This is a genomic window from Amycolatopsis sp. NPDC004368 (genome assembly GCF_053602515.1).
This window is the reverse complement of sequence record NZ_JBSGDT010000003.1, coordinates 1-57,671: the sequence shown is the minus strand read 5'-3', so window position 1 is coordinate 57,671 and position 57,671 is coordinate 1. Positions and strand designations below refer to the sequence as shown.

General features: G+C 70.3%; 44 protein-coding genes, 1 rRNA gene, 1 other RNA gene and 1 pseudogene (1 of these 47 running past the window's edge). 33 read left to right on the top strand and 14 right to left on the bottom strand.

Annotated features, from left to right (window positions below; translation table 11 throughout):
* From ACWEOE_RS06240 to infA, 4 genes are all read left to right on the top strand, one after another.
* Positions 1–408, top strand: partial view of a bifunctional RNase H/acid phosphatase gene (locus ACWEOE_RS06240; protein ID WP_452004709.1) — the end only. The gene continues 729 nt to the left of window position 1, outside the view; only the last 408 of its 1,137 coding nucleotides appear in the window; its start codon lies beyond the left edge, outside the window; the stop codon is at positions 406–408.
* A 220-nt stretch (positions 409–628) separates the two neighbouring features.
* Positions 629–2,374, top strand: coding sequence for a hypothetical protein (locus ACWEOE_RS06235; RefSeq protein ID WP_452004707.1), 1,746 nt, complete (start codon positions 629–631; stop codon positions 2,372–2,374).
* Positions 2,375–2,552: 178 nt separating this feature from the next.
* Positions 2,553–3,335 (top strand): GNAT family N-acetyltransferase, encoded by a 783-nt coding sequence (locus ACWEOE_RS06230; RefSeq protein WP_452004705.1) that lies wholly within the window; start codon positions 2,553–2,555, stop codon positions 3,333–3,335.
* Positions 3,325–3,546 (top strand): translation initiation factor IF-1, encoded by a 222-nt coding sequence (gene infA, locus ACWEOE_RS06225; protein ID WP_452004702.1) that lies wholly within the window; start codon positions 3,325–3,327, stop codon positions 3,544–3,546. Before ACWEOE_RS06230 ends, infA begins: the two co-directional genes overlap by 11 nt.
* On the opposite strand, the gene ACWEOE_RS06220 is transcribed toward infA, so the two are convergent.
* Together ACWEOE_RS06220 and ACWEOE_RS06215 are read right to left on the bottom strand one after the other, a co-directional pair.
* On the bottom strand, positions 3,543–4,787 hold the full coding sequence (locus ACWEOE_RS06220) for an SLC13 family permease (RefSeq protein WP_452004700.1): 1,245 nt from the start codon (positions 4,785–4,787) through the stop codon (positions 3,543–3,545). The genes infA and ACWEOE_RS06220 overlap by 4 nt on opposite strands.
* Complete coding sequence (locus tag ACWEOE_RS06215; protein ID WP_452004697.1) at positions 4,739–5,023, bottom strand: alpha/beta fold hydrolase; 285 nt, start codon at positions 5,021–5,023, stop codon at positions 4,739–4,741. The genes ACWEOE_RS06220 and ACWEOE_RS06215 overlap by 49 nt, the downstream gene beginning before the upstream one ends.
* On the opposite strand from ACWEOE_RS06215, the pseudogene ACWEOE_RS06210 reads away from it, so the two are divergent.
* From ACWEOE_RS06210 to ACWEOE_RS06160, 11 genes and pseudogenes are all read left to right on the top strand, one after another.
* Positions 5,016–5,189: pseudogene (locus tag ACWEOE_RS06210) on the top strand (dimethylsulfone monooxygenase SfnG); the annotation flags it as partial. The gene ACWEOE_RS06215 and the pseudogene ACWEOE_RS06210 overlap by 8 nt on opposite strands.
* Positions 5,190–5,420: 231 nt before the next feature.
* Positions 5,421–5,813: RNase P RNA component class A (gene rnpB, locus ACWEOE_RS06205), an RNA gene on the top strand.
* Positions 5,814–5,890: 77 nt separating this feature from the next.
* Positions 5,891–6,742, top strand: coding sequence for an SCO6745 family protein (locus tag ACWEOE_RS06200; protein WP_452004695.1), 852 nt, complete (start codon positions 5,891–5,893; stop codon positions 6,740–6,742).
* Between the two features lie 474 nt (positions 6,743–7,216).
* The gene (locus ACWEOE_RS06195; protein WP_326568540.1) at positions 7,217–7,483 is read left to right on the top strand and encodes a hypothetical protein; all 267 of its coding nucleotides are present in this window, start codon (positions 7,217–7,219) and stop codon (positions 7,481–7,483) included.
* A 12-nt stretch (positions 7,484–7,495) separates the two neighbouring features.
* Positions 7,496–7,984 carry a hypothetical protein gene (locus ACWEOE_RS06190; protein WP_452004692.1) on the top strand — a complete coding sequence of 163 codons (489 nt, stop codon included), beginning with the start codon at positions 7,496–7,498 and terminating at the stop codon, positions 7,982–7,984.
* Positions 7,985–7,987: 3 nt separating this feature from the next.
* Positions 7,988–10,960, top strand: a complete 2,973-nt coding sequence (locus tag ACWEOE_RS06185; protein ID WP_452004690.1) for an ATP-binding protein — start codon at positions 7,988–7,990, stop codon at positions 10,958–10,960.
* A complete protein-coding gene (locus ACWEOE_RS06180) occupies positions 10,957–13,026 on the top strand; it encodes a magnesium transporter (RefSeq protein ID WP_452004687.1) in 2,070 nt (689 codons plus the stop codon). The genes ACWEOE_RS06185 and ACWEOE_RS06180 overlap by 4 nt, the downstream gene beginning before the upstream one ends.
* 3 nt (positions 13,027–13,029) lie before the next feature.
* Positions 13,030–13,638, top strand: a complete 609-nt coding sequence (locus ACWEOE_RS06175; protein ID WP_452004684.1) for a hypothetical protein — start codon at positions 13,030–13,032, stop codon at positions 13,636–13,638.
* Positions 13,639–13,642: 4 nt separating this feature from the next.
* On the top strand, positions 13,643–14,641 hold the full coding sequence (locus ACWEOE_RS06170; protein WP_452004682.1) for a C40 family peptidase: 999 nt from the start codon (positions 13,643–13,645) through the stop codon (positions 14,639–14,641).
* Positions 14,642–14,779: 138 nt separating this feature from the next.
* Entirely contained in the window at positions 14,780–18,043 is a 3,264-nt protein-coding gene (locus ACWEOE_RS06165) for a hypothetical protein (RefSeq protein WP_452004679.1), read from the top strand.
* Positions 18,044–18,067: 24 nt separating this feature from the next.
* The gene (locus tag ACWEOE_RS06160; protein WP_452004676.1) at positions 18,068–18,265 is read left to right on the top strand and encodes a hypothetical protein; all 198 of its coding nucleotides are present in this window, start codon (positions 18,068–18,070) and stop codon (positions 18,263–18,265) included.
* A 52-nt stretch (positions 18,266–18,317) separates the two neighbouring features.
* Here the strand turns inward: ACWEOE_RS06160 and ACWEOE_RS06155 are convergent, their stop codons facing one another.
* Positions 18,318–19,280 carry an ATP-binding protein gene (locus ACWEOE_RS06155; protein ID WP_452004673.1) on the bottom strand — a complete coding sequence of 321 codons (963 nt, stop codon included), beginning with the start codon at positions 19,278–19,280 and terminating at the stop codon, positions 18,318–18,320.
* Positions 19,281–19,402: 122 nt separating this feature from the next.
* Here ACWEOE_RS06155 and ACWEOE_RS06150 point away from each other — a divergent pair, with 122 nt between their 5' ends.
* Positions 19,403–20,803: an RNB domain-containing ribonuclease gene (locus ACWEOE_RS06150; RefSeq protein WP_452004671.1), complete on the top strand. Its 1,401-nt coding sequence runs from the start codon at positions 19,403–19,405 to the stop codon at positions 20,801–20,803.
* Positions 20,800–21,564 (top strand): helical backbone metal receptor, encoded by a 765-nt coding sequence (locus ACWEOE_RS06145; protein ID WP_452004668.1) that lies wholly within the window; start codon positions 20,800–20,802, stop codon positions 21,562–21,564. Before ACWEOE_RS06150 ends, ACWEOE_RS06145 begins: the two co-directional genes overlap by 4 nt.
* Before the next feature lie 251 nt (positions 21,565–21,815).
* Here the strand turns inward: ACWEOE_RS06145 and ACWEOE_RS06140 are convergent, their stop codons facing one another.
* From ACWEOE_RS06140 to gabT, 3 genes are all read right to left on the bottom strand, one after another.
* Complete coding sequence (locus tag ACWEOE_RS06140) at positions 21,816–25,454, bottom strand: S8 family serine peptidase (protein ID WP_452004667.1); 3,639 nt, start codon at positions 25,452–25,454, stop codon at positions 21,816–21,818.
* A gap of 340 nt (positions 25,455–25,794) precedes the next feature.
* Positions 25,795–27,222, bottom strand: a complete 1,428-nt coding sequence (locus ACWEOE_RS06135) for an aldehyde dehydrogenase family protein (protein WP_452004665.1) — start codon at positions 27,220–27,222, stop codon at positions 25,795–25,797.
* Positions 27,219–28,571: a 4-aminobutyrate--2-oxoglutarate transaminase gene (gene gabT / locus ACWEOE_RS06130; RefSeq protein ID WP_452004662.1), complete on the bottom strand. Its 1,353-nt coding sequence runs from the start codon at positions 28,569–28,571 to the stop codon at positions 27,219–27,221. The genes ACWEOE_RS06135 and gabT overlap by 4 nt, the downstream gene beginning before the upstream one ends.
* 102 nt (positions 28,572–28,673) lie before the next feature.
* On the opposite strand from gabT, the gene ACWEOE_RS06125 reads away from it, so the two are divergent.
* Positions 28,674–30,089, top strand: a complete 1,416-nt coding sequence (locus ACWEOE_RS06125; RefSeq protein WP_452004659.1) for a PucR family transcriptional regulator — start codon at positions 28,674–28,676, stop codon at positions 30,087–30,089.
* Here ACWEOE_RS06125 and ACWEOE_RS06120 read toward each other — a convergent pair.
* Both ACWEOE_RS06120 and ACWEOE_RS06115 read right to left on the bottom strand, forming a co-directional pair.
* Complete coding sequence (locus ACWEOE_RS06120) at positions 30,079–30,816, bottom strand: cache domain-containing protein (RefSeq protein ID WP_452004657.1); 738 nt, start codon at positions 30,814–30,816, stop codon at positions 30,079–30,081. The two genes, ACWEOE_RS06125 and ACWEOE_RS06120, sit on opposite strands and share 11 nt — an antisense overlap.
* A gap of 32 nt (positions 30,817–30,848) precedes the next feature.
* Positions 30,849–31,592, bottom strand: coding sequence for a FadR/GntR family transcriptional regulator (locus ACWEOE_RS06115; RefSeq protein ID WP_452004654.1), 744 nt, complete (start codon positions 31,590–31,592; stop codon positions 30,849–30,851).
* 114 nt (positions 31,593–31,706) lie between these two features.
* On the opposite strand from ACWEOE_RS06115, the gene ACWEOE_RS06110 reads away from it, so the two are divergent.
* From ACWEOE_RS06110 to ACWEOE_RS06090, 5 genes are all read left to right on the top strand, one after another.
* On the top strand, positions 31,707–33,128 hold the full coding sequence (locus ACWEOE_RS06110; RefSeq protein ID WP_452004652.1) for a gamma-aminobutyraldehyde dehydrogenase: 1,422 nt from the start codon (positions 31,707–31,709) through the stop codon (positions 33,126–33,128).
* A gap of 33 nt (positions 33,129–33,161) precedes the next feature.
* Positions 33,162–34,238 carry an ABC transporter ATP-binding protein gene (locus ACWEOE_RS06105; RefSeq protein ID WP_452004650.1) on the top strand — a complete coding sequence of 359 codons (1,077 nt, stop codon included), beginning with the start codon at positions 33,162–33,164 and terminating at the stop codon, positions 34,236–34,238.
* Between the two features lie 25 nt (positions 34,239–34,263).
* Complete coding sequence (locus ACWEOE_RS06100; RefSeq protein WP_452004647.1) at positions 34,264–35,472, top strand: ABC transporter substrate-binding protein; 1,209 nt, start codon at positions 34,264–34,266, stop codon at positions 35,470–35,472.
* Between the two features lie 127 nt (positions 35,473–35,599).
* Entirely contained in the window at positions 35,600–36,481 is an 882-nt protein-coding gene (locus ACWEOE_RS06095; protein WP_452004644.1) for an ABC transporter permease, read from the top strand.
* Positions 36,482–36,496: 15 nt separating this feature from the next.
* Positions 36,497–37,300 carry an ABC transporter permease gene (locus ACWEOE_RS06090; protein WP_452005632.1) on the top strand — a complete coding sequence of 268 codons (804 nt, stop codon included), beginning with the start codon at positions 36,497–36,499 and terminating at the stop codon, positions 37,298–37,300.
* Here ACWEOE_RS06090 and ACWEOE_RS06085 read toward each other — a convergent pair.
* Positions 37,297–38,076 carry an SDR family NAD(P)-dependent oxidoreductase gene (locus tag ACWEOE_RS06085; protein WP_452004642.1) on the bottom strand — a complete coding sequence of 260 codons (780 nt, stop codon included), beginning with the start codon at positions 38,074–38,076 and terminating at the stop codon, positions 37,297–37,299. The genes ACWEOE_RS06090 and ACWEOE_RS06085 overlap by 4 nt on opposite strands.
* Before the next feature lie 56 nt (positions 38,077–38,132).
* Here ACWEOE_RS06085 and ACWEOE_RS06080 point away from each other — a divergent pair, with 56 nt between their 5' ends.
* Positions 38,133–38,696 carry a TetR/AcrR family transcriptional regulator gene (locus ACWEOE_RS06080; protein WP_452004639.1) on the top strand — a complete coding sequence of 188 codons (564 nt, stop codon included), beginning with the start codon at positions 38,133–38,135 and terminating at the stop codon, positions 38,694–38,696.
* Here the strand turns inward: ACWEOE_RS06080 and pip are convergent.
* Positions 38,693–39,649, bottom strand: coding sequence for a prolyl aminopeptidase (pip, locus tag ACWEOE_RS06075; protein WP_452004636.1), 957 nt, complete (start codon positions 39,647–39,649; stop codon positions 38,693–38,695). The two genes, ACWEOE_RS06080 and pip, sit on opposite strands and share 4 nt — an antisense overlap.
* 475 nt (positions 39,650–40,124) lie before the next feature.
* On the opposite strand from pip, the gene ACWEOE_RS06070 reads away from it, so the two are divergent.
* Both ACWEOE_RS06070 and ACWEOE_RS06065 read left to right on the top strand, forming a co-directional pair.
* Positions 40,125–41,069 (top strand): undecaprenyl-diphosphate phosphatase, encoded by a 945-nt coding sequence (locus ACWEOE_RS06070; protein ID WP_452004634.1) that lies wholly within the window; start codon positions 40,125–40,127, stop codon positions 41,067–41,069.
* A gap of 112 nt (positions 41,070–41,181) precedes the next feature.
* Positions 41,182–42,024 carry a cytochrome c oxidase assembly protein gene (locus ACWEOE_RS06065; protein WP_452004632.1) on the top strand — a complete coding sequence of 281 codons (843 nt, stop codon included), beginning with the start codon at positions 41,182–41,184 and terminating at the stop codon, positions 42,022–42,024.
* A gap of 34 nt (positions 42,025–42,058) precedes the next feature.
* On the opposite strand, the gene panB is transcribed toward ACWEOE_RS06065, so the two are convergent.
* The gene (panB, locus tag ACWEOE_RS06060; RefSeq protein WP_452004630.1) at positions 42,059–42,940 is read right to left on the bottom strand and encodes a 3-methyl-2-oxobutanoate hydroxymethyltransferase; all 882 of its coding nucleotides are present in this window, start codon (positions 42,938–42,940) and stop codon (positions 42,059–42,061) included.
* A gap of 231 nt (positions 42,941–43,171) precedes the next feature.
* Between panB and lysX the strand changes: the two genes are divergently transcribed.
* The 3 genes from lysX to ACWEOE_RS06045 all read left to right on the top strand — a co-directional run bounded on the left by lysX (position 43,172) and on the right by ACWEOE_RS06045 (position 47,711).
* The gene (gene lysX, locus ACWEOE_RS06055; protein WP_452004627.1) at positions 43,172–46,495 is read left to right on the top strand and encodes a bifunctional lysylphosphatidylglycerol synthetase/lysine--tRNA ligase LysX; all 3,324 of its coding nucleotides are present in this window, start codon (positions 43,172–43,174) and stop codon (positions 46,493–46,495) included.
* Between the two features lie 71 nt (positions 46,496–46,566).
* Entirely contained in the window at positions 46,567–47,145 is a 579-nt protein-coding gene (locus ACWEOE_RS06050) for a hypothetical protein (protein ID WP_452004625.1), read from the top strand.
* A 32-nt stretch (positions 47,146–47,177) separates the two neighbouring features.
* Positions 47,178–47,711, top strand: a complete 534-nt coding sequence (locus ACWEOE_RS06045; RefSeq protein WP_452004622.1) for a methylated-DNA--[protein]-cysteine S-methyltransferase — start codon at positions 47,178–47,180, stop codon at positions 47,709–47,711.
* Positions 47,712–47,721: 10 nt separating this feature from the next.
* Here ACWEOE_RS06045 and ACWEOE_RS06040 read toward each other — a convergent pair whose 3' ends face one another.
* Both ACWEOE_RS06040 and secA2 read right to left on the bottom strand, forming a co-directional pair.
* Positions 47,722–49,443, bottom strand: coding sequence for an NAD+ synthase (locus ACWEOE_RS06040; RefSeq protein WP_452004619.1), 1,722 nt, complete (start codon positions 49,441–49,443; stop codon positions 47,722–47,724).
* Positions 49,444–49,588: 145 nt separating this feature from the next.
* A complete protein-coding gene (secA2, locus tag ACWEOE_RS06035) occupies positions 49,589–51,928 on the bottom strand; it encodes an accessory Sec system translocase SecA2 (RefSeq protein ID WP_452004617.1) in 2,340 nt (779 codons plus the stop codon).
* A 172-nt stretch (positions 51,929–52,100) separates the two neighbouring features.
* Here secA2 and ACWEOE_RS06030 point away from each other — a divergent pair, with 172 nt between their 5' ends.
* Positions 52,101–53,663: an alpha/beta hydrolase gene (locus ACWEOE_RS06030; protein ID WP_452005629.1), complete on the top strand. Its 1,563-nt coding sequence runs from the start codon at positions 52,101–52,103 to the stop codon at positions 53,661–53,663.
* Here ACWEOE_RS06030 and ACWEOE_RS06025 read toward each other — a convergent pair.
* A complete protein-coding gene (locus ACWEOE_RS06025) occupies positions 53,609–54,325 on the bottom strand; it encodes an LppX_LprAFG lipoprotein (protein WP_452004615.1) in 717 nt (238 codons plus the stop codon). The genes ACWEOE_RS06030 and ACWEOE_RS06025 overlap by 55 nt on opposite strands.
* A 90-nt stretch (positions 54,326–54,415) precedes the next feature.
* On the opposite strand from ACWEOE_RS06025, the gene ACWEOE_RS06020 reads away from it, so the two are divergent.
* The 3 genes from ACWEOE_RS06020 to ACWEOE_RS06010 all read left to right on the top strand — a co-directional run.
* Positions 54,416–55,696, top strand: a complete 1,281-nt coding sequence (locus ACWEOE_RS06020; RefSeq protein WP_452004612.1) for an MFS transporter — start codon at positions 54,416–54,418, stop codon at positions 55,694–55,696.
* Positions 55,697–55,773: 77 nt separating this feature from the next.
* Positions 55,774–57,117 (top strand): type I glutamate--ammonia ligase, encoded by a 1,344-nt coding sequence (glnA, locus tag ACWEOE_RS06015; protein ID WP_452004609.1) that lies wholly within the window; start codon positions 55,774–55,776, stop codon positions 57,115–57,117.
* A 461-nt stretch (positions 57,118–57,578) separates the two neighbouring features.
* A 16S ribosomal RNA gene (locus tag ACWEOE_RS06010) occupies positions 57,579–57,671 on the top strand; the annotation flags it as partial.

Below are 57,671 nucleotides of genomic sequence, written 5' to 3'. Positions count from 1 at the left end.
GCCGATGCGCTCGGTACCCGCTTCGTCACGCACCCGGGCCTGATCGAGACCGACTTCGGCCAGTGGGAGGGCCTCACCTTCGCCGAGGCCGCCGAGCGCGACCCCGAACTGCACCGCTGCTGGCTGCGCGACTCGACGTGCTCGCCGCCCGGGGGCGAGAGCTTCGACGCCGTCCACGAGCGCGTCGAGGGGGCCCGGCGCGAGCTCATCGAGCAGCACGAAGGCCGGACGATCATCGTCGTCAGCCACGTCACGCCCATCAAGACACTCCTGCGGATCGGCCTCGACGCGGGCCCGAGCCTGCTGTTCCGCCTGCACCTGGACCTGGCGTCGCTCTCGATCGTGGAGTTCTACCCGGATGGCAACTCCTCCGTGCATCTGGCCAACGACATCTCCCACCTGTCCTGAACGGCTCGACCACCTCTCCTGACCAGCTAGAATGTGAGGCGGATCACGCTCGAGGACGACGTGTGAACGGGGCCTGATCCGGTATTGGCTAGAGTGCTGTGTCGACCGCGGCGCCGCGGCCCGGGTCCACCGGGGTTCCCTCACAGGGGCGCAGGCTCGTGCGTTTCTCGGCAAGCTCTGCGAGTAGACCAGCTCTGCGAGAAGAAACAGTGACGAGGTAATGACCGCTAGCGCACTCAGCGAAGCATCCGAACGCGACCTGCCCGAGCAGGACGCGCCCGTGACCGCCGTCGGCCTGCGCCACGGCTGGGTCGCCTCCGTGCTGGCGGTGCTGGCCGGTGTCGCCGCGGTCGCGTGGCACGCCACGCGCTACGGCCACTGGATCGTGGACGACGCGGCCATCACGTTCTCCTACTCGCGCAGCCTGGCCGACGGCCTCGGCCCCGTCCTGCAGCCGGGTGCGCCGCCCGTCGAGGGCTTCTCCGACCCGACGTGGATGGTGCTGCTCGCGGGCGGCAAGCTCGTCGGCTTGTTCGACCACGGCCTGCTGTTCGGCATCCCCGACTACGTGCTGTTCCCGAAGCTGCTCGGTCTGCTGTTCACCGCGGGCATCCTCACGCTGTGCCACGTGGCCGCGCGCCAGGTCTTCCCGCGCCACGCGTGGGCGGTCACGCTTGCCGTGGGCCTCACGCTGGCCACGATCCCGTCGTTCGTGATCTGGGTGGTCTCGGGTCTCGAGAACTCGTTGTTCGCGTTCGCGGTGGTCGGCCTCGCGGTGCTGCTGTTCACGGCCGTGCGCAAGGAACGCACGCTCTCGTGGAAGGTCGCGGTGGGCGCGGGCGTGATCGTGGCGTTCGCCGCGCTCACGCGTCCGGAAGGCCTGATCTACGCCGGTGCGTACCCGCTCGTCCTGCTCTACGGCGTGCGGCGCGCGGGTTTCTGGGTGAGCGTCCGCTACGCCGTACTGTCCATTGTGGCCTTCGCGGTCCCGTTCGGCGCTTATGTGGCCTGGCGCCACAGCGAGTTCGGCGGGCGGTTCCTCGCGAACCCGTCGGTGGCGAAGAAACAGGGCCTGCCCGACCTGATGTCGTTGGTGCGGCCCGGAACCCTGATCCTCTACGCGGGTGTGGCGGCCGTCGTCGTGCTCGCGGTGGTGGTGATCTGGGCGTTGCGCAAGGCGCCGTGGCGGCGTCCGCTGGCCGCGTTGATCACGCCGTTCGCGCTGGGCGTGATCGCCTTCGGCGTGATGGTGCCCGACTGGATGGCGCAGTTCCGCTTCGCGACGCCGGTGTGGGTGCTGGGCGCGCTCGCGGGCACGATGGCGTTCGGCGAGCTGCTGCGCACGGTGAAGGTGCGTTGGCGCGCGGTCGCGTCGGTGGTGGTGGTCGCCGCGGCGATCCCGTCGCTGGTCGGGTTCGTGCAGCAGTCCGACGAGTTCATCAAGAGCCCCACCGTGCCGGCGTGCCTGATCGCCGACCGCTTCGGCCGCGGCTTCAACACCTACGCCGACATGCTGGGCCTGCAGCAGGCGTCGCTGCTGCTGCCGGACCTCGGCGGTTCGTCGATGACCAGCCGGCTGCAGCTCGTGGACATGGCGGGCCTGGTGAACGCGCCGATCGCCGACCTCACGCACGACGAGAACATGCCGGGCCTGCGTGACTACGTTTTCGACACGGTCAAGCCCACCTTCATCCACTCCTGGGGCCCGTGGGCCGGCGGCAACGGCATCTCGCTCGACCCGCGCATCGACCGCGACTACTACCCGATCTTCATCTACCCCGGCCCGGGCCTGCGCAACGGCGACTGGGTGCGCAAGGACGCGGTGAAGGACCCGGCGAAGCTGCAGGCCGTCCAGCACTACGCGGCGACCACGATGATGGACGTCGAGGCCTACCGCTTCGGCAACGGTCTCGACGACTGCGGTCCCACGCTGGAGCCGGGCCAGACCATTCCGCCCCGCTCGTAATTCGGTGGGCGAAACCCCGGCGCTCGGCTAGGGTTTCGCCAGACCGTGACTCGACCGTTGGAGGTGAGACCCATGACCGCTGTTTCGATGTGGGTGCTCTCCTCGTCGTCACGGTCGGGCGACTGACGTAGGGGTTGCCGGGAGCGCCTGATGAAGGCACTCCTGAAAGGCAACCACCATGGACACTGTGCGTTTCACCGCGGGCGAACCCGCGGTGGTGATCACGCGCGTCACACCGAAGCTGTGGCACGCGCTGGACGACGACCGGGTGACCGGCCGCGCCGAAGCCACCACCCGGCCCGACGGCCGGGTCTTCCTCAGCGTCGACGCCTGGCACCGCTCCGTCTTCGACCGGCTCGCCCACGCGGTGCTGGCGGATCTGGCGGAGCCGCTGCACACCGTCGTCGACGAAGCCGACCACGAACTGCTGACCGGCTGGCGCCAAGCCGGTTTGACGGTCCGGCGGCGTGAGTGGGAGTACGTCGTGCCCACCGACGTGCCTCTGACTGCCCCGCCGGCGGGCGTCACGATCGTGCCCGCCGGGGCCGCCGAAGAAGGTCCGCTGCGTGCCCTGGACCGCGTCGTGCGTGCCGAGGTCGAAGCCGCCGTGGGCTGGCAGGAGATGCCGGCCGAGGTGCTGGTGCGTCCGGCCGGTGACACCGTCGTGGACCCGGCGAAGTACGCCGTGGCGGCCGACGGCGGCGAGTACGCGGGCCTGGTCCGCGTGGTCCAGGTGACGCGCCTGCCCCGGATCGGGCTGGTGGCTGTGCGCGCCGACCGGCAGCGGCGGGGCATCGCCCGCGCGCTGCTGACCCACTCGCTCGGCGTGCTGCACCAGGCGGGGATCGCGTCGGCGTATGCCGAGGTGAACGAGGCCAACGAGGCGGCGACGGCGTTGTTCGAGGGCCTCGGCGCCCGGCGGGCGGGCAGCACGGTGGAGCTGGTGCGCCATGGCCGGTAAGGGCGGGATCGAAGTCGAAGGAACCGTGATCGAGTGCCTGCGCGATGCCCGGTTCAAGGTCGAGCTGCCCAACGGGCACCACGTGCTCGCGCACATCAGCGGCAAGATCCGGAAGAACTACATCAAGATCGTGCCCTACGACCGGGTGCTGGTGGAGCTGAGCTCGTATGACCTGACGCGGGGCCGGATCCTGTTCAGGTACCGCAACTAGGGCAGCACCAGCCACAACGCGGTGGTCGCCGCGGCGAGGGAGACGGGCGTGGTCAGCATGCCCAGCGTCGTGAACTCCCTCGCCCGCGGCGCGTGGCCGTGGCGGGCCAGCACGCGCCGCCACAGCAGCGTGGCCAGCGAGCCGAGGTAGGTCGCGTTGGGCCCCACGTTCACGCCGATCAGCACGGCCAGCAAGACGCCGGTGTTCGGGTGGTCGCCCAGCACCGACAGCAGGATCAACGTCGCGGGCAGGTTGTTGACGAGGTTCGCGAGCACGGCCGCGATCGCCGTGGTGACCAGCAGCGCGGGCAGCCCGGCCGTGGTCGGCAGGAGCGTTTTGAGGACCCCGCCGAGCACGTGCTCGTCCACGGCTTCCACAGAGACGGCCAGACCGAGCACGAACAGCACCAGCAGCGGCGACGCTTCCGTGACCACCTGCCACGGCTTGATCTTGCGTTCGGCCAACGCTCGCGCGCTGAGCACGAGCGCGGCCAGCGCGGCCACCCACACCGGCTCGACGTGCACGAGCTGCCCCACCCCGAACCCGATGAGCATCAGCGCCAGCACCACGAGCGCGAACACCGGCGCCTGGCGGTGCTGGGGCCGTTCCTTGCTGCGCGGGCCTCGCAGGTCCTTGCGGAAGAACCGCGCGAACACGGCCAGCTCGATCAGGATCGTGACCAGCCAGGGCAGCGCCATCAGCGCCGTGAACCCCGCGAACGTGAGCCCGGAAGCGGCGAAGGCCAGCAGGTTGGTGAGGTTGGAGACGGGCAGCAGCGTCGAGGCGGAGTTCGCGAGGTGGGCGCACGCGTAGACGTGCGGCTTCGACTCGAGCCTGAGTCCTTCCGCCGTGGCCAGCACCACGGGCGTGAGCAGCACGACGGTCGCGTCGAGGCTCAGCACCGCCGTCACCCCGGCCGCGGCGGCGAACGTGAGCACCAGCAGCCGCCGCGGCTCACCCCGGCACACCTCGGCGAGCCGGCTGCCGAGCCAGGTGAACACGCCGTCGATCGCCGCGAGGTGGCTGACGAGCAGGATGGCCGCCAGGAACCCCATCGTGGGCAGGATCTCGACGACCCGCTCCCACGCCGCGTGCGGCGTCGTCAACCCGAGCGCCAGCACCACCACGGCGATCGGCACCGCGGCCACCGCCTCGGGCAACCCGCGCGGCCGCACCATCGCGAAGCCCAGCGTCACGGCCAGCAGTGCGAGCGAGAGGACCGCGGCGAGGGATTCGGGCACGCGAGAACGCTAGCGGGCGGGTTCGGCGAGCGGCTGCGCGCCGGGCGCGGCGGGGCGAGCAGCACCAGCTTCCGCACCGGCCGGCGGCTCGCCACCTGCGGTGCTATCGCTGCGCCGCCGGAGTGCGCGACGAGCAGAGTTCGTTCCGGCGCGGCCACGGCGTTTTCCACCGCCGCGACGACCGAGTCGAACGTCGTGCCGGCGCGGCCGAGCCCCGAGGTCGACCGCGAACACATCGCGGACCGGGCGATCGAGTACAAGAAACGCGGGGCGAACCTGTTGTTGCCGGGGTTCCTGCACTACTTGGAAGACGTCGAGCACTCCGGGAAGAACGTGCTGCCGGTGATCCGGGAGAACGAGCGGGAACTGGCACGGGGCAAGGGAGTTCCCGAGCCGGTGTAGCCGGCGTCGACTCCGAGGCGGGCGTGCGGTAAAACCACCGGGTTCGCGGGACGGAGGTCATCCACAAAGGACCTTGAACCGCGGTGCGGCGGCCCGCGTACTCCCCGGTGTGAACCTCGTCAACGTGGTGGAGCTCGTCGCACTGGCGGTGATCGTCACGCTCGGCATCGTCGAACTGCTCGCCCCGGCGCGCGCCCGACCCGCGGTGCGCGGGTACGATTCCGGGGCGGACGAGTTGGCTGGACGGTCGCGAATCGGGGTGACCCGGTCCGAGGAAAGTCCGGACTCCGCAGGGCAGGGTGGTTGCTAACGGCAACCCGGGGCGACCCGCGGGACAGTGCCACAGAAAACAGACCGCCTCCGTCCTCGGACGGGGGTAAGGGTGAAACGGTGGTGTAAGAGACCACCAGCACCCCGGGTGACCGGGGTGGCTCGGTAAACCCCACCCGGAGCAAGGCCAAGAGGGAGCTGCCGCTCCTGCGCAGGCGCTTGAGGACGGCCCGTCCGATGCCTGCGGGTAGGCCGCTGGAGCCTGCCGGCAACGGCAGGCCGAGATGGATGACCGTCGCCCACCCGGCCGCAAGGCCGCGGGCACAGGATCCGGCTTACACGCCAACTCGTCCGCCCTGGCAAGGCGCGTTCGCCGGAAACCCACCCGAAGCCCCGAGACACCACCACCTACCCCCCGGTAGCATCACCCCATGGGTGAAGCAGCCGAAGCGGCGAAGAAGTTCAAGGGCACCTTCGACACCCTCCACTCCCTGATCTACTTCGTCCCCGAAGCCGACGAGCACCTAGCCGCCACGGGGTTGCGGCCCGGGCGCATGACGTACTTCGCCAGTCGTTCGGCGCCGATGGGGGCCGTCGGGCCCGGTGTGGTGGCCGCGACGTTCTACAACTTCAACCCCGCCCTCGTCGAGAAGTACATCCCGCGCGCCTGGACGCTCGCGACGCCCGAGCAGGTCACCGAGGGTCGCTTCAAGGCGGTCGACGCCGCGCTCACGAGGCTCCTCGGCGACGAGATCCACGCCGAGACCACCGCCGAGGCCGCCGAGCTGGCGCGCGAAGCCGTGGCCGGCTGCGAATCGGAAGGCCGAGCGCTCTACGCCGGCCACGCGAGCCTCGACTGGCCCGAAAAGCCGCACCTCGTCCTGTGGCACGCCCTCACGCTCCTGCGCGAGCACCGCGGCGACGCCCACGTGGCCGCGCTCATGCTCCACGGCCTCCACGGCCTGGCCGCCCTCGTCACCCACGTGGCGAGCGGCGCGGGCTTCACGCCGGAGATGGCCAAGAGCACCCGCGGCTGGAGCGACGAACAGTGGGACGCCGAGGTCGCGCGCCTCGCGGACCAAGGCGTGATCGGCCCCGACGGTGATCTCACGGACAAGGGCACCAAGTTGCGTGAGCGCGTCGAAGCCGCCACGAACGCGGCGTCGGAAGGGCCCTGGCGGCACCTGGGTGGGGAAAAATCCGCCCGTCTCGCCGAGTTGTGCCGGCCGTTGAGCCGCGCCGTCGTGAAGGCCGGCGCGTTCCCCCGGACGCTGACCCGGTGACGGCGACCCGATAAGGCACATCTCGTGCCCGATGTCCGGCATCACGCTATGTAGTGAAAGTTCGAACCCGACTTGCGCGTATCGTGACAAGCGCCTCACTGCCTTCGGCGACCCCGGGGGCAGCGTGGTGGTCACAGAACGGGCTCACTCAGGGAGGCCGAATGGGGCATGCCACACTGGCTCCGGCCGGGTACCGACCACTTGTGAAGTACCGAGAGTGAGCAAAACACTCCCAGCGGGGTGAGTTCGTGGGTCCACTGCGAAATCCGGGTGGCCGGGGTTAAACCCCAGCACCCTTGCCACCATGATGGAGGGCGAGGAATTCTGACCACACGACCCCAGCCCCGTCCGTGTCCACAAGTCGACATTCACGCAGCGCGCTTTGACCACTACCCCTTGTGACGCCATGATGTTGTTCGAGGCTTCGCCGAAGCCAGAACCGCGCGGGACCGTCCGCGCACCGGGAGTATCGCGATGACCACCATGACCACCCTCGAGACGCTGGCTGCCGGCGAACTCGGCACCGGCAACGTCCGAAACTGGTTGCTCGACAACATCGTTCCGCTGGTGTTGCTGGCCGTCGCGCTCCTGCTGCTCTGGCTGGGCGGCGGCAAGGGCGACAACGCCGGTGTCATGCGCCGTCTCGCCGGTGTCGTCATCGCGCTCGCCATCATCGGACTCGCGGTCAGCGGCGCCGGCGTCAACGTGGGCCAGTGGATCGCCGGCCTGTTCACGGGCTGAGGCGGAGCAGGCGTGCGCATCAGGACGGATGACGAGGTCTACCGGGTCGACGCCGTCTGGCTCGGCCCGCCGAAGGCGACTTTTCCCTGGAGGGCCCGCTACGTAGCGTGGCTCATCGGCATACCCATCTTCCTGGTCGTGCTCACCGTCGAGCGGTGGGCCGGCTGGAGCTTCGGGTTCTTCTCCACGGCGTGGGCGTTCGTGGCCACGATCGTGATCACCCGGCTGATCACCGCCAAGATCAGCCACGAGCGCCCGCTGGGCGCGGTGGTCGCGATGGCCGGCCGCGAGCTGAACACGCCGCGTGAGAAGTCCTCGGGAACGGGTGGCGCGGTCAGCGCCAGCCGCATCCGAGTGCGGGCCGAGCGCCCGCTGCCGAAGCACAAGAGGAGGCGGCAGTACCGGCACCACGGCTACGGCCAGGGCGCCGGGACATCGGCCGGAGCACAGGGAACCCCACGAGCGCGCCGGAGCCGCCCCGCGGCTCGGGCCGGGAGGTAGTCGTTGTTCGGTCGCGGCGGAAGCCGAGGAAAGCGGGATCGAAGCGTGCCCACGGGCGCCTGGGAAACCCCCCAGCAGGTCCGGCAGCCTTCGTCGAGGAACAGCTCCCCGACGGGCAAACGGCTGCCGGGTGAGCAGGCCATACCCGTGTACACGCCGGCGATCGCCGCGCGCAGCATCGACGGGCACCTGCTGCGCACCGGTCACGAGGTGTACGCCTGGTACCGGCTCGCGCCGCAACGCTGGTCGTTCCGCTCCGACTCCCAGCGCAGGGACCTGATCGCGGCCATCGCGGGCCAGTACGCCGAGCTGCAGGGCCGGTGGCTGCACCTGCGCGTGACCAACCGGCCGTACCCGATCCGGATGTGGGCCGAGGCCCACGTGCACAACGCCGTCGGCCGGCCGCAGGACGTGCCGGGCGCGCTCTCCTTCGACGACTACCTCATCGGCGAGCAGCAGCAGCTGATGGGCCGTTCGATGGCCGAAAAAGAGGTCTACCTGGGCGTTCAGGTGCAGACCCGGCGCATGGTCGACCGCGCCGTCGAGCGGGCCGCGCCCGTGCTGCGCAAGATCCTGCCCGAGGCCGTCGACGCCGAGCTGGTGGCGCTCGACTCCGAGGTGGAGCACCTCGACCAGGTCATCGGAACGGCCGGCCTCGAGGGCCGGCCGGTGCACGCCGAGGAGATGTCCTGGCTGATGCACCGCTCGTGCTCGCTGGGCCTGCCCGCGCCGCGCAACATGCCGGCCGTGCCGGGCGCCGCGTGGGAGCCCGAGGACCTCGCCAGCTTCACCGACGCGGCCGACTTCCACGCCGACCCGTACGCGCCGACCGTCACCGTCCGTGGGCGGACCGGGTCCAACGCGGGCGTGTCGCGCCACCTCGCGGTGCTCACCGTCGGCCAGATGCACGGCCTGCAGATCCCCGAGGTCGACGACCCGTGGGTGCAGCACGCCGACCGGCTGCCGGCCGCCGTCGAGGTGTCCGCGCGCATCTACGTGCGCCGGCCCGAAGAGGTCGCCGGCGAGCTTCAGCGGCAGATGAACAAGGTGCGCTCGCAGGTCAAGCACTACACCGACGAGCACGAGCTGGAACCGCCGCAATCGCTTGCGCGCCAGGCCGGGCGGGTGCTGGAGATCGACGACGAGATGACGTCGGGCTTCACGGCGCTGGCCACGCGCGTGCGCTCGTGGTGGCGCCTGGCCGTGTCGGGGCCGACCGAGCGCGACGCGTTGCGCCTGGCCCAGCAGCTGCTCGACCTGTACAAGCCGAAGGTCGCGATCGAGCACCCCGAGGCCCAGTACGCGATGGCGCGGGAGTTCATCCCGGGCGAGCCGCTCGCGTCGGCCGCGTACATGCGCCGCGGCTCGGTGGTGTGGACGGCGTCGGCCGTGCCCACGGCGACCGCGGAGGTCGGCGACCGGCGCGGCATCCTGCTCGGCGAGACGGTGACCGCGACCCGCCGCCCGGTGGCGTGGGACCCGTGGATGGCCCAGGAGATCCGCGACGGCTCGGGCCTCACCGCGATGGTGGCCGGCCTCGGTGGCGGCAAGTCGTTCCTCGGTGGCGGCATCGTCTACAAGACGCTGCGCGCCGGGGCGCACTGGACGATCCTCGACCCGTCGGGCCCGCTGGCGCGGCTGTGCGACCTGCCGGAGCTGCGGCCGTACGCGCGGCCCATCAACCTGCTCAACGCGCAGCCGGGCATCCTCAACCCGTACCGCGTGGTGGCCGACCCGCTGCTCGAGCACTTCATGGACGAGGAGGATCCCGAACGCTCGTGGCGCCGCGAAAAGGCGCTGGCGGGCGCGACCCGGCGGCGCCTGGTGCTCGACGTGCTCACCGGCGTGCTGCCGTACGAGGTGTCGCGCATGGCGCAGACGCGGATCGTGCTGCTGCGCGCCGTCCGGGCCGTCGGCGGTCGCTTCGACGCCGATCCGGGACAGGTCATCGACGCGCTGCGCCGCGACTCCAGCGAGCACCACGAGCACGCCGTCGTGGTCGCCGACTTCCTCGACGAGATGCGCGAACGCATGGCGCTGCTCATCCCGGAGCGCGACGCCGACCCGTACTCCGAGAGCCGCGACGACCGCATGACCGTGCTCACCATGGCGGGCCTGACCCTGCCGAAGGACGGCGTGCCGCGCGAGTACTGGACGGACGCGGAGTCGCTCGGCGTCGAGATGCTGAACCTCGCGGCGTGGCTCACGCAGCGTTCGGTGTACGAGAAGCCGAAGGAACAGCGCAAGGGCGTCTGGATCGACGAGGCGTTTTTCCTGTCCGAGGTGCCGACGGGCCGCGTGCTGATGAACCGCTTCGCGCGTGACTCGCGCAAGTGGAACGTCCGCGTGCTGCTGTCGTCGCAGATCCCGGCCGACTTCCTGAAGATCCAGGGCTTCGTCGCGCTGCTCGACTCGGTCTTCGTCGGCCGCCTCGACGACGACGACGCCCAGGCGGATGCGTTGCGGCTGCTGAAGGTTCCGGTCGGCGTGGGCTACGAACAGGTCGTCGCCGCCCTCGGCCGCCGCCCCGGCTCCCAGCGCGGCACGGAACGCGACGTGGAACCCCGCCAGTTCATCTTCGGCGACGGCGCCGGCGGCGTGGAACGCATCCGCGTCGACTTCTCCGGCCCCCACCTCGACCAGCTGCGCTCGGTCATGGACACGACCCCGGGTTCGCCCGACGCGCGCACCAAGCCGGGCACCGACCTCGCGCGACCGCGCGACGAGGCGCCCGCCCCGTACGTCCCCACCCCACCGGAGGACGACGAGCTGGAACCCGACTTCGAACTCCAGGCGGAACTCGAGGTCGGTCTCACCGACGAGCAGCTGCTGGGCTCGCCGGACCCGCTCGCGTCCGAAACCGGCGAGGTGGAGGGTGCGGTGCACAACGGAAACGGACAACCTGCCAACGGACACTCCCCGGACCGGCACGCCCGGGCCGGCGGCAAGGGTGGTACCGGCAGGGATGCCGCGTGAACACAGTCTGGACGCTGGCGTTCGTCCTCTCGTTCGCCGCTGGCTGGCACGCGCTCAAGCGGCGCATCAAGGAAGGCCCGAAACCCGGCCGGCGGCAGCCGAGCCGACGGGCCGCCATGCTCGCCGTGATCACGATCCTCGGCCTGCAGACGGTGCTCCTGGCGCCCTCGGCCAATGCCGCGGCGTGCGGTGAGTCGCCCAACCCCGAGCGTCCCGGCGCCGGCATGGTCGGCGCGATCGACCCGCCGGAGGGCCACGGCGAGCCGGACTCCGCGTACATCGACTACAGCTATGCCGGCATGGTCTGGAACACCTACCAGACCAACTGCACGGCGCTGTCCGCCATCGCCTCGCCCAGCTCCACGATCGACACGTGGGCGGGAAACCAGCTGTTCAACGTCGGCAAGAACATCGTCGGTGCCACCAACTCGCTGCACTACACCGTGCTCGAGGGCGGGCTGCTGAACCCGATCTACAACGCGGTGAAATCCGGCGCGGAAAAGGTCTACAACAACATCTACGCGCAGTTGTTCGGGCTCGTCGCGCTGATCCTGTCGATCCTGCTGTTCCGCCAGATCTGGCGGGGTGACCTCGCGGCGGTGAGCAAACGCGCGCTGTACGCGCTGGCGGGCGTGTGGCTCGCGGCGTCTTCGCTGGCGATGCTGCGGTACTTCGACCCGATCGACAAAGCGATCGTGCAGACGACGACCAACATCCAGGCGGGCTTCGTCGACGAGAGCTCCGACCGGATCGTGCGCGACATCCTGCCGACGAACCTGCACACCCAGATCGTCTACAACAACTGGCTGCGCGGGGAGTTCGGTTCGCCGACCGCGCCGCAGGCCGACCAGTTCGGCAAACCGCTGCTCGACGCCCAGGCCTTCACGCGCGACCAGCTCGTGAACGGCGACGACGGCAAGCAGAACGTCGTCGACGCCAAAAAGGCCGCCTTCAAGGACATCTCCGGCAAGCTCGGCCCCGCCACCGGTTACTTCACCGGGGAGTCCGGCGGCCGCACCGGCGCCGGTTTCCTGGCGCTGGGCCAGAGCGTCGTGTACTCGCTCTTCCAGTTGCTGGCCAAGGCATCCGTGCTCCTGGCACAGGTGCTGATCCGCCTCTTCACGCTCACCGCGCCGCTCATCGGACTCGTGGCGCTGCTGCACCCGGACATCCTTCGCCGCGTGCTGAAGGTCGCGGGCGGGATCGCGTTCAACCTGGTCGTGCTGTCGGTGCTGGCGGGTGTGCACGCGTTGCTGCTGCAGGCCATCTTCGACGCCGGCAACTCGCTCAACCTGCTCACGCAGATGGTGCTCGCCGGCTTGATCACGGTGCTGCTGTTCCTCGTCGGACGGCCCGTGCGGCGGCTGTGGCAGATGGTCGAGATGTCGGTGAACATGGTCGGCGCCGCCGTGCCGTCGCCGAGCGGGGGTATTTTCTCGCGCTTCCGCAAGAAGACCGGTCCGTCGCCGCAGGACGAGTTCTGGCAGAACGTGCGCGAGACCGACGACGTGGTCGACGGCGAAGCGCGCGGCCCCATGGGTGCGACCGTCGGTGGCGGGCGTTACCGGCCGGAGGCCGCCGTGTTCGCCAGCGCTCAGCGGCTCGACAACGGGTCGCGCTCGGCGCGTCCGGCGGCTGCGTGGTCGGGGGCACCGTGGCCCGGCGCCGTCGGGTCGGCGGGTGAGCGCGCCGCGTTGCCTTCGGGACGGCCAGGCGCCCCGGTGTTCTCTCAGTACAACCCGGTCAACGGCGAACCCGGCGACTACGTGATCGGCGCGCCGCGCGTGCCGACGCAGGAGAGCCGGCGCGTCGACACGTCGCCCGTGGCCGACCGGCGCTGGAGCGACGAGCCGGAGCCCGTGGTCGTGCCGTCGCGGATGAGCCAATCGGATCGCGGCTACACCGAGGCGATCCCGGAGCAGGCAAACGTCTACACACCGCCGGGCATCCGCGCGCAGCCGCGCCGGGTCGACCCGGAGGTGGTCGCGGGGAAGCCGGTTTTCGTGCTGTACCGGCCTTCCCGCGGGATCGAGGTCCGGGACACCGACCAGGTCATGGGGCGGTGACGCGTGCCGATCCGCACCAACCGCGGCCGGGCCGCGGTCTACCGCCGCCTGTGGGGCTACCCGCTCCGCTCGCCGCGCCACCTCATGGGCACGCTCGTGTTCCTGGCGATCCTGATCACGGCGCTGGGCATCGTGCTGCCGAAGGTGATGGGCAAACCGGCCACGGCCACCCCGGGCGCGCCGGGTAGCACGTCGGCCGCCACGACCACCTCGCAGCCGCCCGGCATCGCCGCGCCGGTGCCGACCACCGCGACGCTGCCCACGCGGCTGTCGAGCCCGCTGGTCACCCCGACGTCCGCGCCGCCGAGCCCCGAAGCCGTGAACGTCGCCAAGCAGTGGGCCACGGCCTGGGTCAACCACCCGGCCGGCGTCACGAACGCCGACTGGCTCAACGGCATGCGCGCGCTCACCACCGACGAGTTCCTGCCCCAGATGCAGACCGTCGACCCCGCCAACATCCCGGCCACGCGCGTGACCGGCGAGCCGACCGTGCAGTCGTCGTTCTCGAGCTCCGTGAAGGTCGTCGTCCCCACCGACGGTCCGAAGCTGTCCATCACCGTGGTCAACACGGGTGCGGGGTGGCGGGTCTCGGACTACGACCAGGCGAGCTGACCCGGTGAAGATCGCGATCCTCGTGGGGGTGCTGGTCGCCGCCGTCTTCGCCACGGTGCTGACCGCGAACACCGTGACGAAAGTGGTGGTGGACCAGCAGGAAGCCGCCGCCGGCGGGATCGTGAACACCTCGTGCGACGCCGCGATCGGCCCCACGCAGCCCGGCCAGCCGGAGACCGGTGCGGCGCAGGCGCAGAAGCTCGACGACGAACAGCGCGGCATCGTGTCGCTCATCATCTCCATCGGCAAGCAGCGCAGCCTCGCCCCACGCGCCTGGCAGGTGGCGATCCAGGCCGGCATGACCGAGTCGGGCCTGCACAACCTCGATTACGGCGACCGCGACTCGCTCGGCATCTTCCAGATGCGCCCGTCGATGAACTGGGGCAGCGTCGCGCAGGTCACCGACCCGAACTACGCGATCAACAAGTTCTACGACGTGCTCCTCGGCGTGCCCGACTGGCAGAACAAGCGCCCGGGCGACGCCGCGCAGGCCGTGGAACGCAGCGGTTTCCCCGACCGGTACCACAAGTGGGAAGCCATGGCGGCCGTGCTGATCGAGAACCTGGGCCAGGTCGTCGATGCGTCGGGTTGCGGCCAGGGCCTCGGCGCCGCCCTGCCGCCCAGCCAGGCGGCGGCGCAGGCCATCAAGTTCGCGCTGGGGGAGCAGGGCAAGCCCTACGTGTGGGGCGCCACCGGCCCCGACTCCTACGACTGCTCCGGCCTCATGCTGCGCGCCTACGAGTCGGCCGGCGTGATCCTCCCGCGCGTCTCCCAGGACCAGTACAAGGCCGGCGCGATGCTCCCGGTCCGCGACGCGCAACCCGGCGACCTGATCTTCCTCGCGACCGATCCCGCCGACCCGTCGACCATCCACCACGTGGCCATGTACCTGGGCGACGGCAAGATCGTCGAGGCCCAGCAGACGGGCGTCCCCGTGCACGTGCGGCCGTTCTCCTTCGACGAGGCCGAAGTGGTACCGCAGGCGGTGCGCCCCGGCGTCTAGCATGGAGTTCGGGAGTCACCGGCTCTTGACACGGACCGGGGTGACCGCTATAGCCGCTCACTGGGCGCCGGCGGATTCACCCGAAGTCGCGGCCTCGTCCACGAGCACGCGGCCGCGCGCTGGCAGAGGATGACACACGTGGCACGGAAATTCGGCAAACGAGGCAAGCCCGGCCAGGGCGAACCCCAGGACCCGGCGACGTTGTTCGGTGCGCCCCAGCCCCCTCGGCAGGCCGCGCACCCCGCGTCGAGCACGCCCCTGGCCGACCACCTGGCCCACGGTTGGCCCGGCGTGGACCCCGGGTACGTCGTGCTGCCCCGCTCCCTTGCCGAAGGCATGTCGCTGCCCTGGCAACAGCAGATGGCGGCCCTGCTCGCCCAGTTCCACGCCGAACACGCCGCTCTCGCCTGGCCGATCTACCGGGTCGTCCCGTCCCGCTACGAGAAGCTCGTCGACCTCGACGAGGAACAACTCGCGGAAGCCGGCTACCTCGTCGAAATCGACACCGAAGGCGAGATGATCTACCGGGAACGCAGCGGCCGCAAGGTCGACGATCCCCTCAACACGACGGTCCTGGTGTCCTGCCTGGACCCGATCCCGAAGCCTCAGCCGCGGCCCGCCGCGCCGGCTCCTTCGCAGCCCTTGCGCGCTCCGGCGCCGATGAACATCGGTCCGGCGCCGGTGTGGCGGACGGTGGCTGGGCCGGGGGAGGGTGAGGTTCCCGGTGCTCCGGGTGCTTCTGGACCGGTGAGTGCTGGTCCTGGAGCCGGTGTTCCGGTCATGCCGGACGCGGCCGTTCCGGGATTTGCCGGCCCAGGTGTTCCGCCCGCCCCGGAACCGGGTGCCGTGGGCTTCGGCCAGGGCGTTTCGGGCGCTGCCGGCTCGGCCAGTGGTGTCGGCTATGGCGGGCCCGGCATGCAGACTCCCGCCGCCCCTGGCTATTCGGCCGGCGCGCCCGGCACCGCTGGTTCAGGCACCTCGCCGGCTCCTTCGACTTCCGCGCCGGGCACCACTTCTGCGCCCGACGCTTGGCATCCAGACGCCGGACCCTCCACCACGCCCTCCGCGACGGCCTCCCGCTCAGCCGGCCCGACCACCGGCGTTCCGGCCCCGGGCACCTTCGCCCCCAACGCGCCTGGCGGCGGCCCGGGAATCGCGCCCGCGCCGGCAGCGGTGCCTGAAAGTGCTTCGACCACCTCGATCCCCTTGCCGCCAGTACCGGCACAGATGCCGGTCTCTGCCCAACCACAGTGGACTTCGGCGCCACAGCCACCGCCGATTCCGCCGATCGCCCAGACGCCGGAGCCTGGCTTGCTTCCGCCGGAGCCCCCGTACGTTGCGGAACCAGCCACCCGGCCCGAGCCGCTTCCGGTTCCAGAACGTGTCCAGGCTCCGTCGTCGGAGCCTGTCGCCGAACCGGCCGCCCCAACATCTGATCAGCCCGCCGAGCCCGCCGCGGCGGCACCTCCGCCCACCGCCGATCTCGCCGCCACGGCGGAACCGAGCGAAGGCCCAGCAGCCCACAACTCGGCGGGACGATCTTCGGCTGGTGACGCTGCCCTCGATGAGCCGACTGCCGTCGAGCGAACCGAGACCGCCGCGCCAAACCTCGGCCAACCCGCGGCGCCCATCTCCGCCGCGCCGCAGGATGCGCCGTCGTCGGAACCGGTGAACCCCGCGTCGCAGACCGACTTTCCGGCCGCACAGACGTCGGCGACCGAGCTTTCGGCGCAACCTGAGAGCACCGAGGAGTCTTCGCCGCCCTCTGAGGCTCACGATCCCGCGAGCCCACCCAATCCCCCGACCGAACCGGTTCCGTCAGCACAGGCGCCTGAACCGCCCTCGACCCAGCCGATCCCGCCAGCCGATACGCCTGACGAACGCCCGGCAGCCTCCGAGGCGCCGGTCGATCAGCCGAACTCGCCCGCTGCGGCCAGCCGACCGGTTCCGCCGGCGAGCGTCGAGGCTCCCGAGCCGCAGGACGGGGCACACACCGGGCACCCGCACACGGCACAGCCCCCACAAGTGGTGCAGGCTCCCCGAGCAGCGCAGGCCCCGGAGCATCCACAGCCCAGCGCCGCCGAACAGCCGGCTGGCGACGCGCGCCAGAGCCAGGCGGACCAGCCGCCTCCTCCCGCGACCGAAATTCCGCAAGCGTCACTGCCACCGGCCGAGGCGCAGGCCGAATGGCAGCAGCCGAACGGTGCCCAGCCACCTCAGACCGGAGCCGCCCCGGCTGCTGTGCCCCAGGCGGGTGCCGAGCAACCGCCGCAGGCCGGTCAGGTGAATGGGGTGCCACCGCGAGTCGATGAGCAGCCGGTGCCAGATGTGCAGGCACAGCAACGCGCTGTCGATGTGCCCAAGCCGGCGGCAGCCGGGACTGGGTTGCCGCAGTCTGGTGACCCGCAGCCATCTCAGAGTGAGGCGGCCATCGTGCCCCAGCCGGGAATCGGGCCGGGTGGGCTGTCGCAGGCAGGCGTGCAGCAACCGTCACGGAGTGGGGCGGCCGTGCCCCAGCCGGGAGTCGCGCCCGGCGGGTTGCCGCAGCCTGATGCACCGCAGCCATCACAGGGTGAGGCGGCCGTGGTTCTGCCGCAGCCGGGGGTTTCGGCCGGCGAGTCAGCGCCGTCGGGTGGGCAGTACCCGTCGCAGGGTGGGCCCGTCGCGGGGCTTTCCCAGCCCGCAGCGGGCGGGCAGCCGCAACCGAATGGTGCCCAGCCGTCGCAAGGCGGGGCCGTCGCGGGTGGGTTGCCGCAGCCTGGTGGGCGGCAGGGCGGTTCGGGGCCGCAGCCCGAGTGGGGGCCGGAGGTGCGGGCGTCGTGGCCGGACTTGCCGCAGCCGCAGAGCCGGCCCGCGCTGGGGCCGGATGGGCGGCCGCTGCCGGTGTTTCCGGGGCAGGAGACCGGGCCCGTGGCGCCGCCGCCGGCGGTGGAGCGGGTTTATCGAGCGGCGCCGCCGGTGTTTCCGGGGAAGGAGCCGGTGGTGCCGGTTGTGCCGGAGGTCGGGACGGGCGCGGAGAAGCCCGGGTTGCCGCAGCCGTCGTCGATGGAGAGGAAGCTGGCGGGGCAGCGGGGGGCGAGTGAGGGTGCGCAGGTGCGGGAGGTGCCCCTCGGGTTTTCGCAGCAGCCGCAAGCTGTCCAGGGTCAACCACAGACCAGCCAACCGCAAACCAGCCAACCGCAAACCAGCCAACCCACAGCCGGCCACAACACCGGCCAGCCACCCGTACCCCCCAACGGCCGGCCCGACGACACCCCCACCCCGCCCCGCGGGATCCCCCAGGTCCGCGGCTGGTTCGATCAACACCCGGACAACCCCACGGCCCAGCAGGAAAACGGCGACGACACCGAGTTCGGCCCCACCGGCGACCCGACCGAGATCCCGTTCCGCTGGCGCAAGTGACCTGCCGGATGTCAGGCTTGACGCATGGCTGACGACCCCAACCCGGACCCCGGCTGGTACTACAACACCCGCACCCACGAGGTGGAACACCTGCAACGCAGCCGGAGCATCGACCTCCTCGGGCCCTACCCCGACGAGGCCACGGCCCGCCGCGCCCTCGACATCGCGAAGGAGCGCAACCGGCAGGCCGACGAAGCCGACCGCAAGTGGGACGGCGACTGAAGGCTGAGACGCCGCCGGACGGCCCGCGCACCGAGCGGGCCGCCCGAACCGCTCACAAAGCCGTCGAAACCCCCGGCCCCAGCACGAACTCCGGATCCACCTGCTCCTCGAGGTCCGCACCCGTCCGCCCGTTGCCCCACGCACGCGCGTTGCGCAGGTGGAAGTCCACCGCCTGCTGCTGGTAGCGGGCCCAGTCCCGGGTCACGCCGTCGACCGTCGCGAGCATCGACGCCAGCGTGGCCGAGTTGTGCGGCTCCAGTTCCCCGATGGGCCGCGCCGCGCCGCGCTCGCCCGCGCGGACGTGCGCCGAGGACACCATCCACCCCAGCAGTGCGTCGCCCAGTGACGACCGCAGGAACGCGACGTCCTCGGCGTCCGTCACCTTGTTGCCCACCGCCACGAGCCGCACGCCGAAGTCGCGGGCGTGGTCGGCGTACTGGCGGTACACGCCGACGCTGCGCAGCGTCGGCTCGCACACCAGGAAAGTCACGTCGAAGCGGGTGAACAGGCCGGAGGCGAACCCGTCGGCGCCGGCGGTCATGTCCATGACCACGTACTCGCCCGGGCCGTCCACGAGGTGGTTGAGCAGCAGCTCCGCGGCCCCGACCTTCGAGTGGTAGCAGGCGACGCCGAGGTCGTCCTCGTCGAACTGGCCGGTGACGCCCAGGGGCACGCCGCCCAGCGAGCGGAAGCACGCGTCCGTGATCGGGTTGTCCTCGAAGGGCGTGACCAGGCGCGATCCGCGGCCCGGCGGGGTGGTCTTGATCATCGCCGCCGCAGAGGCGATCCGCGGGTTGTCGCCGCGCAGGTAGTCCTTGATCAGCGCCATGTTGTCACCGAGCGTGGGCCACGCGAGGGCCTCCTCCTCGGTCGCGCCGAGGGCGACGGCGAGGTGCTGGTTGATGTCGGCGTCGATGGCCAGCACCGGTTTGCCGGCGGCGGCGAGGGAGGAGACGAACAGCGACGAGAGCGTGGTCTTCCCGCTGCCGCCCTTGCCGACGAACGCGATCTTCACGGCGAAACCCTTTCACAAAATGAAGATGGTTTTCATTGCAGCCAAAACGTACACCCGCGCGGCTCGCGCCCGAACGGGCGATCGGGGGCCGGTTCCCGGGATACTGTTGTGTGGTGCCACTCGTGATCAGGACACCCGCGTCAGGAGGCGACTTCGGCCGGCTCCGGACGGAGTTCTCGTTGCCGGAGTCGTTCGGCCCCGAGGTGCTGGCCGAGGCGGAGGCCGCCGTGCTCTCCGCGCGCGCCGAGGGCCGCGAGGACGCCACTGACCTGCCGTTCGTGACGATCGACCCGCCGGGCGCCAAGGACCTCGACCAGGCGATGGTCGTCGAACGCGCCGGCGAAGGCTTCCGCGTGCACTACGCCATCGCCGATCTCGCCGCGTTCGTGCCGCCCGGCGGCGCGCTCGACCACGAGGCCCGCCGCCGCGGTCAGACGCTCTACCTGCCCGACGGCAACGTCCCGCTCCACCCCACCGTCCTGTCCGAAGGCGCCGCGAGCCTGCTGCCCGGCGAGGTCCGCGCGGCCGTGCTCTGGACGATCGACGTCGACTCCGGCGGCGAGCCCGTCGCCACCCGCGTGCGCCGCGCGCTGGTGCGCTCGACCCAGCAGCTCGACTACGAGAGCGTGCAGGCCTCTCTCGATGCCGGCACGCCGCACCCGTCCGTCGCCGCGCTGCCGGAGCTGGGCCGGCTGCGCCGTGAGCTGGCGGTGCGGCGCGGGGCCGTCGAGCTGCAGCTGCCGGAACAGGAAATCAGCGGCGACCCCGACGGGGGCTGGGCGCTGGCGCGGCGCCCGCGCACCGCCGTCGACGCCTGGAACGCCGAGATCTCCCTGCTCACCGGCATGGCCGCGGCGCAGATCATGATCGACGCCCGGGTCGGCGTCCTGCGGACCCTGCCCCCACCCGAGCCCGACGCCGTGGAGTGGCTGCGGCGCTCGGCGTCGGTCGTGGGCGTCGAGTGGCCGGCCGGGCTCGGGGTGTCGGAGTTCCTGTCCGCATTGGACCCCGGGCAACCCTCGTCGATGGCCATTTTCGCCGACACCACAAGGCTTTTGCGTGGCGCCGGCTACACGTCCTTCGACGGGTCCCTGCCCGCCCTGACCACCCACGCGGGCATCGGCGGCGCGTACGCCCACGTCACCGCGCCCATCCGCCGCCTGGTCGACCGCTTCGGCACGGAGGTCTGCCTCGCCGTGACGGCCGGGCGTGAGGTGCCGTCGTGGGTTCGGGAGGCGCTCACCGAGGTGCCGCTGCAGATGTCCGCTTCGGACAGCCTCGCCGCCCGCGTCGAGCGGGCCTGCATCGACCAGGTCGAGGCCTGGGTGCTGGCGGAACGCGTGGGGCGCGAGTTCACGGCCGTGGTGCTGCGCGCGGAGGAGACGCGCGCCGAGATCCTCGTCGAGGACCCGCCCGTGATGGCCAAGTGCACGGGCGCGAAGTTCCCCGAAGGCGAACGCATCGGTGTCCGGCTGACGGCCGTGGATGTTGACAAGCGAAAGGTGTCGTTCGAACGCGTATGACGGATCTTTTCGACGACCTCGGCGAACCCGTGCCCCTCGCCGGGCCGCCAGAACGCGTGGTGTCACTGGTGCCTTCGCTCACGGAAGCCGTGGAGGCCAGCGCCCCCGGCCGGCTGGTGGGGGCCACGGACTACTGCACACATCCGTCCTCTTTGGATGTTCCCAGGGTGGGCGGGTCGAAGTACCCGAAGGTCGATCGCATGTTGGATTTGGCGCCGGACCTGGTGCTGGCGAACTCGGAGGAGAACCGGCCGGAGGACGTGGAACGGTTGCGGGCCAACGGGATTCCGGTGTTCGTGATGGAGGCCGCCGCGTCGGTGCCTGCCGCGTTGGGCTCGTTGCGGCGGCTGTTGACGCAGGTGTACGGGCTTGTCGAGCCTGAGTGGCTGGTCAGTGCCGAGGAGTTGTGGCGGACGGTTGCGCCGGTTCGGTTTCGGGCTGTGGTGCCGGTTTGGCGTAAGCCGTGGATCGTGTTGGGTCGGGATACGTTCGCCGGGGATGTCTTGCGTCGGGTTGGTGTGATGAATGCTTATGCCGACGCGGAGGAGCGGTACCCGCGTCCGTCGCTGGGGGAGCTGCAGGCTGTGGCTGCTGATCTCGTGGTTCTGCCGGATGAACCGTATGAGTTCACTGTCGAGGATGGGCCGGGGTTTTTCCCTTCGCTGCGCCCGGTTCTGGTTTCGGGTCGGTACTTGACCTGGTACGGCCCGTCGCTCGTTGAGGCGCATGGCGCCTTGACTCGTGCTTTGGAGCTGCCTTGACGCTCGGAGTCCGAGCCGCGCGGGTGCTCGCGGCACTGGACTGCTGCCGCATCGAACCCGGCCTCATTCGTCCGCGAGTTCGCCGAGCCCTTGTCCGGACCGTGGCCGCCGCGGATCCCGTTCTGGGACCGCTACCTCAAGGACGAGTAGAGGCCGATCCTCCACCTGCCGCACGGGAGGTGGACGACGATCGGGCCGGAGCTGCCGGTGCCCATGCCGTCGAAGGCAGGGGCACCGGCCGCTCACGAGGCCTACTTGAGGCCGAACGCGCGGGTGATGGTCTGGCTGATGCCGCCACCGTTGCGTTGCTTGGCGGTGACCCGGATCGACACGTACCCGGCCCGGGCGGGTGCGTGCAGCTGCGCCCGCCAGGTGCCCCTGTTCTCCTTCACGGCCTCCGGGTGCCAGGAGGCGCCGTCGTCGTAGGAGACCTCCAGCTTGACCGAGGTGATGGCGTCGTCGGCGGCGGCGCTGCCGACGGTGGGCTTGACCGAGAAGGCTGACGTGCGCGATGCCCGCCCGGCGAGGTCCAGATTTGCCTCGTAGTCGAGTTGGACCAGCGGGAGGGCCTGATCGTCGGCGTACCCGGAGAGGAAGTCCCACTCGGTGTGCGTGGTGGTGGAGTACGGGGTGAACTGGGTGTTCCCCACCGTGTCGGCGACGAGCCGGTACGGGAGTTTCTGCGGGGCCAGGTCACCCACGCCGAAGTCGGGCCGGGGGCCGTTCTGCACGAGCAGTTTGTCGCCCTGGTAGAGCGCGAAGCTCCGGGACATCAGGCTGGTGTCACCGCTGTGCGCCGAACCTCCGTCGCCGAACCCCGCGAGTGTTCCTCCCATGGCGTTGCCGACCCGGTGCGGGACCTCGAAACCGAGCATCCGCGGTCGCGTGATCGGACCGAACCAGTGTTCGCTCTGCACGCTGCGCGGCCGGTAGCTCGCGATGTCGGTGAAGGTGCTCCAACCGTCGATGGCCGCGTACTGCTGCCACTTGACGCCGTTCCCGGCGGAGACCCAGTCGGTGCGGTGCCCGGGGGCGACGGGCTCTCTCGGGAACGCGGGAACGCGCACGCTTCCGTACACGGCATAGGGGAAGCCGGCCGGATAGTTCTCGTACGCCGGACTGTCTTCGCGGCTTTCCGTGATCTGTTTGCCGGCGGGCGGGGCGAACGTGTTGTCGATGCGAGCGAGGCTGCCGGGATCCGTTGCGGCGGAGGGATCGTCGGGCACGCCTCCCTGGTGGTAATCGGCCAGGTCGTAGAGGTACTCCGGCGCGGGATGGGCTTCCACCTCCAGCTTGGTCGGCTTCTTCCCGGGGGACGCGGTCCTGATCAGTTGCTCGCCGTCGTCCTGGGTGACCGAGGCGACCGGGATGAGCCCGGTCGTGGTCCCGTCCGGGCCGCCGTACCAGTCGTTCTTGCGGCCGTCGCCGTCGTTGACCACCAGGAGCATCGCCGCCGACGCGGCGTGCGCCGCGGCCGCCTGGTCCGTCGGCGCCACGGTGGAGTTGCCGCGGACGATCACGGCCTTGCCTCGGGCGGACAGGCCGGTGTAGTCGGCCGGTGCGCCGTCACCGGCGTAGACCGCGTCGATGCTTCTGCGGCCGCCCGGGAACTGGGGAGAGCCAGGCTGCACCAGCAGCGTGTCGTCGAGGTCGTGCCCCTGGTAGCTGATCTTCAGCGGAGTCTGCTTGGCGCGGATCCGGGTGGCGAAGACGAAGCTGCCCTTGTTCACCTTGTTCTTGGTCGGCAGGGCCCAGAGGCTGTCGTAGGTGGCGTCGGGCATGAGGATCTCGTGCAGTGCCTGCGTGTCGGCGGGTGTGGGCCGGCTCGAGGTGAAAGAGCGGAAGAGGTCGATCCTGCTGGTGGAAACGGACGTGGGCTGGGGTGTCGCCACCTTGATCTGGTGTACGCGTGAAGCGTCCAGGTCGACGGTCGTGTCGGAGGTCAGGTTGAGTTCGGGGACGGTGAGCACCGCGTAGCCCAGCGAGTGCGGGCCGGTGCGGCCGGCCACGTCCATCGTGGAAACGATGGTGTAGGAGCCGGGTGCCCAGCGGCTGGTGAGTGTGCCGTCCGGGACCCACATGACGGTGGTCTTCCCGTCCACTCCGGTGATCTCGACCTCGCCGCTGACGGGCTTGCCCGCCCGGTCCTCCAGGTGGACCGTCAGGTTGTGCTTCTCGGACTCGACGGACAGGCCCACCGCGGTGTGCACAGCGCCGGCCGCGAAGCGGGCGGTGACCTGGGCGGCGTACTGGCCCGGCGCCAGGCCTGCCGGGTGGGCGACGAGCCCGACCTTCGAGGTTCCGCGCGCCGGTACCGTCACGTGATCGGCGGCCAGGGTGAAAACTCCGGCACGGTCCGTCGTGAGCTGCAACGTGATGGGCCGGCCGGTGGTGTTGGTGTAGGTGATCTGCCGCTCGACCGGCTTCGGCGTCCGGTTCTTCGACCAGGGAACGAGTCCGGCGTCGACCGATCCGCTCGCGATGACCTGGTCCTGCAGGTACGCGGCGCCCACGTCCAGCCGGCCGGCGCCGGCCTGGTAAGCGCTGTAGTCGGGCGTCAGGACGGTGGTGCCCATCAAGGCGTCCTTGAGTTGCCGACCGGTCCACGTCGGGTGCTTCTGGGCCAGGAGCACCGCCGCTCCGGCGACGTGCGGCGCCGCCATGGAAGTGCCGCTGTCGGTGCGGTAGTAGCCCTCGCCCGAGCTCATCTGCTGCGAGCGCGCGGCCAGCACGTCCACGCCCGGGGCGGTCAGGTCCGGCTTGAGGGCGTCGTCGTTCATCCGCGGCCCGGCGCTGGAGAAGTCCGCGAGCCGGTCGGAGGCGTCCACCGCGCCGACGGTGAGGGCGGCGTCCGCGGTTCCCGGTGAGCTGACGCTGTACGGGCTGTTGCCGGCGTTGCCCGCGGCGATGACGAAGAGCGCGCCGGTCTCCGAACTCAGTTGGTTGACTGCCTGGCTCAGCGGGTCGTCCTGGGTGTGCCACTGCGGGGTGCCCAGGCTCATGTTGATCACCTTGGCGTGCTCGGTCCGGGCCGCCCACTCCATCCCCGCGATGATCCCCGAGACCGGACCGGATCCGTTGTCGCCGAGGACCTTGCCCACGAGCAGATCAGCGTCGGGAGCGACGCCCCGTTCCTGTCCGTTCGAGGCGGCTCCGGTGCCGGCGACGGTGGAGGCGGTGTGCGTGCCGTGCCCATAGTGGTCGATGACGTCCTCGCCCGCGACGAAACTCCGTGACGCCACGATGCGGTCGGCCAGATCCGGATGCGTGAGGTCCGCTCCGGAATCCAGGACCGCGACCCGGACGCCCGCGCCGGTGCCGCCTGCTGCCCACGCCTTCGGAGCGCCGATCTGCGCTGTGGTCGCCGCCAGGTCCGACTTCGCCTTGCCGTCGAGCCACACCTTGTCGACACCGGCGGCGAAGGACGGCTCGTTCGCTTCGTCCGTGCTCTTGGCCGCCCTTCCCGCGACATCCCGCCCGCCGGCGCCGGTCAGGGCAGACCAGAAGGCAGCGGTCTTGGACCGCTGGGTTTCGACGGCTTCACCGTGGACGGACGGAAGGTCCAGGGTGGTCTTCGCGCCCGGCAGCACGACGTGGGTCTGCGCCTCCCGGCTGGAAGTGCCGCTCGGGGGTACCGACAGGTCGGGCGAGTGGGTGACGATCAGGGGAAGCGCGCTCGTGTGAGCGTCGTCGTAGCCCTGCGCGATCAACTGGGTGACGTTGAAGAGCTGTTTGTCGAGCCGTCCGGTCGCGATGTAGGGCATGGCGCTGTCGGGGTAGACGAAGGTGTCACCGCCCTCGATGGCGACTCGGACCGATCCCGTGGCCCCCTGCGCGCGCGAGACGTCGTCGACCGACACGGTTCCGTCCGGCTCCCGAGCCGCTGTCACTTTGTCACCGGTGATCAACGTCAGCGCAACCGGCGTGGACTTCGCGGCACTGTTTTGTCCCGGGACGCCTTGCGCGACTCCCAATGGAGTAACTGCCTGGGCCATCAGGGGAAAGGCCGACGTGGCAACAAGAGCTGCCGCCACCGACGCTGCGGATCTTCGGACAAAGGGAAGGGGCATTTCTCCTCCAGGGTCACTGATCGAGTGGATCAGACCACCAGTGGAGGGGAAAAGTAAGTACTTGAGTTCTTGACCAACTGGCTGTACACGCGCAGCTGATCACGGGCCAGGCCGCCGCGTCGCGCCCGAGGAGACACGACGCGGCAGGATCCCGTCCGCTCTACAACGTCAACCCCGTCAGCACCGTCACCCGTTCCTCCGTGAAGTCCGCCATCGCCGCCGCCGGGCCTTCGCGGCCGACCCCCGAGTCCTTGACGCCGCCGTAAGGCATTTGGTCGGCGCGGAAGCTGGGGACGTCGCCGATCAGGACGCCGCCGACCTTCAGTCGGGCGGAGACGTCGAACGCGGTGGGCAGGTCGCGGGTGAAGACGCCGGCCTGGAGGCCGAAGCGAGACGCGTTGATCCGCGCAACGCCCTCGTCCACAGAGGACACCCGGACCAGGGAAACCACCGGGCCGAACACCTCTTCCGCCATCACCGCGGCGTCTTCGGGCACGTCGGCGAGCACCGTCGGTTCCACGGTGGCCCCGGAACGGCCACCACCCGTCAGCAGGCGGGCCCCGGAGGAGACGGCGTCCGACACCCAGGAGGCAACGCGCGTGGCGGCGGCTTCGTTGATCAGCGGGCCGACGTCGACCCCATCCGCCGCCGGGTCGCCGGTGCGCAAAGCCGCCACCTGCGCCAAAACCCGCGACTCGAGCTCGTCGTAAACGTCCGTGTGCACGTAGACCCGCTGCACCGAGATGCACGACTGACCGGCTTGGTACATGGAGAAAGTCGCGATCCGCTGGGCCGCGAAATCCAGGTCCGGCCAATCCGGGCACACCAGCACGGCGCCGTTCCCGCCCAGCTCGAGGGAAACGTGCTTGCGCGGCACACTGTCCCGGATGGACCACCCGACGGGCACCGAACCCGTGAACGACACCACCGGCAGCCGCGGGTCCTGCACCAGCTCGGCGGTCGCCGAGTTGCCCAGCGGCAGGATCGACCAGCTCCCGGCCGGCAACGCCGTCTCGGCCAGGATTTCGCCCAGCAGCAACGAGGTCAGGGGCGTCGCCGGCGCCGGCTTCAGCACGATCGGCGCACCGACCGCCAGAGCGGGCGCGACCTTGTGCGCCACCAGGTTCAGCGGGAAGTTGAACGGCGTGATCCCGAGCACCGGCCCCCGCGGCACGCGGCGCACCAGCGCCATCCGGCCGGTGCCGCCCGGGTCCGTGTCGAGGCGTTGCAACTCGCCGGAAAAGCGGCGGGCCTCCTCGGCGGCCCAGCGGAACGTCGACACCGCGCGTCCCACCTCGCCGCGGGACCACTTGAGCGGCTTGCCCGACTCGGCGGTGATGAGCCGCGCGATCTCCTCGGCCCGTCGACTCAACGACAAGGAAACCTGGTCCAACGCCCCCGCCCGCACGTGCGCGGGCGTGACCGCGAACTCGTCGGCCACCGCAGCGGCCGCGGCAACGGCCGCCTCGACATCGGAAGAATCCGGGACGTGGTGCGAGCCGGCCGCGGAACCATCGAACGGTTGCCGGACCTCGGCAACAGAGCCGCTGGTCACCGGCTTGCCGGCGATCCAATAGGGAACAGTCACTTGCGCACCTCCGTGCGGACCGCGTGCTCGAGCACGGACAGGCCTTCGTCGAGCAGTTCGTCGGACAGGGAAAGCGGCGGCAGCAGCCGGATGACGTTGCCGTAGGTGCCGCAGGTCAGCACCACCACGCCGAGCGCGTGGCAAGCGCCGGCGACGCGCTTGGTCAGGTCCGCGTCGGGCGAAGAAGTGCCCGCGTGAACGAACTCCGCGGCCAGCATCGCGCCCCGCCCGCGCACGTCGCCGATCACGCCCGTCTCGGCGGCCAGCGCACGCAGGCGCGGCAGCACCAGGTCCTCCATCCGACGCGCGGACGACGCCAGATCGAGCGATCGCATCGTCTCGATCGAGCCCAGGGCCGCGGCGCACGCGATGGGGTTGCCGCCGTACGTGCCGCCCAGTCCGCCGGGGCCGACGGCGTCGAGCAGCTCCGCGCGCCCGGTCACGGCCGACAGCGGCAGCCCGGCCGCGATGCCCTTGGCCGTCGCGACCAGGTCCGGCACCACGCCCTCGCGCGACGACGCGAACCAGTCACCCGTGCGGCAGAAGCCAGTCTGCACCTCGTCGGCCACGAACACCACGCCGTTGTCGCTGCACCACGCGGAAAGCGCCGGCAGGAACCCGGGTGCGGGCTCGATGAACCCGCCCTCGCCCTGGATCGGCTCGATCACCACGGCCGCCACCTGGTCGCCGCCGATCTGCTTCTCGATCCGGTCGATCGCGATCCGCGCGGCCTCCGGACCCGAAAGCCCGTCGCGGTACGGGTAGGAACCCGGCACGCGGTACACCTCGGGCGCGAACGGTCCGAACCCGTGCTTGTACGGCACCGATTTCGCGGTCAGCGCCATCGTCAGGTTCGTCCGCCCGTGGTAGGCGTGGTCGAACACCACCACGGCCTGGCGCCCGGTCGCGACGCGCGCGATCTTCACCGCGTTCTCCACGGCCTCCGCACCGGAGTTGAACAGCACCGACTTCTTCGCGTGCTCACCCGGGGTCAGCTCGGCCAGCGCCTCGCACACCTCCAGGTAGCCCTCGTACGGCGTCACCATGAAACACGTGTGCGCGAACCGGCCCGCCTGCTCGCGCACCCGGTCGACGACCTCGGGCGCCGAGTGCCCCACGTTCGTCACGGCGATGCCGGAGCCGAAGTCGATGAGCACGTTGCCGTCGGCGTCGGTGAGCAGCCCACCGGTGGCCGACGTGATGTACACGGGGAAACCCGACGTGACGCCCGTCGCGACCGTCGCGGCCCGCCGCTCCTGCAGCGCGCGCGACGCCGGGCCGGGGATCTCGGTGCGCAACCGGCGCTGCCGGGGCGCGGGGGCCACCAGATTCTCGGTGGTCATGGTCATGCTCAACTCCTGGAAGACGGACTGGGTCCTTCCAGCATGCGGTGGCAAGCTCACCGCGTCTGCTGGACAAGATGGCCAGCTCGACCCGTAAAGTTGGCCACTATGGCACTCACCCTGCGCGCGCTGACCGGGCAACGGTCCCTCGGCCTGCATGTCGCCGCGGGGGAGAGCGGCCTCGACCGCGCGATCGGCTGGGTTCATCCCACCGAGCTCACCGACCCGCAGGCCTTCCTCGAAGGCGGTGAGCTCCTGCTCACGACCGGCCTCGCCCTCGACGACGCGACCTCGGCCGCCTACGTGCGCCGGCTCGTCGACGCCGGCGCCGCCGGGCTCGGCTTCGGTGTCGGCCTGAGCCACGACCACGTGCCGGAGGCGCTGGTCGAAACCGCCGACGAAGTCGGCTTGCCCGTGCTCGAGGTGCCGCGCAGGACACCGTTCATCGCCATCACCCGCGCCGTCTCCAGCGCGGTCGCGGCCGACGAGTACGCCGCGACCGTGCGCATCGGCCGGGCCCAGCGGGAGCTGACCCGCGCCGCTGCCCGCTCCGGTGCGGCCGGTGTGGTCCGGCGGCTCGCGTCGTTCGTCGACGGCTGGGTGGTCCTTTTCGACACCGCCGGTCGCCTGCGTGAGGTCTCACCCCCGGCGGCCCGCGCCCACGGCGAGGGGCTCGACGTGAAGAGCCTCCGCGCCGGAACCCGGGTGGTGTCATCGGGGGAGCAGGAGGTCGTGCTCCAGACCCTGCACACCCGCGGCACGCTCGCGGTCGGGACCACGACCCCACTCGACTTGACCGGCCGCCACATCGTGAACGCCGCGGTCTCGCTGCTTTCCCTCGCCCTGGAACAGGATCGCGCGCAGCACGGCGCCCTGTCCCGACTGCGCACCGGCCTGCTCGACCTGTTCGCCGAAGGACAGGAGGGCCTCGCGCTCGACGTTCTGCGAACAGCCCAGGGCGCCGCGGATCCACCGTGGACAGTCCTCGCGATCGCGGGCTCGCCCGCCGCCCGCAACGCCGTCTACGACCGCCTCGAACCCCTTGCCGCCCAGGTGTTTTTCGCGCACTCCGACGGCGTCCTCATCGCCGCCACCGACGAAGCCGAACGTGTCCTCGCCGCCACGGTCGAGGGCTGTCACATCGGGATCGGCGACGCCACCGCGTTCCCCGACGCGCTCCGGCAGGCACGGCAGGCCGCGGAAGCCGCCCGCGCGAAGGGCACACCAGTGCTGCGTTACGCCGACTACGCCGGCCGCGGGCTCCTCAACCTCCTCGAACCCGTTGCCGCGCAAGCGTTCTCCGCCGAGCTGCTCGCCCCGTTGCGGGACCGGGCCGAACTCGAGGAGTCCCTGCGTTGCTGGCTCGAGAACCACGGCCACTGGGACCGCGCGGCCACGCAGCTCGGCGTCCACCGGCACACCCTGCGCAACCGCATCAGCAAAGCCGCCGAACTCCTCGGCCAGGACCTGGACTCACCGGGCACCCGCGCCGAACTCTGGCTCGCCCTGCAGGTCACACGCTGACGAGCAACGCGATCGGCGAGTCCCCGCACCGGCGCAGCGTCGCGCCCCCCGACATCGTCTGCGGTTCCGCCCCGGCGGTCCACCACGCCGGCACGTCGACGTCGCGCACCAGCGACCCAGTCGCCTGCCGCACGCTGTTGGACACGATCACGCGCCCCTGCGCGTTGAGCAGCGCCGCGTGCCGGCCCAGCGACCGCAGCCGCCGGCTCACCGTGCGCTCGAACTCACGCACGTACACGTCTGCACCCACCACGCCGGCGAACGAACCGGCGCGGTACACCGGCAGCGTGAACGTGAGCGTGTACTCGTCGGTGCACAGGTAATCGACGTACGGGCCGTTGATGTGGCGCCGGCCGCTGTCACGCGGCACGGTGAACCACGACTGGCGCGTGTAGTCGAGGAAGTTGGGGCTTTCCGGGTCGAGGCTGATGAACAGCTGCTCCGGCTGGTCCGGCGAACCCACGGTCGTCCACCACTCGAAGCCGAACTCCTGGTCCGACAACACGTGGGGCGCGCTCACGAACCCGGCGCCGATCACGAGGCCGCCGAGGGCCTCGAGCACCTGTGGCCGGATGCCGTGGAGCGTGCCGGAGCCGGCGCCGCCAGGTTCGGACAACAGGGTCTCGGCCGCGGTCAGCACGGGCTTCAGGCGGTCGAAGATCTCTTCGACCAGCGCGGATACCTGCGCCACCACCTCGTCGCCGGTCGACGTGCGGGTGTCGGTCACGATGCTCACCTCGATCGCGGGGTCATCGAAGCTTACGGCGTTTCGAGGCTCAAGTGCAGATCCACGAGCCGGTCGAGCGCGCTCAGGATGTGCTCCTCGGTCAGCTTGCGGGCCAGGTCGCCGTCGGCAGCGGCGATCGCGGTGGCGATCGCCCGGTGCTCAGCGTAGGACTGGCGGCAGGTGCCCTCGCCGTCGAGGGGCACCCAGAGCAACCCGCCGTGTTCGCCCTGCAGTTGAACCTCCTGGTTGGTGAGCCGCGGCGACTGCGCCGCCGCCGCGACCTCCAGGTGGAAGTGCCGTTCGGCGCGCGTCGCCTCGGGACCGGTGGTGCCCAGGAGGTCCTCGCTGGTCAGCCGCAGCCGTTCGAGGTCTTCGGGGGAGCTGCGCTCGGCCGCGAGCTTGGCCGCCGACCCGGCTATGGCGAGGTAGTGGTCGCCGAAGTCGCGCAGGTCCGCCAGCGAGACGAGCCGCAACCGCTGGGCCCACGAGCTCGGCGCGGGCCACGCGGGGGTGCGCACGAAGCTGCCTCCGCCACGCCCGCGCCTGGTCTCGACCAGCCCCTGCTGCCGCAGCACGGCGAGGGCTTCCCGCACCGTCACGGTGGAGACGCGGAACTGCGCGGCGAGCTCGGCCTCGCTCGGCAGCTGCTCGGCGTCGTCGAGCAGACCCAGGGTGATGGCGTCGAGCAGCCGCGCCGCGACCGCTTCGGCGCGGCCGAGCTGGTCCAGCGGAGCGAACATCGCCAGTCGCGCGCTGTTCGACATCTCCTTGCGCATCGTGGGTCCACCCGTCTCGGCGTGCGATTGGGGCCAATAGTGCCCCAGGACCTTGTCATGTGAAATATGGAGTTATATGTTTCACCCTGCCACGGAGAGTCAGGAGGCGCACGCGTGCAGGAACTGAAGCACTACGTCGGCGGGAAGTACGTCGACTCGGTGTCGGACAAGGTGCTCGAAATCGTGGACCCGGTCACCGGACGCGCCTACTGCACGGCGCCGGTGGCGGGCGCCGAAGACGTCGACCGCGCGCTGAAGGTCGCCGCCGAGGCGTTCGAGAGCTGGAAGGAGACGACGCCGGCCCAGCGCCAGCTCGCGCTCCTGAAGATCGCCGACGCCGTGGAGACCCGCGGCGAGGAGCTCGTACGCGTGGAGTCGCAGAACACCGGCAAGCCGGTGGCGCTCACGATGTCCGAAGAGCTGCCGATGATCGTCGACCAGCTGCGCTTCTTCGCCGGCGCCGCGCGTGTGCTCGAAGGCCGCGCGGCCGGCGAGTACATGGAAGGCCACACGTCCTTCGTCCGCCGCGAGCCCGTGGGCGTCTGCGCTCAGGTGACGCCGTGGAACTACCCGCTGCTCATGGCGATCTGGAAGATCGCGCCGGCGCTCGCGGCCGGCAACACCGTGGTGCTCAAGCCTTCGGACACCACGCCGGCGTCGACGCTGCTGCTGGCCGAGATCTGCGGCGAGTTCCTGCCGCCGGGCGTGTTCAACGTCGTGACCGGCGACCGCGACTCCGGCCGCGCGCTGGTGGAGCACCCGATCCCCGCGATGGTGTCGATCACCGGCTCCGTGCGTGCCGGCATCGAGGTCGCGGGTGCCGCGGCCCGCGACGTCAAGCGTGTGCACCTCGAGCTGGGTGGCAAGGCTCCCGTGATCGTGTTCTCCGACGCCGACCTCGACGCCGCCGCCGAGACCATCGCGATGGCGGGCTACTTCAACGCCGGCCAGGACTGCACCGCCGCCACGCGCGTGCTCGTGGCCGACGACGTGCACGACACCTTCGTCGCCGCCCTCTCGCACCAGGCCGAGGCGAACAAGACCGGCAAGCCCGACGACGACACGGTCGCCTTCGGCCCGCTCAACAACGCGGCGCAGCTGGAGAAGGTGTCCGGCTTCATCGACCGGCTCCCCGGCCACGCCACCGTCCACTGTGGTGGCCGGCGCGTCGGCGACGAGGGCTACTTCTACGAGGCCACCGTGGTTTCCGGCGTCACGCAGGACGACGAAATCACCCAGAACGAGGTCTTCGGCCCGGTCATCACCGTGCAGCGCTTCTCCGACGAGGCCGACGCGGTGAAGGCGGCCAACGGCGTGCCCTACGGCCTCGCGTCCTCGGTCTGGACCAAGGACCACCAGCGCGCCATGCGCGTGTCCGCCAAGCTCGACTTCGGGTGCGTGTGGATCAACACCCACATCCCGCTCGTCGCCGAGATGCCCCACGGCGGGTTCAAGAAGTCGGGATACGGCAAGGATCTCTCGCTGTACGGCCTCGAGGACTACACCCGCGTCAAGCACGTGATGACCGCGCTGTAGGTACCGGTGACGAGATCCACGGGAAGGCCCGCCATGCCACACCAAGCCCCGACGGCCGCGCGGCGGCCCCCGCCGCCGCGCGCGGGCGGTGAGCCGGCCATCCGGCTCACCGGGCTGCAGAAGCACTTCGACAAGGTCCGCGCCGTCGACGGCGTCGACCTCGACATCCCGCCCGGTGAGTTCTTCTCGATGCTCGGCCCTTCGGGCTCCGGGAAGACGACGGTGCTGCGCATGATCGCGGGCTTCGAGCTGCCCACGGCCGGCACCATCGAGCTCGCCGGCCGCGACGTCAGCCGGCTGGCGCCGTTCGAGCGCGACGTGAACACCGTGTTCCAGGACTACGCGCTCTTCCCGCACATGACCGTGCGGCAGAACGTGGAGTACGGCCTCAAGGTCAAGCGGGTCGCGAAGGCCGAGCGCAGGCAGCGCGCGGCGGAAGCGCTGGAGACCGTGCGGCTCGGGGAGTACGGCGACCGCAAGCCTTCGCAGCTCTCGGGTGGCCAGCGCCAGCGCGTCGCGCTCGCGCGGGCGCTGGTGAACCGCCCGAAGGTGCTGCTGCTCGACGAACCGCTGGGCGCGCTCGACCTCAAGCTGCGCCAAGCCATGCAGATCGAGCTCAAGCAGATCCAGCGCGAGGTCGGGATCACCTTCGTGTTCGTGACGCACGACCAGGACGAGGCGCTGACCATGAGCGACCGCATCGCCGTGTTCAACGCCGGGCGGATCGAGCAGGTCGGCACCCCGGTCCAGGTCTACGAGAGACCGGCCAGCGCGTTCGTCGCCGGCTTCGTCGGCACGTCCAACCTGCTCAGCGGGCGCGGTGCCGAAGCGGTGATCGGCAAGCCCGGCGTGTACAGCATCCGGCCGGAGAAAATCCGGATCGACGGTGATCTTGCGTCGCCCGCCGGACCCGGAGAGACTAGCGCGACCGGAATCGTCACGGATGTCGTATACGCCGGATCCACAGTGCGCTACGCTGTCGCGCTCGATGCGGGGGGTCAGTTGTCCGTGGTCCGCCAGAACACCAGTGAACCGACCGAGTTCGCCGACGGTCGCGTCCGCCTGAGGTGGCGCCACGAACACAGTTTCCGGGTCCCCGAAGCCGGCTAGTTCTCACGGGAAGGTTTCTCTCGACATGAAGAACAGGAAGACGCTGCTCGCGGGTCTGTGCGGCGTGAGCCTGCTGCTCGCGGCCTGCGGGACGTCGGGCTCGGACTCGAGCACCGGGTCCGCGCCGGGCGCACAGGGGTTCACCCCGCCCAAGCTGGCCGCACTCACCCAGCTCGGCCAGCCGGAAGGCCAGCTGAACGTGCTCGCGTGGCCCGGCTACGCCGAAAACGGCACCACCGACCCCAACATCAACTGGGTCAAGCCGTTCGAGGACCAGACCGGGTGCAAGGTCAACGTCAAGCCGTTCGGTACGTCCGACGAAGCCGTGACGCTGATGAAGACCGGCCAGTACGACGTGGTGTCCGCCTCGGGCGACGCCTCGCTGCGCCTGGTCGCCTCGGGTGACGTCGAGCCGGTGAACACCGCGCTCGTGCCGAACTACAACGACGTCTACCCGTTCCTGAAGAACAAGTCGTGGAACAGCGTCAACAACGTCGCCTACGGCATCCCGCACGGCTGGGGCGCGAACGTGCTCACCTGGCGCACCGACAAGGTGAGCCCGGAGCCGACGTCGTGGTCGCCGATGTTCGACGTGAACTCGCCGTTCAAGGGCAAGATCATCGCCTACGACTCGCCGATCTACATCGCCGACGCCGCGCTGTACCTCATGGCGCACCAGCCCGACCTCGGTATCAAGAACCCGTACGCCTTGGACGACAAGCAGTTCAACGCGGCGGTCGACCTGCTGAAGAAGCAGCGCCCGAACGTGAGCGAGTACTGGGCGGACTACCTCAAGGAAACGCAGTCGCTCAAGAACGCCGACGCCGTGATCGGCACCGCGTGGCAGGTCACGGTGAACCTGGCCAAGAGCGAGGGCGCACCGCTGGGCGCGACCGTGCCGAGCGAGGGTGCCACCGGTTGGTCGGACACCTGGATGGTGGCCGCGAAGTCGCAGCACAAGACGTGTGCCTACAAGTGGATGGACTACATCATCAGCCCGAAGGTCAACGCCCAGGTGGCGGAGTACTTCGGTGAGGCCCCGGCCAACTCCAAGGCCTGCGCCGAGATGACGGACAAGTCGCTGTGCGACACCTACCACGCCAACGACGCGGCCTACGCGGCCAAGATCCAGTACTGGACCACGCCGATCCCGCAGTGCCTCGACGGCCGCACGGACGTCAAGTGCAAGGACTACGGCGACTGGACCCGTGCCTGGACCGAGATCAAGGGCTGACCTGTTCACGGGTGCCTTCGTGGCACCCGTGAGATCTCCCCGGTAGCTCCGGGGGCGGCGGGCACCTCCCCCCTCGCCCGCCGCCCCCGGACCCCCTCTTCCCGACCGTGCCCGAAGGTGCCTCTCCATGACCGCCGTGAGCTCGCCGAGCCGCCGTGCTTCGGCCTTCTTCTTCCGCAAACCCAAGCTGCGCCTGGGCATCCTGCTCACCGCTCCGCTGCTGTGGCTCGGCCTGGCCTACCTCGGTGCGCTCGTCGCCCTGTTCATCACGGCCTTCTGGTCCACCGACGTGTTCACCGGCAAGGTGGTCACGGACTGGTCGTTCGACAACTTCGCCACCCTCTTCACCGACTCGGTCTACCGCACGATCACGCTGCGGACCGTCGGCATCGCATTGCTGGTCACGGTGATCGACGCGGTGATCGCGTTTCCCATGGCCTTCGCGATGGCCAAGCTCGCTTCCCCGAAGGCACAACGGATCCTCGTGATCGCCGTGATGACACCGCTGTGGGCGAGCTACCTGGTGAAGGCCTACGCGTGGCGCACGCTGCTGTCGGGCAACGGCGCGATCAGCTGGCTGCTGAGCCCCTTCGGCCTCTCCGGCCCCGGTTACGGCATCGCGGCCACCGTGATCACGCTCTCGTACCTGTGGCTGCCGTACATGATCCTGCCGATCTACGCCGGTCTGGAGAGACTGCCCGACTCCCTTGTGGACGCTTCGGGTGACCTCGGCGCGAAGTCGTTCCGCACGTTCCGCTCGGTGATCCTGCCGCTGGCGTTCCCGGCGATCGTGGCCGGCTCCATCTTCACGTTCTCCTTGTCACTGGGGGACTACATCGCCGTGAAGATCGTGGGCGGCACTTCGCAGATGCTCGGCAACGTCGTGTACGACAACATCGGCGCGGCCAACAACCTGCCCTTCGCCGCGACCGTGGGCATCGTGCCGGTCGTGATCATGCTCGTGTACTTGGCCGCCGTGCGTCGCACCGGCGCGCTGGACAACCTCTAGGAGAACACCGTGCGCATGTCGAAGACCGGCCGGGTGGTGCTGTGGACGGCACTCGGCGTCGGGTTCGCGGTGATCTACTTCCCGCTCCTGGTGGTCCTGCTCAACTCCGTGAACGCCGACACCACGTTCGGCTGGCCGCCGAAGAGCTTCACCCTCGAGTGGTGGGGCCGCGCGGTGACGAACGCCGGCGCGCTGCACGCACTGTGGACCAGCGTCATCGCCGGTCTCGCGGCCACGGCCATCGCGCTCGTGCTGGGCACGATGGCGGCGTTCGCCTTGCAGCGCTACCGGTTCTTCGGCCGCAACTCGCTGTCGTTGCTGGTCGTGCTGCCCATCGCGCTGCCCGGCATCGTCACCGGGATCGCACTGAACAACGCGTTCCGCACCATCCTCGGCATCGACCTCGGACTGCTCACGGCGATCATCGCCCACGCGACCTTCTGCATCGTCGTGGTGTTCAACAACGTGGTGGCCCGCCTGCGGCGCATGGGCGGCAACCTCGAAGAGGCGTCGATGGACCTCGGCGCCGACGGCATGACGACCTTCCGGCTGGTCACGTTCCCGATGCTGCGCTCGGCGCTGCTGGCGGGTGGGCTGCTGGCGTTCGCGCTGTCGTTCGACGAGATCATCGTGACCACGTTCACCCTCGGCACCGGCATGGAGACCCTACCGATCTGGATCTACAACAACCTGTTCCGCCCCAACCAGGCCCCGGTGGTCAACGTGGTGGCGGCGGTGCTGATCATCGTCTCGACGGTGCCGGTGTACTTCGCGCAGAAGCTCTCCGGCGGCGACAGCTCTTCGGGTGGCCGGATCTAGGCCACGTTTCGGATGGTGCCGCCGTCCACCCGGAGGGTCGCACCGCTGACGTAGTCGGCGTACGGGCTCGCCAGGTACGCCACGGCGCCCGCGATCTCCTCCGGACGCCCGAAACGGCCGACGTCGTTGGGCACGAAAGTGCGCGCAGCGTTGCGTTCGATGGTTTCCCAGTCCTCGCCCCACCCGTGCGCCGGGGCGAGGTCGGTGAGGTAGCGCTGCACGGCGTCGACGAGGATCGCACCCGGGGCGATCACATTGGACGTCACGCCGGTGTCCTTCAGTTCCCGCGCAAGGGAAACCGCGAGGTTGTGCCGCGCTGCGAGCGTGGCGGTGTACTGGGGGAGGATCTCCGTCGGCTGGCCCGAGAGGCCGCCGCCGATCTGGATCACGCGGCCCCAGCCGCGCTCGCGCATGCCGGGCACCAGGTGGCGGATCATGCGGACGCCCGAGACCACGTTGACCTCGTACGTCCTGGCCCACTCCGTCGGCGTCGCGTCGGCCCAGCCGCGGTGCTCGTAGGCGCCGGCGTTGTTCACGAGGATGTCGACCTCACCGGCCTGCTCCGCCACCCGCTGCGCGCCTTCGTCGGTAGCGAGGTCGCCGATCGCGACGGCCTCTGCGCCGATCTTCTCGGCCACCGCGTTCGTCCGGCCTTCGTCGCGGCCGTGCACCACGACGTCGGCGCCTTCCTCCGCCAGCAGCCGCGCGATCGCCTCGCCGAGACCGGAACTGGAGCCGGTGACGAGTGCACGACGGCCGGTCAACTGCAGGTCCATGAGGTACTCCTTGATGTATACAGGTGTAGATTTAATTCTAGTCTACACTCGTATACATGACCGCACCACGACGCCGTGACGCCGCCGCCACCCGCGAAGCCATCCTGCGCGCGGGCGTCGAGGCGTTCACGCGCTTCGGCTACGACGGCGTCGGTGTGCGGGAGATCGCGCAGGCCGCTGGTGTCACCGCCATGCTCGTGAACCGCTACTTCGGCTCGAAGGAAGGCTTGTTCGCCGAGGTCGTGGAGGTCGCCATGACCGAGCGGACGGTCCTGACCGGCGACCCGGCCACGCTCGCGCGCGACGTCGCCGCATCACTGGTCTCCCGCACGGCGCCGTCGGCCGACAACCTCGACCCGTTCCTGCTGATGCTCCGCTCGGCGCCCAACCCCCGCGCGGCCGAAATCCTGCGAGCCGGCATCGAAAACCACGTCGAAGCCCACATCCTCGAGGTCGTCCCGGCAGTGCGCGGCACGGATCGCGCGGCCGTGGCCCTGTCGCTCATCGCGGGCTTCTGGCTGATGCGCAAGGTCGTGGGCAGCACCGCGCTGAACGCGGCCGACGAGGCCGAGCTGAGGCAGACGTTGGAAGGGCTCTTCCGGCTGTTGCTGAAGGTCTAGCGGAACTCGTCGGTCGCCTGCCGCAGTGCTGCCAGCACACCCGGGTCGTTCACGGCGTGCCCGGCGCCTTCCGTGATGCGCAGAACCGAGCCGGGCCACGCGCGGTGCAGCTCGTAGGCCGTGATCGGTGGGCAGACGGCGTCGTAGCGGCCCTGCACGAGGATGCCCGGCACGCCGGCGAGCTTGCCGGCGTCGCGGATCAGCTGCTCGTCCTCCAGCCAGGAGTCGTGGCTGAAGTAGTGCACGGCCAAGCGCGCGAAGGTCAACGCGAACGACGGGTCGGCGTAGCGGTTCAGGAACGCCTCCTGCGGCAGCAACGCCACCGTCGCGCCTTCCCAGACGCTCCAGGCGATCGCGGCGCGCTCACGCACCCCGCGGTCGTCGGAGGCCAGGAGTTCGGCATACCCGGCGAGCGGGTCGGCGTGGTGCTCGGCGGGCAGCGGGGCGAGGAAGTCCTCCCACTCGGCCGGGAAGAGGTTCGCCGCACCGCCGCGGTAGAGCCAGTCGAGTTCGCGCCGGCGCGCCGTGAAGATGCCGCGCAGCACCAGTTCTGTCACCTGGTCGGGGTAAGTCTGCGCGTACGCGAGCGCGAGCGTCGAGCCCCACGAACCGCCGAACACCTGCCAGCGCCGGATGTTCAGCCGCTCGCGCAGCAGCTCCATGTCTGCGACGAGGTGCCACAACGTGTTCGTGCTCAGGTCCGCGTCCGGGACACCGGCGTGCGGTGTGCTGCGCCCGGCGCCGCGCTGGTCGAAGAGGATGATCCGGTACGCGGCGGGGTCGAAGTGCCTGCGTGCCATGGGGGCGATCCCGCTGCCGGGGCCACCGTGCAGCACGACCACCGGCTTGCCGTGCGGATTTCCCGCCTCCTGGCAGTAGATCCGGTGTCCGTCACCGACCTCGAGCATCCCGTCGGCCGTCGGCTGCAGCGGCGGGTAGAGGTCGTCGTCCATGCCGATCACTCTGCCGGATCCGCGGCCGCGGCGCGTGGGCTGGGCGACCTTCCCCGCGACGTTCAGCCAAAAGGCCGCGAGCCGTCCGGGTGGCGGGCTCAGTGGTCGGGGAGAAGGTGGAGGCCCGCCCCCGCCGCCGGGCTGAGCGGGCCCCCGTCCGTGTCGCTTCGGCGGCCCGAGGTGGGGGCGGCGTCGGCGATTTCCTTCACTGTGGCGCGGATCTCGAGCGAGGGGTCGCGGGGAAAGCTCCGGCCGCTTCCGGCATCGCGTCCTCCTCGCTGAGGTTCACTCCTTCGTGGTGGAGACCACGCTAAGCCACCAACCGAACACCAGTCAAGGACATGATTCGCGTTCATGGATGTGAACAAGCACAGCTTCGACGATCAGGTTTTTTCGCCCCCTTGCCCCGCGTTTACCCGGTGGTGGGTAGCTTGCCCGGGGAACTGCCGAACCGACGCGAGAAAGGGCTCGAGAAATGTCCGCGGTCACGTATGTCGAGTCGATCGTCGTCGGCGCGCTGCAAGGTGTGTCGGAATTGTTTCCGGTGTCCAGCCTCGGGCACAGCATCCTGTTGCCCGCGGTGATCGGCGGGTCGTGGCAGCGTGATCTGAGCATCGGTGAGGATTCGCCTTATCTCGCGGTGCTCGTGGCGATGCACGTGGCCACGGCGCTGGCTCTCGTGCTGTTCTTCTGGCGCGACTGGGTGCGCATCATCGGCGGCCTGATCTCCTCGATCCGCCACCGCGAAGTGCGCACGGCCGACCAGCGCCTCGCGTGGCTGCTGATCCTCGCGACGATCCCGGTCGGCATCGCCGGCCTGCTGCTCGAAAGCCTGCTGCGCGACTTCCTCGGCAAGCCCGTGCCGTCGGCGATCTTCCTCATCCTCAACGGCGGTGTGCTGTACGCGGCAGAGCGCTTCTCGCGAGCCGCACCGAAGACCGGGATCTCAAGCAGGACAACGGAAGACACCGTCGACTTCAGCGCTGAGGACACCCTCGTGATGCGGGCCGTCACGGTCGAGGAAGCCACCGACGCGCGCTTGTCCAAGCTCAGCGTGAAGGAGGCCGTGCTCATCGGCTCGGCCCAGATCCTCGCGCTCCTGCCGGGCATCAGCCGCTCCGGCATCACGATGGTCGCGGGCCTGCGCCGCGGCCTCGGCCACCAGGATTCGGCGCGTTTTGCGTGGCTGCTCGCCACCCCGGTGATCCTCGCGGCGGGCGTGCTGAAGCTTCCTTCGCTCTTCACGCCGGAGAACAGCGCATCGCTCGGCCCGGCACTCGCCGGCAGCCTGGTGGCGGGTGTTGCCTCTTACATTTCTGTCCGTTTCCTCACGAAATACTTCGAAACGCGTACCTTGACGCCGTTCGCCGTCTACTGCGTCGTCGCCGGAATCGGCAGCCTGCTCGTCTTCAGTTTGTGAGGGCGGTGTCCCCGGCCGAATTCCGGAAGGGGACACTGGCGGTATCGAAACCCCGCTCACCGGCTCCACGATCTTCACGGCCTGGACGCTCGACGTCCCGGCCCTGCTCGTCGTGCTCGTCCTCGGCGTGGCCTACCTGGGCGCCGCCCGGCGGCAGGAGAGCTGGGCCCCCGGGCGCACCGCGGCATTCCTGGCCGGGCTCGCGGCGATCGTCCTCGTCACGTGCTCGTTCCTCGGCACCTACGACACCACGCTGTTCTGGGTCCGGGCGACGCAGAACACGGTGCTGCTCATGGTCACGCCCCTGCTGCTCGCCCTCGGCGCACCGATCACGCTCCTCATGCGCACGGCGCAGCCGCGGCTCGCGGCGTGGTTGCGCCACCACGGCCGCAGCCCCTTCGCCAAGTTCCTCACGTTCCCGCTCACCGTCACGGTGGTGCTGATCGCGCCGTTCCTGGTCATCTACCTCACGCCGCTCTACGAACTGGCGCTGGAGAACGCGGTGCTCGGCGGCCTCGTGCGCCTGCTGGTCGTGATTGCGGGGTTCCTCTACTTCTACAGTCGGGTCGGGCTCGATCCGACCCCGCGCGGCGGTTCGCACCTGGTGTCAATGTGGATCTCGTTCACCGAGGTCGTGTTCGACGGCGCGCTCGGCCTCGTGCTGTGGCTCGGCCCGCTGCTCGCGCCCGCGCACTACGCCACCGCGCACCCCGGCTGGGGCCCGGACCCGCGCACCGACCAGATCATCGGCGCCGGCGTGCTGTGGATCGGCGGCGACGTGGCGGGCCTGCCGTTCGTCGGCGCGCTGTTCGTCCGCTGGGTCCGAGACGACGAGAAGCGCGCGAAGCAGGTCGACGAACGCCTCGACGAGGAAGCGGAATCCGGCGAGGCACCCACCAGTGGCCTGTGGTGGCAGAACGACCCGGAGCTCGCCGAGCGGTTTCGCCGCCGGTGAGCCCCGGGCCGTGATCAGCCCAGCCGGGGGAAGCTCAGTGGAACGTGTGCTCCGGCGCCGGGAACTCGCCTCGGCGCACGTCCTCGGCGAACGCCGAAGCCGCGCCCTGCAGCACGTCGGCGAGCTCGGCGTAGCGCTTCACGAACCGCGGCGCCTTGCCGCGCCGCAACCCGGCCATGTCCTGCCACACCAGCACCTGCGCGTCGCAGTCGGGCCCGGCGCCGATGCCGACGGTCGGGATCTTCAGCTCGTGCGTCACGCGCTTCGCGGCTTCGGCCGGCACCATCTCCATCACCACCGCGAACGCCCCGGCTTCCTGCAGGGCCAGCGCGTCGGCGAGCAGCACGTCCGCCGCTTCGCCGCGCCCCTGCACCCGGTAGCCGCCGAGGTTGTGTTCACTCTGCGGGGTGAAGCCGATGTGCCCCATCACGGGGATGCCGGCCGACGTGAGCGCTTCGACGTGCGCGGCGAACCGGCGCCCACCTTCCAGCTTCACGGCGTGCGCGCGGCCCTCCTTCATGAACCGCACCGACGTGGCCAGGGCCTGCTCGGGCGAGAGCTGGTAGGAGCCGAACGGCAGGTCCGCCACCACCAGGGCCCGCTTCACCGATCGCGTCACGGCGCGGACCAGGGGGAGCAGCTCGTCGACCGTCACCGGCAGCGAAGTGTCGTAGCCGAACACGTTGTTGGCCGCGGAGTCGCCGACGAGCAGCACGGGGATGCCGGCCTCGTCGAAGATCTGGGCGGTGTACATGTCGTAGGCGGTGAGCATCGGCCACGGCTCGCCGCGCTCCTTGAGCTCACGCAGGTGGTGCACGCGTACCTTGCGCCCGGTCGCCGCCGCCGGGGGTGCGGGCGCGGCGCCGGTCCCGTACGGGGCGGCCACCTCGTCGGATCCGTTCGGGTTGGCAGACATCGTCGTCGACCGTCCTTCCCTCGAGGCCTCGCCGAGGTCCCCGGGTCGTGGAGTCAGAACACGACAAAGCCTGACACGCCCGCCCGGCGGTCCCAAGGTCGTGCGATGAGCTTCACACGCCCGGGAGGATGACCCCTGCCTCAGCCCGCAGAGTGATGACCTGGCACAACCGACCACGGTTCACTGACGTCCAAGCTGGCAGAACCCCAAGAGCACGTGGAGAAGACACCGATGGGAACACCGGCGAACGCGCGCAGGCGCATCCCCGCCTGGAAGGCGCGGGCGGGCGGCATCGTCGCGACCGTGGTGCAGCTGGCCGCCGTGTTCTCCGTGGTCCTGCTCATCGCCGGGGGAGCCCACGGACACCTGCTGGGCGGCATCGACATGGCGTTCTCCGCGCTGAGCGTGCCGACCAGCGCGAGCCTCGTGATCGTGCTGCTGCTCGTGGTTCTCGGCGCGGCCCTGCGCCGGCGCAAGAAAGCCGCGCTCTACACGCTGCTGCTGTTCCAGGCCGGTGGCCTGGTGATGACGCTGGCGTTCCAGGCGGTGCTGCTGTGGGCGCCGCACCTGCTCGAACTCGGCCCGCGCCAGATCCGGCACATCCCGATGCAGGTCGGGTTCCTGACGATCGCCGACGGGATTTCACTGCTGCTGATCTGGCTGCTGCTGGACCTGCGCCCGGCGTTTCCGGCCCGGCTCGCGCCCGGTGCGTGGCGCGACGGGCTGGCCGTGCTGTTCGGTGGGCTGCTCGTGGTGGTCGCGATCGGGTGGGCGCTCACGGAAGCGTTCCCCGGCACGCTCGGCGACTCGTGGGAACGGCTCGTCTGGGTGGTCAACCACGCCACCGGCGAGAACCTGCAGTTGCGCAAGATCGGCGTCGGTGAGGGGCCCGCGTGGATCGACGCGGTGCTCGACCTCGGCGCGACGTTCGTGGCCACTGGCGCGCTGTACACGCTCTTCCGCGGCGTGCGCCACCGCCGCCGGCGCACCGACGACGAAGAGCTGCAGCTGCGCGGCCTGCTCGCCGAGTTCGGCGACGACGACTCGCTCGGCTACTTCGCCACCCGCCGCGACAAGAGCGTGGTCTTCGCGCCCAGCGGCCGCGCGGCGGTGACCTACCGGGTACTCGGCGGCACGAGCGTCGCCAGCGCCGACCCGATCGGCGACCCCGACGCGTGGCCCGACGCGGTGCGGGCGTGGCTCGACGAAACCCGTTCGTACGGCTGGATTCCGGGCGTGCTGGGCGCGAGCGAGCGCGGCGCCAGGGTGTACGCGGCCGCGGGCCTGCGCGCGCTGGAGATCGGCGACGAAGCAGTGCTCGACGTCCGCGAGTTCTCCCTCGCCGGGCCCGAGCGCAAGTCCGTGCGCCAGGCGGTGAAGCGGATCGAACGCGCCGGTTACACCGCCCGCGTGCGCCGCCACGGCGAGATCCCCGAAGACGAGATGCAGGAGCTGCTCACGCGGGCGCAGCTGTGGCGGGGTGCGGAGTCCGAGCGCGGCTTCTCGATGGCGCTGGGCCGGCTCGGCGACGCGAGCGATGCCCGCAGCGTGATGGTCGAGGCGTACGACGGCGAAGGCCGGTTGCGCGGCCTGCTGTCCTTCGTGCCGTGGGGCCGGCGTGGCCTTTCGCTCGACCTGATGCGGCGGGACCGCGACGCGGAAAACGGGCTCAACGAGTTCATGGTCGCCGAGCTCGTGGCCGCCGCCCAGCACCTGGGCGCGCAACGGATCTCGCTCAACTTCGCCATGTTCCGCGCGGTGTTCGCCGAGGGCGAGCGCATCGGCGCGGGTCCGGTGCTGCGCGCGTGGCGCTCGGTGCTCGGGCTGGCGTCGCGGTTCTTCCAGCTGGAGTCGCTGTACCGCTCGAACGCGAAGTACGGGCCGGACTGGGAACCGAGGTTCCTCTGCTACTCCTCGGCACGGCGATTGCCACGGGTGAGCATCGTCGCCGGTGCGCTGGAGGGTTTCGTGCCCACCGGGCGCTCGCGGGTGCTGCGCCACGAGACGGTGAGCGACGAGTTCGTGGCCGAGGTCCGGCGCATCGAAGAAGGTGCCGCACGCGTGGCCCCGAAGGCCACGCGCCGTCCGGAGCAGGTGCGGGTGCGCGTTGCGAAGCTGGACAAACTGCGCGATCTCGGCGTGGACCCGTATCCCGTCGGGTTCCGTCGCGAAGACCTGCTGGGCGACGTCGTGCACAAGTTCGCGGAGCTGCCGGCCGGTTCGTGCACCGGACACCGCGTGCGCGTGGCCGGGCGCGTGCTCGCGCTGCGCACGCTCGGTGGTCTCTGTTTCGCGCGCATCAAGGACTTCTCGGGCGAGCTCCAGCTGATGCTCGACGCGTCGGTGCTCGACCTCACGGGCTGGCGCACCGGCGTGGACCTCGGTGACCACGTGGGGGTGAGCGGCGAGATCGTGACCTCGCGCCGCGGTGAGCTCTCGGTGCTCGTGGACGAGTGGACGGTCACGGCGAAGTGCCTGCACCCGTTGCCGGACAAGCGAAAGGGCCTCACCGACCCCGAGACGCGCGTGCGCCAGCGCTACCTCGACCTGGCCGTGAACCCGGAGTCGGCGCACCTGCTGCGGCTGCGCTCCACCGTGGTGCGTGCGGTGCGCGAACGGCTGCACCAGGGCGACTACCTCGAAGTCGAGACGCCGATGCTGCAGACCGTCCACGGTGGAGCCAATGCCCGCCCGTTCGTCACGCACATCAACGCCTACGACATGCGGATGTACCTGCGCATCGCGCCCGAGCTCTACCTCAAGCGCCTGTGCGTCGCGGGTGTGGAGCGCGTGTTCGAGCTGAACCGCAACTTCCGCAACGAAGGCGTCGACGCCACGCACAACCCCGAGTTCACGATGCTGGAGGCGTACCAGGCCTACGCCGACTACAACTCGATGCGCGACCTCACGCGCGAGCTGGTGCAGCACGCGGCCGAGGCGGCGTTCGGCACGCAGGTCGTGCGCCGTCTCGACGCAGACGGCCGGCTGACCGAGTACGACATTTCCGGAGACTGGCCGGTGATCCCGGTGCACGAGGCCGTGTCGGCGGCACTCGGCGAGCAGATTGACTCGGGCACGTCCGTGGCCCAGCTGCGGCGGCTCTGCGTCGCCGCCGGTGTGCCGGTGGCCGACGACGCCGGCCACGGCGACCTGGTGCTGAAGGCCCACGAACACCTCGTGGAGGGCTCGACCGTGCTGCCGACCTTCTACACCGACTACCCCACGGACGTCTCGCCACTGACCCGCCGGCACCGCCGGGACCCGTTGCTGGCCGAGCGCTGGGACCTCATCGCGTTCGGCTCGGAGGTCGGCACGGCGTACACCGAGCTCACGGACCCGATCGAACAGCGCCGTCGCCTCGAAGCCCAGTCGCTGCGCGCCGCGAGTGGTGACGTCGAGGCGATGGAGCTCGACGAGGACTTCCTGCTCGCACTCGAACACGGCATGCCACCGACCGGTGGGCTCGGGCTCGGCGTCGACCGGCTGCTGATGATGCTCAGCGGCGCGTCGATCCGGCAGACGGTGCTGTTCCCCTTCGTGCGCCCGCCGGCCTGAGCAACGTTGCGACCAAGGAAAATGTGACACCTGGACGCGCAACGTCGCACGACTTCGCTTAGGGTGTGCTCGTGCGTACTGCGCGACTCGCCGCGGTCGCCCTGGTCGGGCTCGGGGTGGTGGTCTATTCCGCCTGGCTGCTCGAATTCTTCCTGCCCACCGGCGTCTCGCCGACGCAACAGACCGTCGAGGCGCTGCTGCGGGCGATGCCACTGTTCCGGATCACCACGGGGATCGCGGGCTTCGCGTTCGTGCTGGCCTGCCCGCCGCTGTTGCGGCTGGTGCCGGTGCACTGGAGCAGCCGGGCCGCCGCGATCACGCTCGCGCTCTTCGGTCTCGTCCTGATCGTCGACGCACTGGTGCCGGGCACGATCGCCGCGCAGCTGCTGGAGAACCTCGCGTTCGCCGGGGGCTCGTTCAGCCTCGTGTTCTGGTGGCCACCACCGTGGCGCGAGTGGGCGATGGCGGGGTTCGCGCTGGTGCTCCTCACGTGGCTGCTGGTCCTCGTCGCGTCGCTGCTCGGGCCGGGGCACCTGGTGGGGGTGTTCAGCCGGGTGCAGCTCGCGGTGCGGGCCGTGCTGATGGGCGCGGGCGTCGCGTACCTCGTCAATCGGCCCTTGCCGCGCTTCGCCTCGCGTCCCGTTCGCTGAGTTTTGTCGGAGGTAGCTCGTACCCTGGGCCGATGACGTCCGGATACACCGTTTTCGACACGCCGCTGGGCGCGTGTGGGCTGGCCTGGCGCGAAGGGACCATCATCGGCACCGCGCTCCCGGGCGGCTCGCCCGCGAGTACCCGCGCCTTCCTGGCCCGGCGGTTCCCCGACGCCGAGGAAGGCGCGCCGCCGCCGGAAATCCAGATCGCCGTCGAACGGATCACCGAGCTGTTGTCCGGTGGCCACCCCGACCTGTCCGGCCTGCCGCTGGACTTCGCCGGCGTCCCGGAGTTCAACCGCCGGGCCTACGAAGCGGCACTGCGCATCCCACCCGGCAGGACCAGAACGTACGGCGACCTGGCCCACGAGCTCGGCCTCCCGGGCGCGGCGCAAGCCGTCGGGCAGGCCATGGGGGCCAACCCGTTCCCGATCATCGTGCCCTGCCACCGCGTCCTCGCGGCCGGCGGCAAGCACGGCGGCTTCTCGGCTCCGGGCGGCGTCGAGACCAAGCGGCGGATGCTCGTGATCGAGGGCGCGCTGCCCGACGAGCCGACGTTGTTCTAGGCGCGGTTTTCTAGGCTTTCCGCTCGCGCCAAGCGTTCGTGATCGGCAGCCGCCGGTCGCGGCCGAAGGCCTTGAAGGTGATCTTCGTGCCTGGTGGGTACTGGCGGCGCTTGTACTCCGCGCGGTCGACCATCCGCACCACGCGATCGATCGTCTCCGGCTCGAACCCGGCGGCCACGAGGTCGGCGTAGCCGCGGTCGCCCTCCACGTAGTCGTCGAGGATGTCGTCGAGCAGCGCGTAGTCCGGCAGCGAATCGGTGTCCACCTGTCCGGGTGCCAGCTCGGCCGAGGGCGGTTTGGTGATCGAGTTCTCCGGAATCGGCGGGGTTTCGCCCCGGCGCGCCGCTTCGTCGTTGCGCCACCGCGCGAGCCGCCACACGTGCGTTTTGAACACGTCCTTGATCGGCGCGAACCCACCCACCGCGTCGCCGTAGATCGTGGAGTAGCCCACGGCCAGCTCGGTCTTGTTGCCCGTGGCGAGCACGAGGTGACCGTCCAGGTTGGACAGTGACATGAGGAGCATGCCGCGCACGCGGGCCTGGATGTTCTCCTCCGCCAGCCCGGTCAGCGTCAGCTGGTCGACATAGGACTTCACGAGGCCCGCGATCGGTTCCACCCGGTAGTGCGCGCCGATGCGCCCGGCCAGGTCGGCTGCGTCGTCCTTGGAGTGCGAAGACGAGTACTCCGACGGCATCGAGACGCCGTACACGTTGTCGCCGCCGAGCGCGTCGGCCGCCAGCGCCGCGCACACCGCGGAGTCGATGCCACCGGAGAACCCGAAGATCACCGACGAGAAGCCGTTCTTGCGCACGTAGTCGCGCAGCCCCACCACGAGCGCCGACCACACCTCCGCCTCGTCCGACAGCGGTTCGCTCACCACCGGCTCGGTCGGCGACGCGTACGCGGGCAGCGGCTCGCCACTCAGCACGCGCCGGCGAACGTGCAGGCCCGCGAGGTCACCGTCGCCGGCGTGGCCACCCGGGGCCAGGTCGAGATCCAGCACCAGCAGGTGTTCGACGAACTGCGGTGCCCGCGCCAGCAGCGTCCCGTCGGCGCCCACCACGAGCGAGTCGCCGTCGAACACGAGGTCGTCCTGCCCGCCGACCTGGTTCGTGTACACGAGTGGCGCGCCCACCTCGGCCGCGCGCCGGGCCACCAGCGGCAGCCGCTGCTCGTCCTTCGACCGCTCGTACGGCGAAGCGTTGGGCGCCACGACCAGGTCGACGCCCGCCTTGCCGAGCGCCGCGATCGGGCCGCCGTCCTGCCAGAGGTCCTCGCAGATCACCATGCCGATGTCGACGCCGTGCAGCCGCACGACCTCCAGCCGAGAGCCCGGCTTGAAGTAGCGCTGCTCGTCGAACACGCCGTAGTTGGGCAGGTGGTGCTTGTACTGATTCGCCACGACCTCACCGCGGAACAGCGCGGCGGCCGCGTTGCGCGGGCCGGCCTCATCGTGGTCGAGGTACCCGACGTACGCGAGCACTTCGCCGTACCCCGCGTGGTCCAGCAGGCGGGCCAGCTCCTCGAGCGCGGCGCGGGACGCATGCGCGAACGTGGTCCGGAAGGCCAGGTCCTCCACGGGGTAGCCGGTCAGCGACATCTCCGGGAACACCACCACGTGGGCCCCGGCCCCGGCGGCGCGGCGGGTCCACTCGACCGCTCGCGCGGTGTTGCCCTCCAGGTCGCCGACGGTGGGGTTGACCTGGGCCAAGGCGATGCGCAGCTGCGGCATGCGGCCATTCTGATACGTCGGCGCACCCGGGACCGAGGGAATGTGGGCGAATCTGCACAGCCCGGCCTGGCCGGAGCCCAGGGGCGTGGCCCAAACGAAAGCCCGGCCACCGCCGTGGGTGACCGGGCTTTCGGGTGCTACCGGGTCAGGACTTCTTCATCCGCATCATGCTGCGGACCTTCTTCACCGTCTGCTCGAAGTCGGAGTCGAACGGGTTGTCGTGCACCAGGTAGGTCCACGTCGTGTTGGCCCGCCGCACGCCGGCGTCGGCGAGGTCGAGACCGTCGTCGGTGATCTCGGCTTCCTCGAGCGTCTTCGACGCCCGCGCCGCCGACTCCGGGATGATCTTGTGGAACTCCGGGATCGCCGCGCGGTGGAACTCGTCGAGCGGCGTCTCGCGGGCCAGCGCGCGCAGGTGGATGCTCTCGCGCACGTCGGTCAGGTACGCGAGGTGATCCGACCAGAGCTGGTCGAGGTGGAACAGCACGACCTCGCGGCAGATCTGCTCGAGCCGTTCGGTGTCGTCGAGCTTCTCCTTCAGCTCGCCGAACTTCTCCGGCTGCGCCTTCTCCAGCTCCTCGGCCGCGAACGCCGTGCGCAGCACCTTGTCGCGGTGTTCCAGCAGCTCGGTGCGCTGCCGCTCGATCAGCCGGGTGTAGCGCCAGGTGTTGCGGTGGATCTCGAGATCGACGCCTTCGGCCACGCGCTGGGCGTGGTTGATCTGACGCAGCGCCGCGGGGTCGGTGATTTCACCCGTTTCGGTGTCGGCGTCGATGCCCTCGGGGATGTCGGGCGCGTTGGAGAGCACGAGGTCGTCGTTGAGGCTCGCGAAGAAGATCGCGCTGCCCGGGTCTCCCTGGCGACCGGAGCGGCCGCGCAGCTGGCCGTCGAGCCGGCTCGACGGGTACCGCGCGGTGCCGATCACGTGCAGGCCGCCCAGCTCGGCGACCTCCTCGCGGCCCGCGCCGTCGGTACCGCCGAGGCGGATGTCGGTACCGCGGCCGGCCATCTGCGTGGACACGGTGACCGCGCCCTTCTTGCCGGCCTCGGCGATGATCGCGGCCTCTTCGGCGTCGTTGCGCGCGTTGAGCACCACGCACGGCAGGTCGACCTTCGCGAGCTTGTCGGCCAGCTCCTCGGACTCGGCCACGTCCTGCGTGCCCACGAGGATCGGCTGCCCGGTCTCGTGGACCTTGCGGATCTCCTCCTCGATCGCGCGCAGCTTCTGCGACGGCGACCCGAAGATCCGGTCCGCCTGGTCCTCGCGGACGTTGGGCGTGTTCGGCGGGATCACCGCGACCTCGAGGCGGTAGAACTCGCGCAGCTGCTCGGCCACGGCCACGGCCGTACCGGTCATGCCGGCCACCGAGGGGTAGCGCGCGAGCAGCGCCTGCACGGTGATCGAGTCGAGGATCTCGCCGCGGTCGGTGGCCGCCACCTGCTCCTTCGCCTCGACGGCGGCCTGCAGGCCGTCCGGCCAGCGCTGCAGCTCGGCGACGCGGCCGCGGGCGGCGTTGATGAGCTGCACCTTGCCGTCGCGCACGAGGTAATCGACGTCGCGGGTGAGCAGCGCGTGGGCGTGCAGCGCGACGTTGACGGCGGCCAGGCGGTCGGAGCCCGAGTCGCCGTAGAGGTCGATGCCGCCGAGCGACTTCTCCACCACGGACGCGCCGGCGGTGGTGAGCCACGCGTTGCGGCCGTCGGTGTCGGTCTCGTAGTGCAGGCCCAGCCGCAGCCGCCGCACGACCGTGGCGACCTCTTCGTCGGCGTCGTTGTGGTCGATCGAGCCGGCCATCACGAGCGGCACGCGGGCCTCGTCGACCAGCACGGAGTCGGCTTCGTCGACGATCGCCACCTCGGGCGCGGGCTGCACCAGGTCGTCGACGTTGGTCACGAGCCGGTCGCGCAGCACGTCGAAGCCGATCTCGGCCACGGCGCCGTAGGTGACCTGCTTGCCGTAGGCGTCCTTGCGCTCGTCGCGCGTGTGCGCCGGCTCGACCCAGCCGACGGTGACCGCGAGCAGGTCGTAGACGGGTTTCATCCACTCGGCGTCGCGACGGGCGAGGTAGTCGTTGACGGTGACGACGTGCACGCGGCTGCCGCGCAGCGCGTACCCCGCGGCGGCCAGCGCGCCGGCGAGCGTCTTGCCCTCACCGGTCTCCATCTGCACCACGTGCCCGGTGAGCAGGCCCATCGTGCCGAGAACCTGCACGTCGAACGCGCGCTCGCCGAGCGCGCGCCGCGCGGCCTCACGGCCGAGGGCGCAGGTTTCCACCAGCTGGTCGTCGTTGAACGCCTTGGCGCCGCCGAGGTCTTCACGCAGCTTCTCGGCGCGTTCGGTGAGCTCGGCGTCCGAGAGCTTTTCGAGCTCCGGTTCGAGCTTCGCGACTGCGGGCAGCAGCGCTTCGTAGCGGGTCAGCTCGACGCTGCCCGGCCGCTGGATGATCCGGCGGAGCCGCTTGCCCACCCGGCTGATCAGTGCCACCCCTGGTCTCCCGTCATCTTGCTCGTGTTCTCCGGCCGCCGCTGCTCTGTCCGACTTACCCAACGCCCCGGTGGTGCGTCGGAGTTCCGCCGCCGGATGGCACGATCCAACCGTGCCTTCCCATGCCAGCGCCAGGTCTCGTGCCCACCGGATCGCCACTCTCGCGGCGGCCGTGCTGCTCGGCGGCACGCTAGCCGCGTGCACGTCCAATACCGGTCAGGTCGCGCTCGCGCCGACCACCGAGTCGCACCCGCCCGTGGGCCCGGTACCCGCGGGGCTGGAGCGCTTCTACGGCCAGAGCATGAACTGGGCCGACTGCGCACCCTACGCGACCTCGGACGATGCGCAGTCCGCCTTCCGCGCGTCCGGGATCCAGTGCGCCCGGCTCACCGTGCCCTTGGACTACGACAAACCGGACGGACAGACCGTCACGCTCGGCGTGCTGCGGCACAAAGCGAGCGAACCGGACGACCGCATCGGCTCACTCGTGGTCAACCCGGGCGGCCCCGGCGCGTCCGGCATGGTCGCCGCGGCCGGGCTGATCGACCAGGTCAAGAACAACGACCTCGGCAAGCGCTTCGACCTCGTCGGCTTCGACCCGCGCGGCATCGGCGCGAGTGAACCGCAGATCCGCTGCCTCACCGACGCCGAGCGCGACGCCGACCGGGCCGACGACAGCGAAACCGACGGCACGCCCGCGGGCGTGACCAAGCAGGAGACGCAGGAGAAGGACTTCGCCGCGAAGTGCGCCCAGCGCACGAAACTCGGCGACGACATGCTCGAAAACGCCGGCACCCGCGACGTCGCCAAGGACCTCGACGTGCTGCGGTCCGTGCTCGGCGACGAAAAGCTCACCTACCTGGGCTATTCGTACGGCACCCTCCTCGGCTCGACGTACGCCGAGGACTTCCCGCGCAACGTCCGCGCGCTCGTGCTCGACGGCGCCGTCGACCCGACGCAGGACGCGGAGGAGTCGCTCGTCGCGCAGGGCCAGGGCTTCGGCGTCGCGTTCGGCGAGTTCGCGAAGTGGTGTGCCGCTCAGCAGGACTGCGCGCTCGGCAAGGACCCGGCCGGGGCGACCAAGGCGTTCCAGGACCTCACCCGGCCGCTGATCGACTTCCCGGTGCCGGTGGGCGACGGCCGCAAGCTGTCGTACGAGGACGCCACCACTGGCGCCATCCAGGCGCTCTACCAGCAGAACCTCTGGGAGTACCTCAACACCGGCCTCAACGAACTGCGCAACCAGCGCGGCGCCACGCTCGAGAAGCTCACTGACATCTACAACGAGCGCGGCCCCGACGGGCGCTACGGCACCACGCAGGACGCCTTCACCGCCATCCGCTGCGTCGACGACCCGCGCGTGACGGACCCGAAGGTGATCCTCGAGGCGCAGCAGAAGTACGAGCAGGTGGCGCCGTTCCTCGACGACGGCCGCCCGGCCAGCTCGGCGCGCGACGCGTGCGCGTTCTGGCCCGTGCCGAACACCTCGCAGCCGCACGAGCCGAAGGTCGAGGGCCTCCCGAAGACGCTCACGATCTCGACGACCAACGACCCGGCCACGCCGTACCAGGCGGGGGTGAACCTCGCGAAGGCGCTGAAGGGCGCGTTGCTCACCTTCGAGGGCACGCAGCACACGGCGTTCCTGCAGGGCAACGCGTGCGTGGACAAGGCGGGGATCGCCTACCTCGTGGACGGCACGGTGCCGGCCGACGGGACGCGCTGCGCGGGCAATTGACCCAGCGGTGTGGGGATAGCCTGGTTTTCGCTGGAGAACTCGACCTCGTACATCACCGGGCTGTCCTTCTCCGTCGCCGGCGGCACCTGTAGCCAGAGCCGGGTGAACCGCCGCGGTTCGGCGGCGGTGACCCACACCTTCACTTGCACGTCCGAGTGAATCTGGGGGACCAGGCTCGTGGCCACCTTCGCGGGCAGCGTGCCGCCGACGCGGTAGGTGTCGAGGCCGTGCACGGGCTCGCGCGTCTCCGTCCGGGGCTCGCCGAGCCCGTCGAGCAGCCGCGCGAGGCCGCCGTCGGGACCGAGGAAGTCACCGACGGTGAACGTCGCCGGACCCGACCAGGTCTTGCCGGAGCTGTCGCGGGTGGTGGCGTGGGTGCCGTCGAGGACGAAGGAGAACTTCCGGTCACTCGTCGCGTCGGCCAGCTCGGCGTTGCCCACCGCGTGACCGCCGCCGTCGAGGCTCGCGTCGCCTTCGGCGGTGCTCAGCGGCAGGCCGGGCAGCACACCGTTCACGACCACGGAGAAGTGCAGGCTCCGCACGCCGGCGAAGTTCGTGCCGGCCTCGCCGAGCAGGTCGCCGGCCGGGGGCAGCGAGGGCGCTGTGCACCCGCCGATGAGCCCGAGGAGCAGCAGCGCCGGCAGGAATCGTCGGCAGCGCATGGCGGGAAGAGTACTCGTGGCCCGATCCTTTCGACCGGTGTCCTTCAGGCCACTGTCCGGGGCGGCGAAGACGAATCAGACTCATCACTCGTGACCACCCAGACCCGCACCGCGCCCCGCGTCCACCGAGCCTGGTTCGTGGCCGCGGCCGCGTTCATCGCCCTGCTGGCCGCAGCCGGTTTCCGCGCCGCGCCGAGCGTGCTGATCGACCCGTTGCACGAGGAATTCGGCTGGTCGCGCGCGACCATCGGTGCCGCGGTGTCGGTCAACCTCGTGCTCTACGGCCTCTTCGCTCCCTTCGCGGCCGCGTTGATGGAACGCTTCGGCATCCGCCGTGTCGCTGCGACCGCGTTGTTCGTCGTCGCACTCGGGGCGGGCGGCACGGTGTTCATGAGCAGGAGCTGGGAGCTCATCCTCTGCTGGGGCGTGCTCGTCGGCGCCGGCACGGGCTCGATGGCCATGAGCTTCGCCGCGACCGTGACCACGCGCTGGTTCGTGCGCCACCGCGGCGCCGTCACCGGCATCCTCACCGCGGCCGGCTCGACGGGACAGCTGGTGTTCCTGCCCGTGGTTGCCACGCTCGCCGTGAACGACGGCTGGCGCACGGCGTCGCTGGTCATCGCCATCGCGGCGCTCGCGGTGGTCCCCGTCGTGCTGCTCGTGGTGCGTGACCACCCCGCCGACCTCGGTGTGGTCGCACTGGGTGCGCCCGAGGGCACTCCGGTGGCGCGCCCCGAGACGAAGGGCGGTTCGGCGCGGCGGGCGCTCACGGTGCTGTTCCAGGCCATGCGCTCACGGTCGTTCTGGCTGCTCGCCATCGGTTTCGCGATCTGCGGCGCGACCACCAACGGCCTGGTCGGCACCCACTTCGTCCCGGCCGCGCACGACCACGGCATGCCGCAGACCACGGCGGCGAGCCTGCTCGCGCTCGTCGGGGTGTTCGACGTGGTGGGGACCGTCGCGTCGGGCTGGCTCACCGACCGCGTCGACCCGCGCATCCTGCTCGGCGTGTACTACGCGCTGCGTGGCGTCTCACTCGCGTTGCTGCCGCAGCTGTTCAGCGATTCGGTGCAGCCGAGCATGTGGGCGTTCATCCTCTTCTACGGTCTCGACTGGGTCGCCACCGTGCCGCCGACGGTCGCGCTCTGCATCCGGTCCTTCGGCGAAGCGGGCCCGATCGTGTTCGGCTGGGTGTTCGCGTTCCACCAGCTGGGCGCGGCGTTCGCGGCGTCGGCGGCCGGCGCCGTGCGCGACCAGCTGGGGGACTACGCCCTGGCCTGGTACGTGGCGGCGGGGCTCGCGGTGATCGCTTCGCTCGCGTCGGTGTCGATCACCCGATCCGGCGGGCGTGAGCTCTCTTTCGTGGCCTGAGCACCGGACAGCGCATTGTGGACGCTTCCGGCGCGTCGCGAAACACGCCGTTAACACGCTCTCGTTAGGGTGCGGCCATGGATCGCCAGCAGGAATTCGTGCTCCGCACCTTGGAAGAGCGCGACATCCGTTTCGTCCGGCTCTGGTTCACCGATGTGCTGGGGTTCCTCAAGTCCGTCGCGGTCGCGCCGGCCGAACTCGAGGGCGCGTTCAGCGAGGGGATCGGCTTCGACGGCTCCGCCATCGAGGGCTTCGCCCGCGTGTACGAGTCGGACATGGTCGCGAAGCCCGACCCGTCGACCTTCCAGGTGCTCCCGTGGGAGACGCCGGACGGTGGCCCGTACTCCGCGCGCATGTTCTGCGACATCGCGATGCCCGACGGCTCGCCGTCGTGGGCCGACCCGCGCCACGTGCTGCGCCGGCAGCTCTCGAAGGCCGCTGAAGCGGGCTTCACCTGCTACGTGCACCCGGAGATCGAATTCTTCCTCCTGGCTTCGTTGCCCGACGACGGCAGCGAGCCCGAGCCCGCCGACAACGGCGGGTACTTCGACCAGGCCAGCCACGCCACGGCCACGCACTTCCGCCGCCACGCCATCGAGACGCTCGAGGCGATGGGGATCTCCGTCGAGTTCAGCCACCACGAGGGCGCGCCGGGCCAGCAGGAGATCGACCTGCGCTACGCCGACGCCCTGACGATGGCCGACAACGTGATGACGTTCCGGTACGTCGTGAAGGAGGTCGCGTTGACGCAGGGAGTGCGCGCGACGTTCATGCCGAAGCCCTTCACGGACCAGCCCGGCTCGGGCATGCACACCCACGTGAGCCTGTTCGAGGGTGATCGCAACGCGTTCTACGACGCGGAGGACCCGTACGAGCTCTCGGCCACGGGGAAGGCATTCGTCGCCGGGCTGCTGCACCACGCCAAGGAGATCTCGGCGGTCACCAACCAGTGGGTGAACTCGTACAAACGCCTGATCAGCGGGAGTGAGGCGCCGACTACGGTGTCGTGGGGCCGGGCCAACCGCTCGGCACTGGTGCGCGTGCCGATGTACTCACCCGGCAAGGCGTCGTCGCGGCGGGTGGAGATCCGCACGCTGGATTCGGCGTGCAACCCGTACCTGGCGTACTCGGTGATCCTGGCCGCCGGCCTCAAGGGCATCGAGAAGGGCTACGAGCTCCCGCCGCCCGCCGAGGACAACATCTGGCAGCTGTCGGAGTCCGAGCGCCGTGCCGCCGGGTACGCCCAGCTTCCGCAGAACCTCGGGGAGGCGCTCGCGGAGATGGAGCGGTCCGAGCTGCTGCCCGACGCGCTGGGCGAGCACGTCTACGACTTCTTCCTGCGGAACAAACACGTCGAATGGGACAACTACCGCAGCGCGGTGACGCCGTACGAGCTGCGGACGCTGCTGCCGGTGCTCTGAAGGGCGCGGGGCTCGTTGCCCCGCGTCACCGCCGGACGGGGTCGAAACGGCATCTGACCTGCGGCGATGTCGTTAAGTGACCCCCCTGTTCTCGGGCCGTTGCGGGGCATGTAATCTTCTCTTCGTCGCCAGGAACACCGGGCCGGCGGGGCCGAAAGCCCCGGAGGAACGGGGCGCCAGGGCCGAGCGGGTTGACACCGCGAAACGGACCAGGTAATGTTCAGCGTCGGCCCACGAGCGGCCGCCGAGCTTCTGCGAATAACTTGCAGGTGTCGGCAAGCTCGACCAAATAGCTTGAAACGACGCGGTGATCTGGTTTGCCTGCTGGGTGGGCTGGGTTGCGGTGTGTTGCTTGAGAACTCAACAGTGTGCTAGTGAACTAAGCCAGTAGAGCTTATATTTGAACCTCGTTTGAGGTTCCTTTGAGAGCAAGTATTTTGCCTCGATTGAATTCGAAGACATTGTTGGAGAGTTTGATCCTGGCTCAGGACGAACGCTGGCGGCGTGCTTAACACATGCAAGTCGAACGCTGAAGCACTTTCGGGTGTGGATGA

Excerpts from the sequence above, each read along its gene's own strand:
- panB (WP_452004630.1), bottom strand. The coding sequence starts at position 42,940 with ATGTCTGCCAACCCGAACGGATCCGACGAGGTGGCCGCCCCGTACGGG.
- ACWEOE_RS06215 (WP_452004697.1), bottom strand. The coding sequence starts at position 5,023 with ATGTGTTCGCGGTCGACCTCGGGGCTCGGCCGCGCCGGCACGACGTTC.
- ACWEOE_RS06070 (WP_452004634.1), top strand. The coding sequence starts at position 40,125 with ATGTCCGCGGTCACGTATGTCGAGTCGATCGTCGTCGGCGCGCTGCAA.
- ACWEOE_RS06105 (WP_452004650.1), top strand. The coding sequence starts at position 33,162 with ATGCCACACCAAGCCCCGACGGCCGCGCGGCGGCCCCCGCCGCCGCGC.
- ACWEOE_RS06090 (WP_452005632.1), top strand. The coding sequence starts at position 36,497 with ATGTCGAAGACCGGCCGGGTGGTGCTGTGGACGGCACTCGGCGTCGGG.
- ACWEOE_RS06025 (WP_452004615.1), bottom strand. The coding sequence starts at position 54,325 with ATGCGCTGCCGACGATTCCTGCCGGCGCTGCTGCTCCTCGGGCTCATC.
- infA (WP_452004702.1), top strand. The coding sequence starts at position 3,325 with ATGGCCGGTAAGGGCGGGATCGAAGTCGAAGGAACCGTGATCGAGTGC.
- ACWEOE_RS06145 (WP_452004668.1), top strand. The coding sequence starts at position 20,800 with ATGACGGATCTTTTCGACGACCTCGGCGAACCCGTGCCCCTCGCCGGG.
- ACWEOE_RS06125 (WP_452004659.1), top strand. The coding sequence starts at position 28,674 with ATGGCACTCACCCTGCGCGCGCTGACCGGGCAACGGTCCCTCGGCCTG.
- ACWEOE_RS06230 (WP_452004705.1), top strand. The coding sequence starts at position 2,553 with ATGGACACTGTGCGTTTCACCGCGGGCGAACCCGCGGTGGTGATCACG.
- glnA (WP_452004609.1), top strand. The coding sequence starts at position 55,774 with ATGGATCGCCAGCAGGAATTCGTGCTCCGCACCTTGGAAGAGCGCGAC.
- ACWEOE_RS06095 (WP_452004644.1), top strand. The coding sequence starts at position 35,600 with ATGACCGCCGTGAGCTCGCCGAGCCGCCGTGCTTCGGCCTTCTTCTTC.
- ACWEOE_RS06235 (WP_452004707.1), top strand. The coding sequence starts at position 629 with ATGACCGCTAGCGCACTCAGCGAAGCATCCGAACGCGACCTGCCCGAG.
- ACWEOE_RS06085 (WP_452004642.1), bottom strand. The coding sequence starts at position 38,076 with ATGGACCTGCAGTTGACCGGCCGTCGTGCACTCGTCACCGGCTCCAGT.
- ACWEOE_RS06045 (WP_452004622.1), top strand. The coding sequence starts at position 47,178 with ATGACGTCCGGATACACCGTTTTCGACACGCCGCTGGGCGCGTGTGGG.
- ACWEOE_RS06080 (WP_452004639.1), top strand. The coding sequence starts at position 38,133 with ATGACCGCACCACGACGCCGTGACGCCGCCGCCACCCGCGAAGCCATC.
- ACWEOE_RS06195 (WP_326568540.1), top strand. The coding sequence starts at position 7,217 with ATGACCACCATGACCACCCTCGAGACGCTGGCTGCCGGCGAACTCGGC.
- ACWEOE_RS06100 (WP_452004647.1), top strand. The coding sequence starts at position 34,264 with ATGAAGAACAGGAAGACGCTGCTCGCGGGTCTGTGCGGCGTGAGCCTG.
- ACWEOE_RS06200 (WP_452004695.1), top strand. The coding sequence starts at position 5,891 with ATGGGTGAAGCAGCCGAAGCGGCGAAGAAGTTCAAGGGCACCTTCGAC.
- pip (WP_452004636.1), bottom strand. The coding sequence starts at position 39,649 with ATGGACGACGACCTCTACCCGCCGCTGCAGCCGACGGCCGACGGGATG.
- ACWEOE_RS06160 (WP_452004676.1), top strand. The coding sequence starts at position 18,068 with ATGGCTGACGACCCCAACCCGGACCCCGGCTGGTACTACAACACCCGC.
- ACWEOE_RS06040 (WP_452004619.1), bottom strand. The coding sequence starts at position 49,443 with ATGCCGCAGCTGCGCATCGCCTTGGCCCAGGTCAACCCCACCGTCGGC.
- gabT (WP_452004662.1), bottom strand. The coding sequence starts at position 28,571 with ATGACCATGACCACCGAGAATCTGGTGGCCCCCGCGCCCCGGCAGCGC.
- lysX (WP_452004627.1), top strand. The coding sequence starts at position 43,172 with ATGGGAACACCGGCGAACGCGCGCAGGCGCATCCCCGCCTGGAAGGCG.
- ACWEOE_RS06115 (WP_452004654.1), bottom strand. The coding sequence starts at position 31,592 with ATGCGCAAGGAGATGTCGAACAGCGCGCGACTGGCGATGTTCGCTCCG.